This is a genomic window from Caproiciproducens sp. CPB-2, assembly GCF_036287215.1.
Taxonomy (GTDB): Bacteria; Bacillota; Clostridia; order Oscillospirales; family Acutalibacteraceae; genus Caproiciproducens.
The window spans coordinates 3,047,033-3,100,615 of record NZ_CP142860.1 but is presented as its reverse complement, the minus strand read 5'-3'; the positions used below and the strand labels follow the sequence as shown (position 1 = coordinate 3,100,615).

General features: G+C 53.8%; 72 protein-coding genes (2 of these 72 only partly in view). 62 read left to right on the top strand and 10 right to left on the bottom strand.

Going from position 1 to position 53,583, the window contains the following annotated elements; translation table 11 throughout:
* The 41 genes from VXK30_RS15450 to nagA all read left to right on the top strand — a co-directional run.
* Positions 1-941 carry the 3' portion of a sodium ion-translocating decarboxylase subunit beta gene (locus VXK30_RS15450; protein WP_275713658.1) on the top strand. It extends 142 nt beyond the left edge of the window, so only the last 941 of its 1,083 coding nucleotides appear in the window; its start codon lies beyond the left edge, outside the window; it ends in the stop codon at positions 939-941.
* Position 942: 1 nt separating this feature from the next.
* Positions 943-1,131 carry an OadG-related small transporter subunit gene (locus VXK30_RS15445; protein WP_275713359.1) on the top strand — a complete coding sequence of 63 codons (189 nt, stop codon included), beginning with the start codon at positions 943-945 and terminating at the stop codon, positions 1,129-1,131.
* Between the two features lie 85 nt (positions 1,132-1,216).
* Complete coding sequence (gene proS, locus VXK30_RS15440) at positions 1,217-2,653, top strand: proline--tRNA ligase (protein WP_275713361.1); 1,437 nt, start codon at positions 1,217-1,219, stop codon at positions 2,651-2,653.
* Between the two features lie 152 nt (positions 2,654-2,805).
* A complete protein-coding gene (locus VXK30_RS15435) occupies positions 2,806-3,294 on the top strand; it encodes an RNA polymerase sigma factor (protein ID WP_275713362.1) in 489 nt (162 codons plus the stop codon).
* Complete coding sequence (locus VXK30_RS15430) at positions 3,291-4,355, top strand: LCP family protein (RefSeq protein ID WP_275713363.1); 1,065 nt, start codon at positions 3,291-3,293, stop codon at positions 4,353-4,355. The genes VXK30_RS15435 and VXK30_RS15430 overlap by 4 nt, the downstream gene beginning before the upstream one ends.
* Before the next feature lie 357 nt (positions 4,356-4,712).
* Positions 4,713-5,555, top strand: coding sequence for a hypothetical protein (locus VXK30_RS15425; protein ID WP_275713364.1), 843 nt, complete (start codon positions 4,713-4,715; stop codon positions 5,553-5,555).
* 130 nt (positions 5,556-5,685) lie between these two features.
* A complete protein-coding gene (locus VXK30_RS15420; protein WP_275713367.1) occupies positions 5,686-5,928 on the top strand; it encodes an LPXTG cell wall anchor domain-containing protein in 243 nt (80 codons plus the stop codon).
* 440 nt (positions 5,929-6,368) lie between these two features.
* Positions 6,369-6,680, top strand: a complete 312-nt coding sequence (gene rpsJ / locus VXK30_RS15415) for a 30S ribosomal protein S10 (protein WP_038325938.1) — start codon at positions 6,369-6,371, stop codon at positions 6,678-6,680.
* A gap of 69 nt (positions 6,681-6,749) precedes the next feature.
* Positions 6,750-7,382 (top strand): 50S ribosomal protein L3, encoded by a 633-nt coding sequence (gene rplC / locus VXK30_RS15410; protein ID WP_038325937.1) that lies wholly within the window; start codon positions 6,750-6,752, stop codon positions 7,380-7,382.
* A gap of 18 nt (positions 7,383-7,400) precedes the next feature.
* A complete protein-coding gene (rplD, locus tag VXK30_RS15405; RefSeq protein WP_275713369.1) occupies positions 7,401-8,024 on the top strand; it encodes a 50S ribosomal protein L4 in 624 nt (207 codons plus the stop codon).
* Positions 8,024-8,314, top strand: coding sequence for a 50S ribosomal protein L23 (rplW, locus tag VXK30_RS15400; protein WP_275713371.1), 291 nt, complete (start codon positions 8,024-8,026; stop codon positions 8,312-8,314). The genes rplD and rplW overlap by 1 nt, the downstream gene beginning before the upstream one ends.
* 78 nt (positions 8,315-8,392) lie before the next feature.
* Complete coding sequence (gene rplB, locus VXK30_RS15395) at positions 8,393-9,226, top strand: 50S ribosomal protein L2 (protein ID WP_275713372.1); 834 nt, start codon at positions 8,393-8,395, stop codon at positions 9,224-9,226.
* A 26-nt stretch (positions 9,227-9,252) separates the two neighbouring features.
* A complete protein-coding gene (gene rpsS / locus VXK30_RS15390) occupies positions 9,253-9,534 on the top strand; it encodes a 30S ribosomal protein S19 (RefSeq protein ID WP_275713373.1) in 282 nt (93 codons plus the stop codon).
* Between the two features lie 21 nt (positions 9,535-9,555).
* Positions 9,556-9,891 carry a 50S ribosomal protein L22 gene (gene rplV / locus VXK30_RS15385; RefSeq protein ID WP_275713375.1) on the top strand — a complete coding sequence of 112 codons (336 nt, stop codon included), beginning with the start codon at positions 9,556-9,558 and terminating at the stop codon, positions 9,889-9,891.
* A gap of 20 nt (positions 9,892-9,911) precedes the next feature.
* On the top strand, positions 9,912-10,577 hold the full coding sequence (rpsC, locus tag VXK30_RS15380; protein ID WP_275713377.1) for a 30S ribosomal protein S3: 666 nt from the start codon (positions 9,912-9,914) through the stop codon (positions 10,575-10,577).
* Positions 10,577-11,002 carry a 50S ribosomal protein L16 gene (rplP, locus tag VXK30_RS15375; protein ID WP_275713378.1) on the top strand — a complete coding sequence of 142 codons (426 nt, stop codon included), beginning with the start codon at positions 10,577-10,579 and terminating at the stop codon, positions 11,000-11,002. The genes rpsC and rplP overlap by 1 nt, the downstream gene beginning before the upstream one ends.
* A complete protein-coding gene (gene rpmC, locus VXK30_RS15370) occupies positions 11,002-11,208 on the top strand; it encodes a 50S ribosomal protein L29 (RefSeq protein WP_038325927.1) in 207 nt (68 codons plus the stop codon). Before rplP ends, rpmC begins: the two co-directional genes overlap by 1 nt.
* Before the next feature lie 19 nt (positions 11,209-11,227).
* Positions 11,228-11,485: a 30S ribosomal protein S17 gene (gene rpsQ / locus VXK30_RS15365; RefSeq protein ID WP_038325926.1), complete on the top strand. Its 258-nt coding sequence runs from the start codon at positions 11,228-11,230 to the stop codon at positions 11,483-11,485.
* Positions 11,486-11,513: 28 nt separating this feature from the next.
* Positions 11,514-11,882: a 50S ribosomal protein L14 gene (rplN, locus tag VXK30_RS15360; RefSeq protein ID WP_038325924.1), complete on the top strand. Its 369-nt coding sequence runs from the start codon at positions 11,514-11,516 to the stop codon at positions 11,880-11,882.
* Positions 11,883-11,898: 16 nt separating this feature from the next.
* Entirely contained in the window at positions 11,899-12,219 is a 321-nt protein-coding gene (gene rplX / locus VXK30_RS15355) for a 50S ribosomal protein L24 (protein WP_038325923.1), read from the top strand.
* Positions 12,220-12,235: 16 nt separating this feature from the next.
* Positions 12,236-12,775 carry a 50S ribosomal protein L5 gene (gene rplE / locus VXK30_RS15350; RefSeq protein WP_275713383.1) on the top strand — a complete coding sequence of 180 codons (540 nt, stop codon included), beginning with the start codon at positions 12,236-12,238 and terminating at the stop codon, positions 12,773-12,775.
* 12 nt (positions 12,776-12,787) lie between these two features.
* Complete coding sequence (locus tag VXK30_RS15345; protein ID WP_038325921.1) at positions 12,788-12,973, top strand: type Z 30S ribosomal protein S14; 186 nt, start codon at positions 12,788-12,790, stop codon at positions 12,971-12,973.
* Between the two features lie 23 nt (positions 12,974-12,996).
* On the top strand, positions 12,997-13,395 hold the full coding sequence (gene rpsH, locus VXK30_RS15340; RefSeq protein ID WP_275713384.1) for a 30S ribosomal protein S8: 399 nt from the start codon (positions 12,997-12,999) through the stop codon (positions 13,393-13,395).
* A gap of 15 nt (positions 13,396-13,410) precedes the next feature.
* Positions 13,411-13,959, top strand: coding sequence for a 50S ribosomal protein L6 (gene rplF, locus VXK30_RS15335; protein WP_275713385.1), 549 nt, complete (start codon positions 13,411-13,413; stop codon positions 13,957-13,959).
* Between the two features lie 18 nt (positions 13,960-13,977).
* Positions 13,978-14,337, top strand: a complete 360-nt coding sequence (gene rplR / locus VXK30_RS15330; RefSeq protein WP_275713386.1) for a 50S ribosomal protein L18 — start codon at positions 13,978-13,980, stop codon at positions 14,335-14,337.
* 15 nt (positions 14,338-14,352) lie between these two features.
* Positions 14,353-14,850, top strand: coding sequence for a 30S ribosomal protein S5 (gene rpsE / locus VXK30_RS15325; protein ID WP_038325917.1), 498 nt, complete (start codon positions 14,353-14,355; stop codon positions 14,848-14,850).
* 15 nt (positions 14,851-14,865) lie between these two features.
* A complete protein-coding gene (rpmD, locus tag VXK30_RS15320; RefSeq protein WP_275713388.1) occupies positions 14,866-15,045 on the top strand; it encodes a 50S ribosomal protein L30 in 180 nt (59 codons plus the stop codon).
* Between the two features lie 18 nt (positions 15,046-15,063).
* Positions 15,064-15,504: a 50S ribosomal protein L15 gene (rplO, locus tag VXK30_RS15315; RefSeq protein ID WP_038325915.1), complete on the top strand. Its 441-nt coding sequence runs from the start codon at positions 15,064-15,066 to the stop codon at positions 15,502-15,504.
* A gap of 1 nt (position 15,505) precedes the next feature.
* The gene (secY, locus tag VXK30_RS15310; RefSeq protein WP_275713389.1) at positions 15,506-16,840 is read left to right on the top strand and encodes a preprotein translocase subunit SecY; all 1,335 of its coding nucleotides are present in this window, start codon (positions 15,506-15,508) and stop codon (positions 16,838-16,840) included.
* 16 nt (positions 16,841-16,856) lie between these two features.
* A complete protein-coding gene (locus VXK30_RS15305; RefSeq protein ID WP_275713391.1) occupies positions 16,857-17,489 on the top strand; it encodes an adenylate kinase in 633 nt (210 codons plus the stop codon).
* Between the two features lie 2 nt (positions 17,490-17,491).
* Complete coding sequence (map, locus tag VXK30_RS15300) at positions 17,492-18,244, top strand: type I methionyl aminopeptidase (RefSeq protein WP_275713393.1); 753 nt, start codon at positions 17,492-17,494, stop codon at positions 18,242-18,244.
* An 11-nt stretch (positions 18,245-18,255) separates the two neighbouring features.
* Positions 18,256-18,525 (top strand): KOW domain-containing RNA-binding protein, encoded by a 270-nt coding sequence (locus tag VXK30_RS15295; RefSeq protein ID WP_275713395.1) that lies wholly within the window; start codon positions 18,256-18,258, stop codon positions 18,523-18,525.
* Entirely contained in the window at positions 18,525-18,743 is a 219-nt protein-coding gene (gene infA, locus VXK30_RS15290; RefSeq protein WP_038325909.1) for a translation initiation factor IF-1, read from the top strand. The genes VXK30_RS15295 and infA overlap by 1 nt, the downstream gene beginning before the upstream one ends.
* A gap of 30 nt (positions 18,744-18,773) precedes the next feature.
* The gene (gene rpmJ / locus VXK30_RS15285; protein WP_022174947.1) at positions 18,774-18,887 is read left to right on the top strand and encodes a 50S ribosomal protein L36; all 114 of its coding nucleotides are present in this window, start codon (positions 18,774-18,776) and stop codon (positions 18,885-18,887) included.
* A gap of 38 nt (positions 18,888-18,925) precedes the next feature.
* Positions 18,926-19,294: a 30S ribosomal protein S13 gene (gene rpsM, locus VXK30_RS15280; protein ID WP_038325907.1), complete on the top strand. Its 369-nt coding sequence runs from the start codon at positions 18,926-18,928 to the stop codon at positions 19,292-19,294.
* A gap of 18 nt (positions 19,295-19,312) precedes the next feature.
* Positions 19,313-19,723, top strand: a complete 411-nt coding sequence (gene rpsK / locus VXK30_RS15275; RefSeq protein WP_275713401.1) for a 30S ribosomal protein S11 — start codon at positions 19,313-19,315, stop codon at positions 19,721-19,723.
* 33 nt (positions 19,724-19,756) lie between these two features.
* Entirely contained in the window at positions 19,757-20,383 is a 627-nt protein-coding gene (gene rpsD, locus VXK30_RS15270; RefSeq protein ID WP_275713402.1) for a 30S ribosomal protein S4, read from the top strand.
* A 72-nt stretch (positions 20,384-20,455) separates the two neighbouring features.
* Positions 20,456-21,409 carry a DNA-directed RNA polymerase subunit alpha gene (locus tag VXK30_RS15265; RefSeq protein ID WP_038325904.1) on the top strand — a complete coding sequence of 318 codons (954 nt, stop codon included), beginning with the start codon at positions 20,456-20,458 and terminating at the stop codon, positions 21,407-21,409.
* A 37-nt stretch (positions 21,410-21,446) separates the two neighbouring features.
* Entirely contained in the window at positions 21,447-21,788 is a 342-nt protein-coding gene (rplQ, locus tag VXK30_RS15260; protein WP_219964951.1) for a 50S ribosomal protein L17, read from the top strand.
* Positions 21,789-22,359: 571 nt separating this feature from the next.
* Positions 22,360-24,603 carry a hypothetical protein gene (locus tag VXK30_RS15255; RefSeq protein WP_275713404.1) on the top strand — a complete coding sequence of 748 codons (2,244 nt, stop codon included), beginning with the start codon at positions 22,360-22,362 and terminating at the stop codon, positions 24,601-24,603.
* A 347-nt stretch (positions 24,604-24,950) separates the two neighbouring features.
* Positions 24,951-26,087: an N-acetylglucosamine-6-phosphate deacetylase gene (gene nagA, locus VXK30_RS15250; RefSeq protein WP_275713405.1), complete on the top strand. Its 1,137-nt coding sequence runs from the start codon at positions 24,951-24,953 to the stop codon at positions 26,085-26,087.
* A gap of 162 nt (positions 26,088-26,249) precedes the next feature.
* Here nagA and VXK30_RS15245 read toward each other — a convergent pair whose 3' ends face one another.
* Together VXK30_RS15245 and serC are read right to left on the bottom strand one after the other, a co-directional pair.
* Entirely contained in the window at positions 26,250-27,428 is a 1,179-nt protein-coding gene (locus tag VXK30_RS15245) for a phosphoglycerate dehydrogenase (protein ID WP_275713406.1), read from the bottom strand.
* A 42-nt stretch (positions 27,429-27,470) separates the two neighbouring features.
* Entirely contained in the window at positions 27,471-28,556 is a 1,086-nt protein-coding gene (gene serC, locus VXK30_RS15240) for a 3-phosphoserine/phosphohydroxythreonine transaminase (protein WP_275713408.1), read from the bottom strand.
* Positions 28,557-28,804: 248 nt separating this feature from the next.
* Between serC and VXK30_RS15235 the strand changes: the two genes are divergently transcribed.
* The 17 genes from VXK30_RS15235 to ruvX all read left to right on the top strand — a co-directional run bounded on the left by VXK30_RS15235 (position 28,805) and on the right by ruvX (position 43,765).
* On the top strand, positions 28,805-29,152 hold the full coding sequence (locus VXK30_RS15235) for a DRTGG domain-containing protein (protein WP_275713409.1): 348 nt from the start codon (positions 28,805-28,807) through the stop codon (positions 29,150-29,152).
* The gene (locus tag VXK30_RS15230; RefSeq protein WP_275713411.1) at positions 29,149-29,583 is read left to right on the top strand and encodes an ATP-binding protein; all 435 of its coding nucleotides are present in this window, start codon (positions 29,149-29,151) and stop codon (positions 29,581-29,583) included. Before VXK30_RS15235 ends, VXK30_RS15230 begins: the two co-directional genes overlap by 4 nt.
* A gap of 10 nt (positions 29,584-29,593) precedes the next feature.
* Positions 29,594-30,904: a [Fe-Fe] hydrogenase large subunit C-terminal domain-containing protein gene (locus VXK30_RS15225; RefSeq protein ID WP_275713412.1), complete on the top strand. Its 1,311-nt coding sequence runs from the start codon at positions 29,594-29,596 to the stop codon at positions 30,902-30,904.
* Entirely contained in the window at positions 30,901-31,233 is a 333-nt protein-coding gene (locus VXK30_RS15220; RefSeq protein ID WP_275713413.1) for a DRTGG domain-containing protein, read from the top strand. The genes VXK30_RS15225 and VXK30_RS15220 overlap by 4 nt, the downstream gene beginning before the upstream one ends.
* Positions 31,230-31,970, top strand: coding sequence for a PHP domain-containing protein (locus tag VXK30_RS15215; protein WP_275713414.1), 741 nt, complete (start codon positions 31,230-31,232; stop codon positions 31,968-31,970). The genes VXK30_RS15220 and VXK30_RS15215 overlap by 4 nt, the downstream gene beginning before the upstream one ends.
* Before the next feature lie 211 nt (positions 31,971-32,181).
* Positions 32,182-32,676 carry an NADH-quinone oxidoreductase subunit NuoE family protein gene (locus tag VXK30_RS15210; protein WP_275713416.1) on the top strand — a complete coding sequence of 165 codons (495 nt, stop codon included), beginning with the start codon at positions 32,182-32,184 and terminating at the stop codon, positions 32,674-32,676.
* Between the two features lie 2 nt (positions 32,677-32,678).
* The gene (locus VXK30_RS15205) at positions 32,679-33,269 is read left to right on the top strand and encodes an ATP-binding protein (protein ID WP_275713418.1); all 591 of its coding nucleotides are present in this window, start codon (positions 32,679-32,681) and stop codon (positions 33,267-33,269) included.
* Positions 33,232-33,600: a (2Fe-2S) ferredoxin domain-containing protein gene (locus VXK30_RS15200; RefSeq protein ID WP_275713419.1), complete on the top strand. Its 369-nt coding sequence runs from the start codon at positions 33,232-33,234 to the stop codon at positions 33,598-33,600. The genes VXK30_RS15205 and VXK30_RS15200 overlap by 38 nt, the downstream gene beginning before the upstream one ends.
* Positions 33,601-33,616: 16 nt before the next feature.
* A complete protein-coding gene (gene nuoF / locus VXK30_RS15195; RefSeq protein WP_275713421.1) occupies positions 33,617-35,407 on the top strand; it encodes an NADH-quinone oxidoreductase subunit NuoF in 1,791 nt (596 codons plus the stop codon).
* Between the two features lie 14 nt (positions 35,408-35,421).
* A complete protein-coding gene (locus tag VXK30_RS15190; RefSeq protein ID WP_275713422.1) occupies positions 35,422-37,170 on the top strand; it encodes an NADH-dependent [FeFe] hydrogenase, group A6 in 1,749 nt (582 codons plus the stop codon).
* 260 nt (positions 37,171-37,430) lie between these two features.
* Positions 37,431-38,201: a YdcF family protein gene (locus tag VXK30_RS15185; RefSeq protein ID WP_329493689.1), complete on the top strand. Its 771-nt coding sequence runs from the start codon at positions 37,431-37,433 to the stop codon at positions 38,199-38,201.
* Between the two features lie 422 nt (positions 38,202-38,623).
* The gene (locus VXK30_RS15180; RefSeq protein WP_275713424.1) at positions 38,624-39,907 is read left to right on the top strand and encodes a dihydroorotase; all 1,284 of its coding nucleotides are present in this window, start codon (positions 38,624-38,626) and stop codon (positions 39,905-39,907) included.
* 71 nt (positions 39,908-39,978) lie between these two features.
* Entirely contained in the window at positions 39,979-40,935 is a 957-nt protein-coding gene (gene pyrF / locus VXK30_RS15175; RefSeq protein ID WP_275713425.1) for an orotidine-5'-phosphate decarboxylase, read from the top strand.
* Positions 40,932-41,696: a dihydroorotate dehydrogenase electron transfer subunit gene (locus VXK30_RS15170; protein WP_275713426.1), complete on the top strand. Its 765-nt coding sequence runs from the start codon at positions 40,932-40,934 to the stop codon at positions 41,694-41,696. The genes pyrF and VXK30_RS15170 overlap by 4 nt, the downstream gene beginning before the upstream one ends.
* Positions 41,697-41,698: 2 nt before the next feature.
* Positions 41,699-42,616 (top strand): dihydroorotate dehydrogenase, encoded by a 918-nt coding sequence (locus VXK30_RS15165; RefSeq protein WP_275713428.1) that lies wholly within the window; start codon positions 41,699-41,701, stop codon positions 42,614-42,616.
* Positions 42,617-42,635: 19 nt separating this feature from the next.
* Complete coding sequence (locus tag VXK30_RS15160; protein WP_275713429.1) at positions 42,636-43,325, top strand: histidine phosphatase family protein; 690 nt, start codon at positions 42,636-42,638, stop codon at positions 43,323-43,325.
* Positions 43,322-43,765 (top strand): Holliday junction resolvase RuvX, encoded by a 444-nt coding sequence (gene ruvX, locus VXK30_RS15155; RefSeq protein WP_275713431.1) that lies wholly within the window; start codon positions 43,322-43,324, stop codon positions 43,763-43,765. Before VXK30_RS15160 ends, ruvX begins: the two co-directional genes overlap by 4 nt.
* A gap of 37 nt (positions 43,766-43,802) precedes the next feature.
* Here the strand turns inward: ruvX and VXK30_RS15150 are convergent, their stop codons facing one another.
* From VXK30_RS15150 to VXK30_RS15125, 6 genes are all read right to left on the bottom strand, one after another.
* The gene (locus VXK30_RS15150) at positions 43,803-44,678 is read right to left on the bottom strand and encodes a DegV family protein (RefSeq protein ID WP_275713432.1); all 876 of its coding nucleotides are present in this window, start codon (positions 44,676-44,678) and stop codon (positions 43,803-43,805) included.
* 352 nt (positions 44,679-45,030) lie between these two features.
* Complete coding sequence (locus VXK30_RS15145; protein ID WP_243122518.1) at positions 45,031-45,351, bottom strand: DUF1292 domain-containing protein; 321 nt, start codon at positions 45,349-45,351, stop codon at positions 45,031-45,033.
* A 911-nt stretch (positions 45,352-46,262) separates the two neighbouring features.
* A complete protein-coding gene (locus VXK30_RS15140) occupies positions 46,263-46,523 on the bottom strand; it encodes a hypothetical protein (RefSeq protein ID WP_329493683.1) in 261 nt (86 codons plus the stop codon).
* 64 nt (positions 46,524-46,587) lie between these two features.
* The gene (locus VXK30_RS15135; protein ID WP_275713436.1) at positions 46,588-46,794 is read right to left on the bottom strand and encodes a hypothetical protein; all 207 of its coding nucleotides are present in this window, start codon (positions 46,792-46,794) and stop codon (positions 46,588-46,590) included.
* A gap of 147 nt (positions 46,795-46,941) precedes the next feature.
* Positions 46,942-47,901, bottom strand: a complete 960-nt coding sequence (locus VXK30_RS15130; RefSeq protein WP_329493681.1) for a spore coat protein CotJB — start codon at positions 47,899-47,901, stop codon at positions 46,942-46,944.
* Complete coding sequence (locus VXK30_RS15125; RefSeq protein WP_038325869.1) at positions 47,898-48,098, bottom strand: spore coat associated protein CotJA; 201 nt, start codon at positions 48,096-48,098, stop codon at positions 47,898-47,900. The genes VXK30_RS15130 and VXK30_RS15125 overlap by 4 nt, the downstream gene beginning before the upstream one ends.
* A 233-nt stretch (positions 48,099-48,331) precedes the next feature.
* Between VXK30_RS15125 and VXK30_RS15120 the strand changes: the two genes are divergently transcribed.
* The gene (locus VXK30_RS15120) at positions 48,332-49,387 is read left to right on the top strand and encodes a lysylphosphatidylglycerol synthase transmembrane domain-containing protein (RefSeq protein WP_275713440.1); all 1,056 of its coding nucleotides are present in this window, start codon (positions 48,332-48,334) and stop codon (positions 49,385-49,387) included.
* A 128-nt stretch (positions 49,388-49,515) separates the two neighbouring features.
* Here the strand turns inward: VXK30_RS15120 and VXK30_RS15115 are convergent, their stop codons facing one another.
* Together VXK30_RS15115 and murQ are read right to left on the bottom strand one after the other, a co-directional pair.
* Positions 49,516-50,352 (bottom strand): MurR/RpiR family transcriptional regulator, encoded by an 837-nt coding sequence (locus VXK30_RS15115; RefSeq protein WP_275713442.1) that lies wholly within the window; start codon positions 50,350-50,352, stop codon positions 49,516-49,518.
* Positions 50,353-50,376: 24 nt separating this feature from the next.
* A complete protein-coding gene (murQ, locus tag VXK30_RS15110; protein ID WP_275713659.1) occupies positions 50,377-51,306 on the bottom strand; it encodes an N-acetylmuramic acid 6-phosphate etherase in 930 nt (309 codons plus the stop codon).
* A gap of 396 nt (positions 51,307-51,702) precedes the next feature.
* Here murQ and VXK30_RS15105 point away from each other — a divergent pair, with 396 nt between their 5' ends.
* From VXK30_RS15105 to VXK30_RS15095, 3 genes are all read left to right on the top strand, one after another.
* A complete protein-coding gene (locus VXK30_RS15105; RefSeq protein WP_275713444.1) occupies positions 51,703-52,119 on the top strand; it encodes a PTS sugar transporter subunit IIA in 417 nt (138 codons plus the stop codon).
* Between the two features lie 99 nt (positions 52,120-52,218).
* Positions 52,219-52,692: a PTS system mannose/fructose/N-acetylgalactosamine-transporter subunit IIB gene (locus VXK30_RS15100; protein ID WP_275713445.1), complete on the top strand. Its 474-nt coding sequence runs from the start codon at positions 52,219-52,221 to the stop codon at positions 52,690-52,692.
* Between the two features lie 35 nt (positions 52,693-52,727).
* Positions 52,728-53,583, top strand: partial view of a PTS system mannose/fructose/sorbose family transporter subunit IID gene (locus VXK30_RS15095; protein ID WP_275713447.1) — the 5' portion only. 722 nt of this gene lie beyond the right edge of the window; 856 of the gene's 1,578 nt are visible here — the first part of the coding sequence; it begins with the start codon at positions 52,728-52,730; its stop codon lies beyond the right edge, outside the window.

Genomic DNA, 53,583 nt, shown 5'->3' with positions numbered 1-53,583 from the left:
TTGTGAAGTGGCTGTTTGAAAAGGGAATCGTCGCTTCCGAAGCATTTCCTCTTTTATTGTTCGTGGGGATCGGCGCGATGATTGATTTCGGCCCGCTGCTTTCCAACCCGCGCATGCTGCTGTTCGGCGGCGCGGCCCAGTTCGGCATCTTCCTTACCGTCGTGCTGGCGGTTCTGCTCGGGTTCCCGCTGAAGGACGCGATGGCCGCCGGAGTGATCGGCGCGGCGGACGGCCCAACCTCCATTCTGGTTTCACAGGTACTCCACAGCAATTACATCGGCGCGATTGCGGTGGCGGCTTACTCCTATATGGCGCTGGTGCCGATTATCCAGCCCGCGGCGATCCGCCTTGTGACAACGAAGCATGAGCGGATGATCCATATGCCCTATAATCCGAAGGCGGTTTCCAAAACCACGAAAATCCTGTTCCCGATCATCGTTACGCTGATTGCGGGACTGGTCGCGCCGGATTCCGTTGCGCTGGTCGGCTTTTTGATGTTCGGCAACCTCATCCGGGAATGCGGCAAGCTGGAAGCGCTTTCCCAGACCGCTCAGGGACCGCTTGCAAACCTGATTACCATCTTTTTGGGAATCACCATCGCCTATCAGATGCGGGCGGAGCAGTTCCTTACCCTCGGCACTCTGATCATTATGGCGCTGGGCCTTTTCGCCTTTGTGTTCGACACCATCGGCGGTGTGGTCTTTGCGAAAATCCTGAACCTGTTCCTGCCGAAGGATAAAAAGATCAACCCGATGGTCGGCGGCGCGGGAATTTCCGCGTTCCCGATGTCCGCGAGGGTCATCCAGAAAATGGCTCTGAAAGAGGACAACCAGAACCACATCCTGATGCACGCGGTCGGCGCGAATGTGGCCGGCCAGATCGGATCGGTTGTTGCGGGAGGCATTATCCTGAATCTTGCAAGAATTTGGGGGATGATATAACATGATGCAGTTAAACGCAATGGCGATTTTATTTAAGAGTCTTATGGGCGACGTAAGCGGCGCCGACATCGGAAAATCGTTTGAACTGATGGGGAAGGGCATGCTCGGCATTTTCATCGTAATGATTTTGATTTATGCCGTGATTGTCATCCTCAGTAAAACCAGCGGTACGAATAAAGATTCAAAGTAAGACGATCGATGAACCCCTTGGCGCCGCAAAGAGCCGGGGGGTTTGCTTTATCCCGTATAATCTAAACAGAATTGAGGAGATTTCAATGGCGGAACAGAAGAAGATGGTAGACGCGATCACTCCCATGGAGGAGGATTTCGCCAGATGGTATACCGATATCGTCAAAAAAGCGGAGCTGATGGACTACACCAGCGTGCGCGGATGCATGGTCATTCAGCCGTACGGCTGGGCCATCTGGGAAAATATTCAGCATATTCTCGACACAAGGTTCAAGGAGCTCGGCCATGAGAATGTTTCCATGCCGATGTTTATTCCGGAGAGCCTGCTGAATAAGGAAAAGGAGCATGTGGAGGGCTTTGCCCCCGAGGTCGCCTGGGTCACGATGGGCGGCAGCGAAAAGCTGCAGGAGAGAATGTGCGTGCGCCCGACTTCCGAAACCCTGTTCTGCGACCATTACGCCAAGGTGATCCATTCCTGGCGCGACCTGCCGAAGCTCTACAATCAGTGGTGCTCCGTTGTGCGCTGGGAAAAAACCACGCGCCCGTTCCTGCGTTCCGTGGAATTCCACTGGCAGGAGGGCCACACCATGCACGAAACCGCGCAGGAGGCCGAGGCGGAAACGGAGCGGATGCTCCGGGTTTACGCCGACTTCTGTGAAAACGATCTTGCCATTCCGGTGATCAAGGGCCGCAAGACCGACAAGGAGAAATTCGCCGGCGCCGTGGCCACCTATACCATAGAGGCGATGATGCACGACGGAAAGGCGCTTCAGTCCGGCACCAGCCACTATTTCGGGGACGGCTTTGCAAAAGCGTTCAACATTACCTTCCAGGGCAGGGACAATTCCATCTGCCATCCGTTCCAGACCTCCTGGGGGATGAGCACCCGCATCATCGGCGGCATCATCATGACGCACGGCGACAACAACGGCCTTGTGCTCCCGCCCGCCGTCGCTCCCATCCAGGTGATTATCCTGCCCGTCGCGCAGCATAAGCCCGGCGTGCTGGAAAAGGCGCACGAGCTGCGTGAGCGGCTCAAGAAGAGCTTCCGCGTGCGCGTGGACGATTCGGACAATACCCCCGGCTGGAAGTTCGCGCAGTATGAAATGAAGGGCGTTCCGCTCCGTCTGGAGATCGGGCCCAAAGATATTGAAAAGAATCAGTGCGTGCTGGTCCGCCGCAGCGACCGCGAGAAGATTTTTGTGCCGCTGGACAATCTGGAGGCCGCGATTGCGGAACAGCTGGAGGAAGTGCGCAAAGGAATTTACGAAAACGCGCTTGCCCGCCGCGAGAGCATGACGTATACCGCCCGGAATCTAAAGGAGCTCAGAGACATTGCCGACAATCAGCCGGGCTTTATCAAAGCCATGTGGTGCGGCGACCCGGCCTGCGAGGAAAAGCTCAAGGAGGCCGCGGGCGTTTCCTCCCGCTGCATGCCGTTCGAGCAGGAGCATCTGTCCGACGCCTGCGTCTGCTGCGGCAAGCCCGCGAAATCGATGGTCTACTGGGGCAAGGCATACTGATAACGGAATAACAGCCTGACAGGTTTTCGACACTCTCACAGCCGCGGAACGATTCCGCGGCTGTTTTTGATAGGTTCCGTGATGATGATTATTTTTTATGCTGTAACCTTTTGGGCCTTATAAACGTGTTGTTCGTGAAAGGAGATGAATCCATGGGGAAACAGGCAACGCGCCCGGACGATCTGTCTGAGAAATATGATTTATACGGGAATATGCTGTTCAAGCTCTGCATGGTCATTCTCTGCAACCGGGAAGACGCGGAGGACGTCGTACAGGACACCTTTGCGAAGTACTTGCAGAAGCGCCCCGAATTTCACAGCGGGGAGCATGAAAAAGCGTGGCTGATCCGGGTGGCCACAAACGGCAGCCGGGACAAAAGAAGGCGTTTCTTTTTCAGGAAGACCGTATCGCTGGAGGAAATCGGCGAGTACGCCGAAACCACGGAACAGACCGAGGTGCTGGAACAGCTGATGGAGCTGCCGCCGAACTACAAAACGGTTTTGTATCTTCATTATATTGAGGGCTATAAGATCAGGGAAATGTCCGACATTCTGGGGATGAAGGAAAATGCCGTCAAGGTGGCGCTTTACCGGGGCCGGGAGAAACTGAAGCTGCAGATGAGAGAGGAGCTGATATCATGAAAACAGAGGATTTTATCGATGCGGTCAACCGGATTCATGCAAGGGAAGAGTTAAAGAATAAAGTGATGGGCGGAAAGCCGTCGCAGAACAGACGCCGGTCGGGATTTCCGGCGCTTGCCGCCTGCGCAGCCTGTCTGGCCGTTTTGATACTGGGGATCGCGTTTGTGCCGAAGCTGTTAAAACCCGTCGGCACCGTCCGGAACGGGGAGTCCGCGCCGAATGCATCCCTTTCCTCCTCCCACGCGCAGCCGGTTTTGGTGAACGGCCTTTATCATCAGGACGAGGTGCGCAACCTTTTGGTGCTGGGCGTGGATGACGCGGGCGGCACCGGCGCCGGGCGCAGCGACTGCATCATGCTTCTCTCCATCGACCGCCGGAAAGGCAGCGAGCGGTGGATTCTGACGCCTTTCCCGCGCGACCTGTACGTGGAAATCCCGGGGAACGGGAAAAACAAACTGAATGCCGCTTATCAGCTTGGCGGCGCCGAACTGAGCGTAAAGACGGTCGAGCAGAATTTCAAGATCGATGTGGATGATTACGCGGTGATCGACTACAACGGCTTTGTCAAGGCCGTCGATTCTCTGGGCGGGATTCCCGTGAACGTGACCGCACAGGAGGCCGACCTTGTCAACCGGTATTCCGGCGAGCCCGCCGCACGGGATATCAGCGCGGGGGACCGGACCCTTTCCGGCAAGCAGGCGCTGTACTATTCCCGTATCCGCCAGATCGGCGGAGAGGAGTCGAGGCTGCAGCGGATGCAGGCGGCGGCGGCGGGGATCATTAGCAGGCTGGAATCAATGGATGCGCACTCTCTGGCCTCGCTTACGGAAAAACTGCTGCCCTTTGTCAAGACCAGCCTGAATACGGAAACCGCGCTGAAGCTGGGGACGGACGCTTACGCATGCCGGAGCTTTCCGGTCGGCTGTTTCCGGCCTTCGGAGGATCTGTATACAGCGCAGCAGGTTACCATACAGCAATCGAATACGGCGGTGCTGGTTCCGGATCTCGAAAAATATCAGAACAGCCTCATCCGGTATATTTACTGGAACGAGGGATCCTGAAACCCGCCAAACCCGCCGTATTCCTGCATATCCACTGCGAAGCGGAAGACATTTGCCTTCCGCTTCCTTATTTTCATATATTTATTTCATTTCACTGAATGAATTTGTTTCAAGTGGAAAATACTGTATAATATATTCTCCAAAAGGTAACAAACAAGCGGATTATTGTCATTTTCATAACGGGTTTGTCATTTGATTTTTTCGGCCGGATATGGTAGCATTAGGAAACGTTGGCAGATGTTTTAGAAAATTTCGTATGTATCCGGGCTTTGCCGGATACGTTGCGGCATACGGAGACACGCATCGGTTTGCCGATATTAAGAAGAAACAGAAATACTTAAAAGGAGTGAATCATCCATGAAAAAATTATGGGCGCTGATCTGCGCACTTGCCATGGTACTTTCCATGTCAGCCTGTAAAGGGCAGGCTGCTCCAACCCAGAACGATGTGTCCGGCGCTTCCAGCCAGACCGCTTCAGATGCGGGACAAAGCGGCGTGACTTCCGCGGGTTCGGCCTCTTCGGCAGCTTCCAGCAAGCCGACCGTACCGAGTCAGGCTCCGAGGGTAGAAAATAACAAGGCGGTTTCCGGATTGAACAACGGGACCTATACGGTGAAGGATGAAAAATACAGCTACAAGAACGGCAACATGTCCTATTCCGCAACCTACCCGGTGCTTTCCGGAAAAATCAGCAACGCGGATAAGGTGAATACGGCAATCAAAACCTCCGCGCTGAAGACGATCAATTCTTTGGGGACGGGCGCGAAAAAAGACAAAACCACGGTCAAGGTAAACAGCGACGTCACCTATGAGGGGACCAATTTCCTCAGCCTTGGCTTCAACGAATACGTCAAGCTTTCCTCCAAAGGAGAGAACGTCCATACGCTCCGGGCAATGAACATTAACCTGAAAACCGGCGCCGCGCTGGAAATGAAAGACCTGATCACGAAAAACGACGCGTTTTACAAGCTGCTGGAAACCGCAGCGAAGCAGCAGCTGAGCTCCGATATCGCCCCGTCCGTGACGGCAGGCGTAATCAAGTCCGCCCTGGATTCCGGCGCGATTTATTTCACGAAATACGACGTCGGCTTCGCTTTCCAGATTACAAAACCGGAAAAGCGCCTGGTCAAGCTCAGCCTGACCTATGCGCAGGTGAAGCCCTACGCTACCGGCAACGAGATCTGGAAGAACTTTATCTAAGCCTCGTTTGAAAAGGAAGGACCTTGTCCGTTTCGCCTAAAATTGAATCTTGGCCCCTCTGTTTGCTTTTTTCGGAAAATGCATCTATAATGGTTGGCATGAACGAAAATGGAAACGGAGGGGCGTTTTGATGAAACGGGTTCTTGCGGCGCTGTTCGGCATCTGTGTGGGGGCATTGCTTTACACCGGAATCAATTTGCTAAAAGGCGGAGAGGACGGCGTGTCGGCCGGCGTCATCGGCGGCGCGGACGGTCCGACTTCCATTTGGGTTTTCCACTCCTTTAACGCCGGGCTTTGGATTTTACTGGTTGCGGGTGTAATCCTTGCGGCCGCTGCTTTTTATCTGCTCCGCAGGCGCAGAAAGCAGAAATAGGGAGCGCTTTTGATGGAAAATTCCTCTTCTGCTGATTGCTGAAAATTTTTTTGGCAACATCACCAAATATCGTGTATAAATTTCTTGCAATAAAGAGAAAATAAGTATTGCATAACAGGCTCTTTTATGGTATTATAATCAAGCACGACTGCGACAGATATGCGATGAAGCGGGAGGTTGCGGCTGAAACAGGCCGGTTTTTCCGTGGAGTATGTCCGATTTTAAACCGGGCGACAGATACTTTGAGCGTGCGATAAGAGGATCGGTATGCGGATTTCCGCGTCTATGCTCTTATTATGCTCAGACGTTTTTTATGCCTATACCCGGATTTAACTTGTAAAAGTGAATCCGGTTTTTCAATGTGTTAAGAGGGAACACCCGGCACAGTGTTAGGATTTAAAAAACGCCGCCCGCCAACTACAATAAGGAGGCGATTCACAGTGGCAGTCAAGGAGAAAATCAGGATAAGAATTAAGGGTTACGATCATCAGTTGGTTGATCAGTCGGCTGAAAAGATTGTACAGACAGCGAAGCGCACGGGCGCAAGGGTTTCCGGACCCGTCCCGCTCCCGACGGAAAAGCAGATCATCACGATCCTGCGCGCTGTTCACAAGTACAAGGACAGCCGCGAGCAATTCGAGATGAGAACGCACAAGAGACTTATCGACATTCTCAGACCATCCAACAAAACCGTAGAGGCTTTGATGGGTCTAGAGCTCCCCGCCGGTGTTGAAATAGAGATCAAACTCTGATTTTAACCGACCCGCGGCCGAGGTCAAGTTGGCAAACGCCAACCAATAACCTGCATAGGAGGTAAAATAATGCAAAAAGGTATCATCGGCAAGAAAATCGGCATGACGCAGATTTTCGACGAAAAGGGAAATGTCATCCCCGTAACGGTTGTTCAGGCCGGCCCCTGTGTGATCTCACAGAAAAAGACGGTTGAAAACGACGGTTACGCGGCGGTCCAGATGGGCTACGGCGATTTGAAGCCGAACAAGGTCACGAAGCCCCTGAAGGGCCACTTTGCAAAGGCGGACGTCGCTCCCAAGAAAACCCTCAGGGAGTTCCGCGTGGAAAACACGGAAGCTTACAACGTGGGTGATCTTGTCAAGGCGGACACGTTCGCGGCGGGCGACAAGATAGACGTCACCGGCACGAGCAAAGGTAAAGGGTACGCCGGCGTTATCAAGCGCTGGAATTTCCAGAGGCTCAAGGAAACCCATGGTTCCGGCCCTGTTGCCCGCCATGGCGGTTCCAACGGTTCCTGCTCGGACCCGTCGAGAGTGTACCCCGGCCTTAAAATGGCCGGCCACCTGGGCGCCGAGAAGGTAACGGTTCAGAATCTGACCGTTGCCAAAGTGGATGCGGAAAACAATCTGATTGCTATCAAGGGCGCAGTTCCCGGACCGAACGGCGGAATCGTAGTAATCCATGACAGCGTTAAGGCGTAAGGGAAGGAGGAATTTGGAATGCCTACAGTAGCAGTACTTGATATGGCCGGTAAAGAAGTAGAGAAGATCGACCTTTCCGAAGCCATATTCGGAATTGAACCCAACGCGAAGGTTCTGCACGACATGGTGGTCAACTACCTTGCGAACCAGCGCCAGGGCACACAGTCGGCACTGACCCGCGCCGAAGTTTCGGGCGGCGGCAGAAAGCCGTGGAGACAGAAGGGCACCGGTCACGCAAGACAGGGCTCCACACGTTCACCGCAGTGGACTCACGGCGGTATCGTATTTGCTCCGAAGCCGCGCGACTACAGCTATTCCTTAAACAAAAAGGTAAGACGTCTTGCCATGAAGTCAGCTCTTTCAAGCAAGGTGATCGACAACGAGCTGGTCGTGCTTGACGGGATTTCACTTGACGAGTATAAGACCAAGACCATCGCGGCAATGCTCAAGGCGATCGGCTCCGGGAAAAAGGCGCTCATCGTTCTTCCGGAAGTGAACGAAAAGGTGATCGCTTCGGCTAAGAATATCCCGGGCGTGAAAACGGCAATGGCCAACACCCTGAATGTCTATGACATCCTGAACGCCGACAAGTTTATCGTGCTGAAGGATGCCGTAGCCCAGATCGAGGAGGTGTACGCATAATGGCAGCACAGGACATTATTATCCGCCCCATTATCACCGAAAAAAGCATGGCCGGCATCGGCATGAAAAAATATGCCTTTGAAGTTGCCAAGGATGCCACAAAAATCGATATTGCAAGAGCGGTTGAGACCCTCTTCGGAGTAAAGGTCGGCAAGGTAAACACCCTGCACGTAAGGGGCCAGCTCCGCCGTCAGGGCAAAAACGAGGGCTATACTCCTTCCTGGAAGAAAGCCTACGTCACCCTTACCGCCGACAGTAAGACCATCGAGTTTTTTGAAGGCATGATGTAAACTCTGCCCGAAAAACGCAGAGGCAAGGATGGGGAAAGGGCATTCCCCGCAAAGCCATCATGAGGAGTGTGAAACCTAATGCCTATTATTAACTTTAAACCTACCACGGCTTCCAGACGCAATATGTCCGTTACGGACTATTCCGGTCTGAGCAAGGTTGCACCGGAAAAGAGCCTGCTGACTTCCATCAGCAACAAATCCGGCCGCAACAGTTACGGTAGAATTACAGTCCGCCACCGCGGTGGCGGAAACCGTAAAAAGTATCGTATCATCGACTTTAAGCGTCAGAAGTTCGACGCGCCGGGCAGCGTTCTCACCATTGAGTACGACCCGAACCGTTCGGCCTTTATTGCCCTCGTGCAGTATGAGGACGGCGAAAAAAGATACATCATCGCTCCGAACGGCTTGAAGGTCGGCGACGTTGTTGTATCCGGCGCCGCGGCGGATATCAAGCCCGGCAACGCGCTTCCGCTTGAAAATATCCCGGTCGGTACCTTTATCCACAACGTTGAGCTTTATCCGGGCAAGGGCGCCCAGCTGGCGCGCGCCGCCGGCAACATGGCTCAGCTGATGGCGAAGGAAAACGGAATGGCTCTTCTGAGGCTGCCTTCCGGCGAACTTCGCAACGTGCCGGTCACCTGCATGGCCACCATCGGCCAGGTCAGCAATATCGACCATGAGAACGTGAAGCTCGGCAAGGCCGGACGCAAACGCCACATGGGATGGAGACCGACAGTCCGCGGTTCCGTTATGAACCCGAACGACCACCCGCACGGCGGCGGCGAAGGCAAATCCCCCGTGGGCCGTCCGGGACCTGTTACCCCGTGGGGTAAACCGGCTCTCGGCTACAAGACCCGCGCTCACCACCACCGCTCCGATAAATTTATCGTCAAGCGCAGAAACGGCAAATAAGGCGTACAGAAAGGAGCTTATCATCTATGGGCAGAAGCATAAAAAAGGGTCCTTATGTTCAGCCTGTGCTGCTTAAAAGGATTCAAGAAATGAACGCGGCCGGCGAAAAGAAAATCATCAAAACATGGAGCAGGGCTTCCATTATTTTCCCTGATTTCGTTGGCCATACAATCGCGGTCCACGACGGCCGCAAGCATGTTCCGGTCTATGTAACGGAAGATATGGTCGGTCACAAGCTCGGCGAGTTTGCCCCAACCAGAACCTTCAAGGGACATTCCGGTTCCAAAACATCATCGCCGACAAAATAACGGCCGAAAGGAGTGTATAGCATGGAAGCAAGGGCTTATTTAAAGTACGCCCGTATTTCGCCCCGCAAGGTCCAGATCGTGCTTGATCTCATTCGCAACAAGCCGGCTGACGTTGCAATGGCTATCCTCAAGAATACACCAAAGGCCGCTACGGAATATCTTCAGAAATTATTGAAGTCGGCCATGGCTAACGCTGAGAATAACCACAATATGGATGTTTCCAGACTTTACGTTGCGGAATGCTTCGTATGTCCGGGCCCGATCCTCAAGCGCATTCGTCCCAGAGCGCAGGGTCGCGCGTTCAGAATTGAAAAAAGATCTTCGCACGTTACCCTCGTGCTCAAGGAAAAAGAATAAGGCGGAAGAGGAGGTAAACTATGGGCCAGAAAATCAATCCCCACGGGTTTCGCGTGGGCATCATTAAAGACTGGGATTCCCGCTGGTTCGCGAAGGACAGCGTTTTCGGCGATACCCTCGTTGAAGACCACAATCTGCGCAAGGTGCTGAAAAAGCAGCTTTATCCGGCCGGGATTCCGAAAATCGAAATTGAGCGTGACGCCTCCAAGGTTCGCGTTCACATTCACTGCGCCAAGCCGGGCATGGTAATCGGCAGGGGCGGCGCGGAAATTGAGAAGCTCCGTCTTCAGTGCGAGAGCATCCTCAAGAAGCCTGTTACAATCAACATTGTAGAGGTAAAGTCCCCCGACCTGAACGCGCAGCTCGTCGCAGAGAACATTGCGCAGCAGCTCGAAAAGAGAATTTCTTTCCGCCGTGCGATGAAGCAGTGCATCGGCCGCGCGATGAAGCTCGGCGCCAAGGGTATCAAAACCCAGGTGTCCGGCCGTTTGGGCGGTGCTGAAATCGCAAGACGCGAACAGTATCACGACGGTACCATTCCCCTTCAGACCATCCGTGCCGACATCGACTACGGTTTTGCCGAAGCCGCCACAACCTACGGCCGCATTGGCGTAAAGGTCTGGATTTACAGAGGCGAAGTCCTTGTGGACAACCGCAAGCCTCGTAAGGAAGGAGGCAGTAAATAATGCTGTTGCCTAAGCGTGTAAAATACCGCAAAGTACATCGCGGCCGTATGACCGGAAAGTGCTACCGCGGGAATAAGGTAACTTACGGCGATTACGGCCTTCAGGCCTTAGAGCCGGCGTGGATCACCTCCAACCAGATCGAAGCGGCCCGTGTCGCCATGACGCGTTACTGCAAAAGATTTGGCCAGGTGTGGATCAAGATTTTCCCAGACAAGCCGATCACTCAGAAGCCGGCTGAAACCCGAATGGGTTCCGGTAAAGGTTCCCCTGAGTACTGGGTCGCAGTTGTAAAACCGGGCAGAGTCATGTTTGAAATCGGCGGAGTTTCGGAAGAAACTGCAAAAGAAGCTTTACGTCTGGCGTCCAACAAACTGCCGATTAAGTGCAAGTTTGTTAAGAAGGAAGAAACGGGTGGTGAGCAGTAATGAAGGCCTCAGAAGTCAGAGAATTAACGACAGCAGAACTGGAAAGTAAGCTTAAGGACCTCAAGGCCGAGCTTTTCAACCTGCGTTTCCAACTTGCCATTAATCAGCTCGATAACCCGATGCGTATCTCCGCTGTCAAAAAGGATATCGCCCGTGTCAAAACAATTTTGCGCGAGATCGAAATCAAGGACAGCGCCAATGCGTAACGGAAGGGAGGATTAATCTGTGAGCGATCGGAATATTAGAAAAGCAGAGATTGGCAAGGTCGTCAGCAACAAGATGGATAAGACCATCGTGGTTGCAATAGAAAACAGGGTAAAGCATCCGCTTTACAACAAAATTATCAAGCGTACCGTGAAGCTGAAAGCACATGATGAAAACAATGAATGCACAATCGGTGACCGCGTGCGTGTGATGGAGACCCGTCCCCTCAGCAAAGAGAAAAGATGGCGTCTCGTCGAGATTATAGAGAAAGCCAAGTAATTGGCTTTAAGCAAAGGAGGAACGCACTGTGATTCAACAGCAGACTTACCTCAACGTTGCCGACAACACCGGCGCGAAGCAGCTTATGTGCATCCGCGTTCTCGGCGGTACCGGCAGAAGGTATGCCAATATAGGTGACGTGGTGGTCGCTTCCGTTAAAAAAGCGGCTCCGGGCGGCACCGTTAAAAAAGGCGAAGTCGTTAAGGCAGTCATTGTTCGCACTGCTTTCGGCGTCCGCCGTGATGATGGAACATACATCCGCTTTGACGAAAATGCGGCTGTCCTCATCAAAGACGATAAAAATCCGAGGGGAACGCGTATTTTCGGGCCCGTAGCCAGAGAACTGCGCGACAAAGACTATCTGAAAATTTTAAGTCTTGCCCCTGAAGTGCTGTGATGGGAGGTGCTCACTGATGAATAATAAGGTTCATGTTAAAACGGGTGACACCGTCGTCATTTTAAATGGCAAAGAACGCGGCAAGAAAGGCAAAGTTCTGGCCGTAAGCCCCGAAGAGGGGAAGGTCATCGTTGAGGGCCGCAACATGGTTTCCAAGCATGTTAAAGCCCGCAAAATGGGCGAACAGAGCGGTATTGTGAAAGCCGAAGGCGCACTGTACGCCTGCAAGGTCCAGGTCGTTTGCCCCCGCTGCGGCAAACCCACACGTGTCTCGCATAAGCTTTATGAGGACGGCACTAAGGAACGCGTTTGCAAAAAATGCGGCGAAGCGCTGTAAGGGAGGATAAAACGACATGGCAAGACTGAAGGAATTTTACCAAAAAGATGTCGCACCCGCACTGATGAAAAAGTTTTCTTACAAGAGCGTCATGCAGATTCCGAAGCTTGAGAAGATCGTCATCAATGTAGGCGCCGGCGAAGCAAAGGAAAACGCAAAGGTAATCGACGCCATTACAGCCGATCTCGCAGCGATTACCGGCCAGAGGCCGGTGATCTGCAAAGCGAAAAAATCGGTTGCAAACTTCAAGCTCCGCGAGGGCATGAACATCGGCGTAAAGGTAACGCTCAGAGGCGACAGAATGTATGAGTTCTTAGACAGGCTCTTCAATGTTGCTCTCCCGCGCGTAAGAGACTTCAGAGGAATCAGCGCAAACTCGTTCGACGGCCGCGGCAACTACAATATGGGCGTCAAAGAGCAGCTGATCTTCCCTGAAATTGATTACGACAAAATCGATAAGGTCCGCGGAATGGATATTTGTTTCGTAACGACCGCAAACACCGACGAGGAATCCAGAGAGCTCTTAACACTCATGGGCGCCCCGTTTGCGAAATAAGGAGGGAATATTGTGGCCAAGACTTCTATGAAAATCAAGCAGCAGAGAGTTGCGAAATTCTCGTCTCGCGAATACAACAGATGCAAAATCTGTGGCAGGCCGCATGCCTACCTTCGCAAGTTCGGAATTTGCCGTATATGCTTTCGGGAACTTGCTCACAAGGGTGAGATCCCGGGCGTGAAAAAGGCCAGCTGGTAAAGCTTAGCAAAGGAGGTAACGGTATGCAAATTACAGATACAATTGCTGATTTGCTCACCCGTATTCGCAATGCAGTTTCTGCAAAGCACGATTCGGTTGACATTCCCGCTTCCAACATGAAAAAGGCCATTGTGCAAATTCTTGTTGACGAGGGCTATGTAAAGAATTATACGGTAACAGAGGACGGCAAACAGGGCATTATCAAGGTAAATCTCAAATACGGCGAGAACAAGGCTCCCGCCATCAACGGTCTGCGCAGAGTCAGTAAGCCAGGCCTTCGTATCTATTCCAACGCAGAGGATCTGCCGAAGGTCATGAAGGGCCTGGGCATCGCTGTCATTTCTACTTCGAAGGGCGTCATGACCGACCGTCAGGCCCGCAAAGAGAATGTAGGCGGAGAGGTTCTCGCATTTATCTGGTAACAAGGGGGTGCAGTAATGTCGCGAATTGGAAGAAAACCCATAAATATTCCCGCTGGCGTCACCGTAAAGGCTGACGGCAACGTTGTCACCGTCAAGGGACCGAAGGGTACGCTGACCCAGAAAATTCATCACAACATGAGCGTTTCTGTGGAGGGCAGCGAGGTGCTCGTCACCCGTCCCAACGACGAAAAAGAAAACAGGTCACTGCACGGTCTGACCCGCACGCTGATCCACAACATGGTCGTCGGCGTAACGGACGGATTCAAAAAGGAGCTTGACGTTTTGGGCGTCGGCTACCGTGTGCAGAAGCAGGGCAAGAACCTTGTGATGAATCTCGGTTATTCTCATCAGGTGATCGTCCCTGAGATCGATGGCATTTCCATCGAGTGCCCGGCCGCAAACAAAATCGTGATCTCGGGCCCGGATAAGCAGCAGGTTGGTCAGTTTGCCGCGGAAGTGCGCGAGAAACGTCCGCCTGAGCCGTACAAGGGCAAGGGTATCCGTTATACCGGTGAATTTGTCCGCCATAAGGAAGGCAAGGCCGGTAAGGGCGCTAAGAAGTAAGTAAGGAGTGAATAACAAATGGTGAATAAGACTGACACAAACAGAGCCAGGCTTAACCGTCACCGCAGGGTGCGCGGTAAAATTTCCGGCACAGCAGAGTGCCCACGCCTGAATGTATTTCGCTCTACCACCAATATCTACGCCCAGATTATCGACGATGTAGAGGGAGTTACTCTTGCAGCAGCTTCCACGCTGGACAAGGATTTCAATGGTAATGGCGGAAACAAGGACGCCGCACGCAAAGTTGGCGAGCTTATTGCCAAACGTGCCGCCGAAAAAGGCATCACCGAGGTCGTATTTGACCGCGGCGGCTATATTTTCCACGGCCGCGTCAAAGAGCTGGCCGAAGGCGCCCGTGAGGGCGGCCTCAAGTTCTAAGAAGGAGGAATACTTTTGGCTAGAATTGACGCAACGTCTATGGAACTCAAAGAACATGTAGTTGCTATTAATCGTGTATCCAAGACCGTAAAAGGCGGCCGTATCTTCAAGTTCGCAGCTCTTGTGGTAGTTGGCGACGGAAACGGCACAGTCGGTTTCGGCATCGGAAAGTCGGGCGAAGTTCCCGACGCGATCCGCAAGGGGATTGAAGACGCGAAAAAGAACCTGATCAAGGTTGCCATGCGCGGCTCCACCATCCCGCACGAAATCATCGGCGCGTACGGCGCCGGCAGAGTCCTGATGAAGCCTGCCGCCCCCGGTACCGGTGTCATTGCCGGCGGCCCGGTCCGTGCGGTCGTAGAAGCGATCGGAATCAGGGACATCAGAACAAAGGCCCTGCGTTCCAACAATCCGTGTAATGTAGTAAGAGCAACCTTGGACGGCATGTCCAAGCTGCGTACTGCCGGTGAAGTCGCTGCAACACGCGGCAAGTCGGTAAAAGATATTCTTTAATAAGGGGGTAGCAAGATGGCACAGCTGAAAGTAAAGCTGATAAAAAGTCTTATCGGCAGCAAAAAGGACCAGATTGCAACCGCCCGGGCTCTTGGTCTCTTTAAGATCGGCGACACTTCCGTTCAGCCTGAAAATGAACAGACCAAAGGCAAGGTGGCCAAGATAATCCACCTCATCGAGGTAAGTAAAGCGTAAGCAAGGAGGTGCGAGTAAATGAAGTTGCATGAACTAACTGCTGTACCCGGTTCCACCAAAGAGCCGAAGCGTATCGGCAGAGGACACGGTTCAGGTCAGGGAAAAACTGCCGGCAAGGGCCACAAGGGTCAAAAGGCCAGAGCGGGCAGAGGCATGCGTCCCGGATTTGAAGGCGGTCAGATGCCTTTACAGAGACGTATTCCGAAAAGAGGTTTTAACAATGTTTTTGCTAAAACCATCGTTTCTGTCAACGTAGGCACACTCGACAAGTTCGAAGACGGCTCTGTGGTGGACACCCAGGCGCTGATCGACGCGGGCATTGTAAAGACCTGCTGTGACGGGGTGAAGATCCTTGCCAACGGCAATCTGACAAAAAAATTAACAGTAAAGGTTACTGCTTATTCCGAGGCTGCGAAGCAAAAGATAGAAACCGCGGGTGGGAAGGCAGAGGTGATCTAAGTTGTTTCAAACAATAAAGAATGCCTGGTCCATCCCGGATCTCCGCAAAAAGATCCTGTTTACACTGCTTATCATTATGGTTTTCCGCTTCGGTGCGGTCATTCCTGTCCCGTTCCTCAATGTCACCGCATTGAAGGGGCTGATGACCACGGTCGACAAGACCGGTTCGGCACTGAGCTACCTTGATATGCTCTCCGGCGGCGCTTTTGCAAACGGTACTCTGTTTGCAATGAGCGTTACGCCCTACATCAACAGCTCCATTATTATGCAGCTTCTGACAGTTGCTATTCCGGCGCTGGAAAGACTGGCAAAAGAAGGCGAAGAGGGCCGCAAGAAGATCGGCACCATGACCCGCTACGTCACCGTCGGTCTTGGCTTGATTCAGGGCACCGCTTATTTCTTCTATCTGCGCAACAGCTCCTATCAGGGTGTTCCGATCGCGAAATACACCAAGGGCTGGGAGCAGGTGTTCGCCGCTTTTGTCATCATCCTGGCGTTTACCGCAGGTACCGCGCTGATGATGTGGCTGGGCGAACAGATCAACCAGAAGGGCATTGGAAACGGTATTTCCATTTTGCTGTTTTCCGGTATTGTGGCGAGAATGCCGCACACAATCAGCTTGCTGGGACAGTATCTGCAGGCCGCCAATGAGGACGCGTCCACCTACGGCAAGTACTATTTCTTCGTTCCGCTGTTTGTGCTGATCTTCCTTGTGGTCATCTGGGTCATTGTGTTTATGAATGACTCGGAGCGCCGCATTCCCGTACAGTACGCCAAGCGTATGGTCGGAAGGAAGATGTACGGCGGCCAGAGCAGCCATATTCCGATTAAGGTTGCCATGTCCGGCGTTATGCCGATTATTTTCGCAAGTTCCATTCTCTCGATTCCAAGTACGATCCAGCTGTTCCTTGGCAACAAGGTGACAACCGGATTCTGGAAGGGCTTTTTCGAAGCTTTCTCCTCTACCGGATGGATCTATTCGCTGATGTATTTCCTGCTGATTATCATGTTTGCCTATTTCTACGTGACAATTCAGTATAATCCGATAGAGATGGCCAATAATCTTCGTCAGAACAATGGCACGATTCCCGGCATTCGTCCGGGCAAACCCACTTCTGACTTTATCGCGAAGATTCTTTCTAAGATCACTTTAATCGGGGCGCTGTTCCTTGCGGTTATCGCTCTGCTGCCCATCGGCTTCGGCGCCGCTACCGGCATGCACAACATGTCGATCGGCGGAACCTCCATCCTGATTTTGGTTGGTGTCGCGCTGGAAACCGTGAAGCAGATGGAGTCGCAGATGATGATGCGCCATTACAAAGGCTTCCTTGATTGATAAGGAGTGAGAGAATATGAATCTGATCCTTCTCGGCGCCCCCGGCGCCGGTAAAGGCACGCAGGCAGAAGTCATCTGCTCGCGTTATAACATTCCTGCAATATCCACGGGTAATATTATCCGTGAAGCGCTGAAGAGCGGCACTGAGATGGGAGTTCGCGCCAAGTCCTTTGTGGACGCGGGCAAGCTTGTTCCCGACGAGGTTGTCATCGGCATTATCAAAGAGCGTCTGGCCAATGACGACTGCAAAAACGGATTCGTTCTGGACGGGTTCCCGCGCACGATTCCCCAGGCCGAGGCTCTGGACAAAATGGGCGTTCGTATCGACAGGGTCCTCAATCTTGAGGTTTCCGACGAGACGATCGTGCAGCGTATGTCCGGACGCCGTGTCTGCGAAAACTGCGGGGCCAGCTACCACCTGCTTTACAAAAAGCCGGAGGTGGAGGGCGTCTGCAGCAAATGCGGCGGCACCCTAATTCAGCGCAAGGACGACCACCCGGATACGGTCAAAGAGCGCTTAAATGTATATCACGAGCAAACCGAGCCCCTTAAAGATTACTATCTGAAACAGGGCAAGCTTTGCACAGTAGAAGGGCAAGAGGATGTCGAGCACACCACAAAACTGATTCTTGCCGCATTAGAGGCGTAATCATGATAGTGCTTAAAACCAGCCGCGAACTCAGCTTTATGAGGAATGCGGGCAGGGTATCTTCAAGAGCATTAAAGCTGGCCGGCGAAATGGTCGAACCCGGTGTTTCCACCTGGGAAATCGACCGTGCCGTCCGCCGATACATTGAGGAACAGGGCGCAAAGCCCACGTTCCTCGGGTATGGCGGCTTCCCGGCAAGCGCATGTATTTCCGTAAATGACGTGGTTATCCATGGCATACCACATAAGGGCACGATTATCAGGCAGGGTGACATTGTCAGCATTGACATAGGCGCGACTTTCGAGGGCTTTGTCGGAGACAACGCGTGGACTTTCCCATGCGGCGACGTAAGCCATGAAGCGCAGGCCCTTATGGATGCAACACGCGAAAGCCTGTTTGAAGGCATTAAAGCCGCAACAGCCGGTCATCGGATCGGCGATGTCGGCAGCGCGGTCCAGCGGTATGCCGAAGCTCGCGGTTACTCGGTGGTACGGGATTTTGTCGGCCACGGAGTAGGTGCGAAGATGCACGAAGACCCAAGTGTTCCCAATTACGGCACACCCGGCAGGGGCGTGCGACTGTTGCCAGGCATGACCATTGCAATTGAACCGATGATTAACCAGGGTGTAAAGGAAGTCAAAACCCTTGCGGACGGTTGGACGACCGTAACCGCGGACGGCAAGCTTTCCGCGCATTTCGAACATTCCATTGCCATTACTCCGGACGGCCCGGTCATTTTAACACAGCCGGATTAAGGGGGTAACCAATGGACTTTGTCAGAGGACTGGTTGTCCGGTCGGCCGCGGGACGCGACAAGGACGGCTTTTTCACGGTGCTTGAGGCAGACGCCGGGTTCGCACTGATCTGCGACGGAAGGCGCCGCAGCCTTGACCACCCGAAAAGGAAAAAGCTGAAACACCTTTGTCCGACCAGAACCGTATTGGCCGAAGGTTCAATGCAGACCAACCGTGAAATACGAGGTGCCCTCAGGGAGTTCAACGCCGGGGGCCGTTTTCCACAAGAGGAGGGTAAGTAATGTCGAAACAGGACGTAATTGAAACTGAAGGAATCGTTACCGAAGCGCTGCCTAACGCAATGTTTATGGTAGAGCTTCCAAACCACCATACAATACTCGCGCACATTTCCGGCAAGCTCAGGATGAATTTCATCCGCATCCTGCCGGGGGATAAGGTCACAATCGAACTGTCGCCTTACGATCTGACGCGCGGACGTATTACGTGGCGTTCAAAGTAAAACAAACACTCGCTAAGGGAGGGCGCACAAATGAAAGTAAGACCTTCTGTCAAGAAAATTTGTGAAAAATGCAAAATTATTAAACGCAAGGGTAAAGTCATGGTAATCTGTGAAAACCCGAAGCATAAGCAGCGCCAGGGCTAATTTGGCGCAAACCTATTAACAGTGGAGGTGCAACCAGTATGGCGCGTATAGCAGGTATTGATCTGCCCAGAGATAAGCGCATCGAAATTGCTCTTACCTATATTTTCGGTATCGGCCGCAAGACTGCAACGGATATTTGTGCAGAAACAGGCGTCGACCCGGACATCCGTGTAAGGGATTTAACAGAAGATGATGCGGCAAAGCTCAGAGAGTATATCGACCATCACTGCCGCGTTGAAGGCGATCTTCGCCGCGACGTAGCATTTGACATTAAGAGACTGATTGAAATCGGCTGCTACCGTGGTGTCCGTCACCGCAAGGGCCTGCCGGTAAGAGGCCAGCGTTCCAAAACCAATGCGCGTACACGCAAAGGTCCCAGAAAGACCATGGCCAACAAGAAGAAGTAATAGGGAGGGATTCAAAAGATGGCAGCACAGAAAGGCGCAGCTAAAAAAGGCACCGCAGTCCGCAGACGCCGTGAGCGTAAAAATATAGATCGCGGAGCCGCTCATATCCAGTCCACCTTCAACAACACGATTGTTACCATTACGGATACGCAGGGCAACGCGGTTTCGTGGGCAAGTTCGGGTGAATTAGGGTTCAGAGGTTCCAGAAAGTCCACTCCTTTCGCCGCTCAGACCGCCGCCGAGACCGCCGCGAAAGCAGCGATGGAGCACGGTATGAAAACGGTTGAGGTTTTTGTAAAGGGACCGGGCGCGGGCCGCGAGGCGGCTATCCGCGCACTTCAGGGCGCGGGCCTTGAAGTCAGCATGATCAAAGACGTTACTCCGATTCCGCACAACGGATGCCGTCCTCCGAAGAGAAGACGCGTATAGTAACAAAACCGATATAGGAGGTGCAACCATAATATGGCAAGATATACAGACGCTGTGTGCAAGCTTTGCCGCCGGGAAGGCCAGAAGCTTTTCCTGAAAGGCGCAAGATGCTACACGGATAAATGCGGGGTAACCCGCCGGGCATATGCTCCGGGCCAGCACGGTCAGGGCCGCAAAAAGACTTCTGAGTATGGCCTTCAGCTGCGCGCAAAACAGATGACAAAACGTTACTATGGTGTACTGGAGTCCCAGTTCAGGGGCTACTACGACCTTGCGACCCGCAAAGAAGGAAAGACCGGCGACGAACTGCTCGCAATTTTGGAATCCCGTCTCGACAACGTGGTTTACCGTTTGGGCTGGGGCAACTCCAGGGCGGAAGCCCGTCAGCTGGTGGTCCACGGGCACTTTACTGTGGACGGCAAAAGAGTGGATATTCCTTCCTACCTGACAAAGCCGGGCGAAGTGGTCTCCATTAAAGACAAGAGCCGTCAGAGCGAAAAAATCAAGGCTGTCATTGAGGCTAACTCGGCACGTCCGGTTCCGAAGTGGCTTGACATCAATCGTGATACTCTGGAAGGCAAGATCATTGCATTGCCAACCCGTGAGGATATTGACCTTGCAGTCGATGAGACTCTCATCGTTGAGTTGTACTCCAAGTAATGCCGTTTTATGACAGCATAAAAAACATCATGGCTGATAAATTAATCCGCTATATGTCAAGGAGGGTCGCTAATGATCGAGATTGAGAAGCCAAAAATAGAGACAGAAGTTTTAAGTAATGACGGAACCTATGGCAAATTTGTTGTGGAACCGCTTGAGCGTGGCTTTGGCACAACCCTGGGCAACAGCCTGAGGCGTGTTCTTTTATCTTCGCTGCCGGGCGTTGCAGTCACGTCTATCAAAATAGACGGCGTTCTTCATGAGTTTTCAACCATACCCGGTGTGAAAGAGGACGTAACCGAGATCGTGCTTAACATCAAGGGATTGACCGCCAAGCTCCATTGCGATGGACCGAAGACAGTGGAAATCGCTGCGGAGGGTCCGTGCAATGTAACGGCCGACTCTATCAAGTGCGACAGCGAGGTTGAAATCCTGAACCCGGAGATGCACATCGCGACCTTGGGCGACGGAGCAAAGCTGTATATGGAATTGACCCTGGATAAGGGGCGCGGATATGTATCTGCCGAGCGCAACAAGCAAAACATGAACGCCAACGTGATCGGGGAGCTTCCGGTTGATTCCATCTATACTCCTGTTTATAAGGTGAATTATAATGTGGAGCCAACCCGTGTGGGGCAGAGCATCGACTTTGACAAGCTCACACTCGAAGTTTGGACGAACGGAACCATCGGCGCGCAGGAAGCGGTTTCTTTGGCCGCGAAAGTCCTCACCGAGCATCTGAATCTGTTTGTTGACCTGTCCGACAAGGGCAGCAGCACGGAGATCATGGTCGAAAAGGACGACAAGGGCAAGGAAAAAGTGCTGGAAATGACAATTGAGGAGCTCGACCTTTCGGTCCGTTCCTTCAACTGCCTGAAGCGTGCCGGTATCAATACGGTTGAAGACCTCATCAACAAATCCGAGGAGGATATGATGAAGGTGCGCAACCTCGGACGCAAATCCCTTGAGGAGGTTGTCTGGAAGATGGCCTCTCTCGGTTTTAATCTGCGCAAGGATGACGAATAATTGCGCAAACAACCTAAGGTAAAGGAGTGATATTTCGATGCCCGGAACCAGAAAGCTCGGAAGAGACACTGACCACAGAACCGCCATGCTAAGGGCGATGGTTACCTTTCTTTTAGAGAATGGCAAAATCGAAACCACAGTGACTCGCGCCAAGGAGGTCCGCTCCATGACCGAGAAAATGATAACGATTGCGAAGGAAAACAATCTGCACAACAAACGTCTCGTTCTGGCCTTTGTTACAAAGGAAGACGTTGCGAATAAACTGTTCAATGAGATTGCTCCGAAGTATGCCGACCGCAACGGCGGCTATACGCGCATCAGCAAGCTTGGCCCCCGCCGCGGCGACGCCGCCGAGATGGGAATTATCGAGCTGATTTAACTTCGTTGTTTATGGATCAAGGCTGCCGCTTTTGCGGCGGCCTTTTTTGGTTCGGTCTATAACTCCTTTCAGTCAAGCCAAACCTCAGCCTCCCTCTGAGAGGGAGGTGTTTCGGAGTGCTCTGAGACCAATTCAACATGGAACTGTCTGAGAGCGCCGCCGTAGGCGAGTGCCGACCGCATGGTCCGCGCTCGGCGCGTCGAAGGGAGTCCGCAAGCTACAGGGGGACTCCCCCAGTCAGGCTATGCCCGCCAGCCCCCTCAAGGAGGGCCAAATCCTCACCCTCCCAAAAAAGGGAGCTAAAAAGAAGGGGAGACGACAGCCACCGGCCCCCGCAGGGGGAGGGCAGACGGCGTCTTCTTAAATCTGGCAAGAAACTTAATAAATACTGGTGTTTTTTCAGGAAGCACATGGGGATTTTATCGGATAAAACCGGCATAAAAACTGGGAATAATTACAATATAGAATTATTCTTCTTTTCATTTTATTCTGTATCCGGACTCCTATACAATATGGAAGTCAGAAATACCAACATTGGGCAAAAAATTTACAGAATGAAAGGGAAAGAACCATGAAAAAAACCTTGCAGGTGTTCAGCATGATTCTGGCGCTTACGCTTGTGCTTTCGGTATTCGGAAATACGGCGGCTTTTGCGGCGGAAGAAGAGACACAAATTACCTTCTCAGACGATTTCAACGAATTGGAAACATTGGATCTCAATTCCATGTATTACGGGATGGAGGCGACCGTCAGCGATCCTGCGCTGACGCTTACCGGAGAATCCAGCGATCCGTCCGTAGTCGATGTCTTCCTGGAGGATGTGGAGAACGGAACCTATTATTTCGATGTCGGGGCCATGGGCAACGGCGAAGCGACGCTGACCTTTACGGCTTCCGACGGCACAACGGTCAGCAAAACGCTGAAGGTTGAAGGTACCGGAGAACTCCCCTACACGATTACCACGGATGTGGAAGGGGATTATTCCCTTGCAAAGGGAAGCAGCAACATTATTAAGCTGCATTACGAGGACAACGATACCTTTTCCTTTCCCTATCTGGCAAGTGACAACGAGGATGTCCTGCATCCGGAGCTGATGGATTACGATGAGGAGAACGGCGATTATTATTACCGTGTGGACGCCGTGGGCGACGCCGGGACAACCGCGAACCTCTACACGGGCGCGGTCGGATTTGTTCCCCAGAAGCTCTGCGCAGTGAGCGTGATTGAGAACGAGATCCTGCATATTGATACTTCCGGCCAATACATCTGCAATGTGAACGACGAATACACCTTTGTGGTTACCTGCAATCTGCCCGATATTGAGCACAGCATCACGACCAGCAGAGAAGGTGCGGTTGAGATCACTCCTCTGGGAAAGACCGGCAACCAGTACACCTACAAGGTAAAAGCGCTGGAGCCCGGGACCACCCTGATTACCGTCAGCTTCAGCGGAGAAACGGCGTCCTTCTACGTGACTGCCAATGAGGACGACGATTTCCCGGTTGTTTCCACGGAAGATGAAGAGAACGTCACGCTGGAGCAGGGACAGTCCCACACCTACGACCTCTCCGTCATGGGCGGCGGCGTGCCGGTAGTCGCCGCGGACACGGACGGAATCGTTAACGTACAGTTTGAGAAAAAGGACGGCATCCATTATTACTATAAGGTGACGGCCGTCAGCGCGACCGGCGGAGAGACCAAGCTGTCCGTTACATTCCCGGACAGCGAATACGCCAGCGATTATACATACCCCTTAGGCACCGTTACGGCCAAGCCGGGCGATAACGAGCCGAAATCGGATACTAATTCCGATTTTTCCGTGAAGGTGGGCCAGAGCTATACCTTCAGAATCAGCAACGCGGACAGCTTTTACCCGGGTTCCAACGGTGTCTTTAAGGTCGAAAAGGCAGGAAGCAAAGACAATTACACCGACTACAGGATCACCCCGATCGGCAAACCGGGCCAGTCCGCCGGTTTCTATATGGCCGCAAAAGGCCAGTCAAAGAAGGTCTGCGTCGTCACCATCGCGGCGGCCGTCGATCCGACGTCGGATACCAACTACGACTTCACCGTGAAGCAGGGCGCAAGCTACACCTTCAAGATCAGCAACGCGGTCAGCTTCTACCCGGGCTCCGACAGCGTCTTCAAGACCGAGAAAGTGAAAACCGAAGGCAGCAGCGTCTTCTATAAGATTACCCCAATCGGCAAGGCAGGCCAGTCCGCCGGCTTCTATATGGCGGGCGCGGGCCAGATGCCAAAAAAGGTTTGCGTCGTCACGGTCGGCGCGGCTCCCGAGCCGAAATCAGACACCAACAATGACTTCACCGTGAAGCAGGGTGCAAGCTATACCTTCAAAATCAGCGACGCGGTCAGCTTTAACCCGGGTTCCAACAACGTGTTCAAGACCGAGAAGGTGAAAACCGAAGGCAACAGCGTTCTCTATAAGATCACCGCGATCGGCCAGCCGGGCCAGTCCTCGGGCTTCTATATGACGGGAGCCGACGGGGCAGGGAGAAAAGTCTGTGTCGTTACGGTCGGCGCGGCGGCAACGGCTGCCCTGAAATCCGACACCAACTCCAATTTCAGCATTGCGAAGAACGCGTCCTATCAGTTCAGAATCACAGCCCCCGGCGCTTCTTCCATCAACTTCAACACGGGTACGAGCGGCGTGTTCCAGGTGACGCTTCTGCGCCACACGGGCGACGATTTCTTCTACAAGATTACCGCAATCGGCAAGTCCGGCCAGCAGTCGGGAATTTATGCTTCCCTTCTCGGCCAAACGGGCCAAAAGCTCTGTGTCGTCAGCATCTCGTAAAGCCCCGCGCAGCTTCTTTTCGGCCCTCTCCCCGAGGGGGCTGGCAGGCGAAGCCTGACTGGGGGAGTTGAACTCAAAACGGGCCGTTGCAAAACGAATTTGCGATAGCAAATGGCACAAATCAATAGCCTGAAACGTAAGAAAATACGTCTTGAAGCGGCTTTAAAAGCTCAATCAAGACGTGTTTTTTGTGCACTGTTTTTCGCTGAGGCCGTTTTGCGGCGGCTCTTTTGTTCTTATAAAACACCTTGAATAAAATATTTTTTCGGTTTATAATACAAATAAAGGATAGAATATTTTTTCTTGCCGACAGGTCCGGAAAATAAATACAGCAGAGGTGTAATACGATGATTCTGAAAAATGCGAAAATTGTGGACGACAGTTTTCATTTGTGCAATGCCGATCTTGCGTTGGAGGGGGATAAAATTTCCTCCATCGGGCCGGGCCTTTCCGGAAAAGAGGAGTATGATTTTTCCGGATGCGTGATTGTGCCGGGCTTTGTGGATATCCATATCCACGGGTGCGTGGGCGCGGACACCTGTGACGCGGACCCTGCGGGCCTTGCGAAAATGTGTAAGAAGCTGGTGCGGGAGGGCGTCACTTCCTTCTGCCCGACTACGATGACCGTTTCCCACGAGGGGATTGCCCGCGCGCTAAAAAGCGTCCGGGAATGCATGGTTCATCCGCCCGAGGGCGCGGCGATTGCCGGCGTCAATATGGAAGGGCCCTATATTTCCATCCACCGCAAGGGCGCGCAGGCGGGCGAGCATGTAAAGAATCCTGACTTTACAGAGTTCAAAAACCTTTACGATACATACGGCGGGATCATCAAGCTGGTGGATATTGCCCCCGAGTGTCCCGGCGCGGAGGAATTCATCCGCGGGGCTTCTAAGCTCTGCACCGTGTCCATCGCGCATACGACCGCGGACTACGCGGCCGCGAGGCGCGCGTTTGAGCTGGGCGTTTCGCACGTTACCCACCTTTACAACGCCATGCCGGGTCTGACCCACCGGGAGCCGGGCGTGGTCGGCGCCGTGTTCGACGACGGCCGCGTCACCGCGGAGATTATCTGCGACGGTCTGCATATTGACCCTGCGGTGCTTCGCATCACGTTCGGAATCCTCGGGAAAGACCGCGTTGTCGTCATCAGCGATTCCATGCGCGCGGCGGGACAGCCGGACGGGGTGTCCGACCTCGGCGGGCAGACGGTTTATGTGAAAGACGGCGCGGCCAGGCTGGAAGACGGTACGCTGGCGGGCTCCACCACAAACCTTCATCAGGAGCTCAAAAATCTGGTCGGTTTCGGCATCCCCTTCCTGCAGGCCGTTCAGGCGGCTACCCTGAACCCCGCGTGGGAAATCCATGAAGAAGATAAGATCGGAAGCATCAAAGCGGGCAAGTACGCCGACCTGGTTGTGCTGGACTCCGAGTTGAATATTAAAATGGTGGTCGCCCGCGGAAAAATCGCGGTGGATAACCGGTAAGAACAAAATAGACGAAGAAGGACCGCTGAGATTTCTCAGCGGTCCTTTCAGTCTGTTGATAAAGTCGCTTCTCCTTTTTTGGCTCCCTCTTCGAGGGAGCTGGCAGGCGCAGCCTGACTGAAGGAGTTTCATAAAAAATGCGTCGGAGGGAGTGGAATATCATCAGCCTTCCCGGAGAATCCTTACCCGGATGATCTCGGGGAAATTCTCGATATGCTCGGCGGTCGTCTCTTTCACGTCCCCGGTTACGTCGAGGATGGTATAAGCATAATCCTTCTTGGATTTGCTCTGCATATTTTCAATGTTGATGCCGCTTTCCGCCAGCGCGCCGGAGAGGCGGCTGATGGTGTTCGGAATGTTGCGGTGCAGGATGCAGATGCGGATGGAGCAGGAGGAACAGTCGCGCGGCATGGAGACCGCGGGCATATTTACGGAGTTTTTGATATTGCCGTTCTGCAGATATTCCATCAGCTCTCCGGCGGCCATGCGCGCGCAGTTGTCCTCCGATTCCGGAGTGGAAGCGCCCAGATGGGGGATGGCGATCACGCCGTCTGCGCCGAGCATGTCGTCGCTCGGGAAGTCGGTCGCGTAAGCCGAGACTTTGCCGGATTCCAGGGCGGAAAGGACGTCCGGAGACACCACAAGGTCCCCGCGCGCAAAGTTCAGAAGCCGTACGCCGTCCTTCATCTTCGCAATGGATTCCGCGTTGATCATGCCTTTTGTGTCCGGCGTCAGCGGGACGTGCACCGTGATATAGTCACAGGAGGTGTAAATTTCGTCAAGGGTGCGGGCGTGCCGGATGGAGCGGGAAAGGCCCCAGGCCGCGTCCACGGAAAGGTAGGGGTCGTAGCCGTAAACCTCCATGCCGAGGCCTTTGGCCGCGTTGGCAACCAGAATGCCGATTGCCCCGAGGCCGACGACGCCGAGTGTTTTTCCGCCGATTTCAGGGCCGACAAACGCGCCCTTTCCTTTTTCGACCAGCTTTCCCACTTCGTCGCCCTTGCCCTTCAGCGTTTTGGCCCACTCGATGGCGGGGAAGATCCTGCGGGAGGAGAGAAGCAGTCCGGCCAGCACAAGCTCTTTGACCGCGTTTGCGTTTGCGCCGGGCGTGTTGAACACAACAATGCCCCGCTCGCTGCACTTGTCCAGCGGGATATTGTTGACGCCCGCGCCCGCCCTCGCGATGGCGAGCAGGCTTTTCGGAAGCTCCATGTCGTGCATGGAAGCGGAGCGCACCAAAATGGCGTCCGGGTTTTCCACGGTTTCGCCGCAGCAGTAGTTTTCATCAAAGCGGCCGGTGCCGACCTCCGAAATCTTATTCAGGCATTTTATCTGATACATATCTGTTCACCTACATTTCGTATTTTGAAAGCTTGAAGCGCTTCACAGGTTGTTCTTTTCAAACTCGCCCATGAACCGGACCAGCTTTTCGACGCCCTCAACAGGCATTGCGTTGTAAATCGAGGCGCGCATTCCGCCGACGGAGCGGTGCCCCTTGATATTGACAAAGTCGTGTGCGGCGGCTTCCTTGACGAATTTTGCGTCCAGCTCGTCGCTGCCGGTGATAAACGGAATATTCATCAGGGAGCGGTCCTTCGCGACGACGGTTCCCCGAAACAGCTTTGAGCTGTCCAAAAAATCGTAAAGCATTCCCGCTTTTTTCTCATTGATCTTCTTCATTTCGTCCAGCCCGCCGACGGTGTTTTTGATCCAGTCGAGCACCAGCATGCACAGATAGATGCAGTAGCACGGCGGCGTGTTGAACATGGAGCCGTTGTCCGCGTGGGTTTTGTAGTTGAACATGGTCGGGGTAATGTCCATGGCGCGGCCGATCAGGTCCTCGCGGATGATCACCACGGTCAGGCCCGCCGGGGCCATGTTTTTCTGCGCGCCGGCGTAAAGCAGCGCGAATTTGCTCACGTCGATCGGCTCGCTCAGGATGCAGGAGGAAATGTCCGCGACCAGGGGAACGTTTCCGGTTTCCGGCAGCTGATGAAATTTTGTTCCGTAAATCGTGTTGTTCAGGCAGATATGAAAATAATCGGCGTCCTTTGTAAAGGTGTCCGGATTCAGTTCGGGGATGTAGCTGAAGGTTTTATCCTTGGAAGAAGCGACCACGTTGGCCGTACCGTAGCGGGCCGCCTCCTGATACGCTTTTGTCGCCCACTGTCCGGTCAGGACAAAGTCGGCCTTGTTGCTTTTGGTCATCAGGTTCATCGGGACCATTGCGAATTGGGAGGAAGCACCGCCCTGTAAAAAGAGAACTTTGTAATTGCCGGGAATGTTCATTACTTCACGAAGCAAACTTTCCGCGGAACAGATGATTCCCTCGTAGATTTTAGATCGATGGGACATTTCCATCACGGATTGCCCACTGCCCTCATAATCCAGCATTTCTGCAGCCGCACGGCGCAGTACAGGTTCGGGCAGCATTGAGGGACCTGCGGAAAAGTTGTAGACACGTTTCATTTTAAGCGCAACCTCCATCTAAAAATTTATGGCGTTCTGCCATATGGTAGATATAATTAATAATTATATCGCTTTAGTTAGTTGAAGTCAATGATGTGTAGAAATTAAATAAACCCGCGCTGCGCCTGGGTTTGCGGGCAGCGGATTCTTTTGTTGCCAAATGAATGATTTATGCTATAATATACCTATAAATCAGATGAAGAGACAGAAATTATTGTACATAAAATCAATTTTCGGGAGTGATTTGAATGACGGTAAACGATATGGTTTCCATTCTGGACGCGGAAATCATTACGGCGGGAGATCTGAATGCGGAAGTGAAAACAGCCTGCGGAAGCGATATGATGAGCGATGTGCTGGCGTTCGTCAAGGACCAGTCGGTGCTTTTGACCGGGCTGAACAATCCCCAAGCCATCCGCACCGCCGAGATGATGGATATGCGCTGTGTGGTTTTTGTCCGCGGAAAACAGCCGGCGCCGGACGTCGTCGAGCTTGCCCGGCAAAAGGAGATCACCCTGCTCAAAACACAGCACAGAATGTTTACTGCCTGCGGCCTGCTGTATACAAATGGTTTAAGTGGGGGCTGTAAAAGTTGAACAACACCCTTTCTTTCGATTACATTGTGCCGGGGGATGATTTCACCCGCGCGGGCGAAGCGTCGAGCGACGTGAAACATAAGCTGAAACAGATCGGGTACGACCCGGACGCCATCCGCCGCGTCGCCATCGCCATGTATGAAGGGGAAATCAACATGGTGATCCACGCGGGGGGCGGGAAGGCGCATGTGGAGATCAGCCCGGAAAAAATAGAGATGATCCTTGCCGATCACGGCCCCGGCATCAGGGACATTGACCTTGCCATGCGCGAGGGCTACTCCACCGCGCCCGACAATGTGCGCGCGCTGGGCTTCGGCGCCGGCATGGGCATGAGCAACATGAAAAAATGCAGCGATACCATGGAAATTGACACAAAGGTGGGCAAGGGGACCACCCTGCACATGACGGTGCTTGCGAAGAAGAAACAGTGAGGTGGGAATCATGAACCAGTTTTTCCATTCGGTTACGCTGGACAAGGATAAATGCATGGGATGTACCAACTGCATCAAACGCTGCCCGACGGAGGCTATCCGCGTGCGCGGCGGCAAGGCCAGGATTATTTCGGAACGCTGCATCGACTGCGGCGAGTGCATCCGGGTCTGCCCGCACCACGCGAAAAAAGCAAAATCGGACAGCCTCGACATGATTCAGAATTTCAAATATAAGATCGCCCTGCCCGCGCCGACCCTTTACGGCCAGTTCAACAATCTGGACGACATCGACATCGTTCTGACTGGGTTAAAGGACATCGGGTTCGACGAGGTGTTTGAGGTTTCGCGCAGCGCCGAGCTGGTTTCCGAGGTCACCAGAAAGCTGATGCAGGAGGGGAAGCTGGAAAAACCGGTGATCAGCTCCGCCTGCCCCGCCGTGGTCAGGCTCATCCGCGTGCGGTTTCCCGACCTCTGCTCCCACGTGCTCCAGCTCAACTCGCCCATGGAGACGGCCGCGCGCATCGCGAAACGCGAGGCGATGAAAAAGACCGGGCTGCCCCGCAGCCAGATCGGCGCTTTTTTCATCACGCCCTGTCCGGCCAAGGTCACGGCCATCCGGATGCCGATCAGCTGTAAAAAGTCCGAGGTGGACGGCGCGATCGCCATCAGCGAAATCTTCGCGAAGCTTGCCGCCGCGATGGAAAACCTGAAAACCGTGGAACCCCTCGCCCGCTCGGGGATCATCGGCGTCGGCTGGGCTTCCAGCGGGGGAGAGTCCTCCGCGCTGCTCAACGACAAATATCTGGCCGCGGACGGAATCGAAAACGTGATCCGCGTGCTGGAGGAGCTGGAGGACGAAAAGATCCGCGAGCTGAACTTTATCGAGCTGAACGCCTGCTCGGGCGGCTGCGTCGGCGGCGTGCTGTGCGTGGAAAACGCCTATGTGGCGAAGGCGAGGCTCCAGCGCCTGCGCCGGTATCTGCCCGTTTCGCAGAACCATATCGACGGGCGGATCCCGGGCGGCATGAAGTGGCAGAAAAACCTGCTGTTCACCCCCGTGCTGAAGCTTTCCGACGATATGAACGAGGCGCTCAGGATGATGGCGGAAATCGATGAAATCTGTGAGGAGCTGCCGGGCCTGGACTGCGGCTCCTGCGGCGCGCCGACCTGCCGTGCGCTGGCGGAGGACATTGTCCGCGGATTTGCGAAGAAGAACCAGTGCATTTTCATCATGAGGAAGGAAATCAAAAACGTCGCCGACGCCCTGTCGTCCATGGGAACATTCCCGCTGCTGAGCGACGAGGAGGAGAAAAAATCATGACGGTAAAAGAGCTTGCGGAAAAGCTTTCACTGAAGATTTTAGCGGGACGGGAAAGCCTTTTCCGGGAGGTAACGGGGGGGTATACCGGCGACCTGCTCAGCTGGGTCATGTCCCGGCTGCCCGAAAACGCCGCGTGGCTCACGGTCATGGGCAACATCAACGCGGTGGCGGTGGCCTCCCTGAAGGACGCCGCCTGCATCATCCTGACCGATTCCGCGCCGTTTGACGCGGAGGCGCTGGAAAAAGCGCGCCAGCTCGACCTCCCGGTGCTTTTGTCCGAACGGAACAGCTACGAGCTCGGCCTGAGAGTCGCGGAGCTTCTCGGATGATACGGGTATTTTATGATCTGCATCTCCATTCGTGCCTGTCGCCCTGCGGCAGCGAAGACATGACGCCGAACAACCTTGTCAACATGGCGCTGCTGCTCGGCTACGGTATCATCGCGCTGACGGACCACAATTCCTGCCGCAACGTGCCCGCGGCGGTCAGGGCCGGGGCGGCGCGCGGGCTGCCCGTCGTGCCGGGAATGGAGCTTTGCACACAGGAGGAGGCGCACGTGATCTGCCTGTTCCCGACGGTGGAGGCGGCGCTTGGGTTTGACCGGTATGTGGCGCAGAGGATCCCCAAAATCCGGAACAGGCCGGAAATTTTCGGCCGCCAGACCGTGATGGACGAACGGGATACGGTCGTCGGGGAGGAAGAGACCCTTCTGCTCAACGCGGTTTCCGTCAGCGTGAACCATGTGCACAGGCTGGCGCGCGGCTTCGGGGGGACGGCCTTTCCCGCCCATGTTGACAAAAGCGCGTACAGCGTCCTTTCCAGCCTCGGCTCCCTTCCGCCGGAAGCGGATTTTACCGCCGCGGAAATCAGCGCCAAAGGCGACGTGCAGGTCCTTCTTCAAAGGAACCCCGAGCTGAGAGATTTGATTCTTTTGAAAAATTCGGATGCCCATTATCTGGAAAATATGCCCGACCCGTCCGCGTCGGTGCTGCTCCCCGAAAAGTCGCCGGAATGTCTCATCGCGGCGCTGAACAAAGAAATACGAACGGAATGGAACAGAGGATAACAGCCGGAAGCACCGAAAAGTGCCCGGCTGTTTTCAATTTAATTTTGACTTAAAGTGATGATATCCGTTCATAAATTTTTGTGACTTATTTAACAAAAATCATAGATTTTATCATGGGCGTATGCTATACTAAAAAACAATGGATTGCAGGAAACTTTTGTTGCCGCCACGACATTTTTCCTGCGTTGATAAACCGCAAGGAGGAACAAGAATGCAAAAACGTATCAGCAGCTTGCCTTTCCAGGGAACCGCCGGGCAGCGGGAAAAGCTCGACGAGATCATCGAAAGGCACAAACAGCAAAGAGGCGCCATACTGCCTGTTTTGCAGGAAGCACAGGAGGTTTACGGCTACCTTCCGGCAGAGGTGCAGAGCATCGTTGCCGAGGGACTGGGCGTACCGCTGGAAGAAGTATATGGTGTTTCCACCTTTTATTCCCAGTTTTCGCTTACCCCTAAAGGAAAATACAACGTGTCAATCTGCCTGGGGACGGCCTGCTACGTCAAGGGGGCGGCGGCGGTGCTGGACAAATTGACTTCCGTTTTGGGTATCCAGCCGGAGGAGTGCACTCCGGACGGTAAATTTTCGCTGACTGCCTGCCGCTGCGTGGGTGCCTGCGGTCTGGCTCCGGTACTGACGGTGAACGGGGATGTTTACGGACGCATGACCCCGGAGGAAGTGGAACAGGTACTGGCAAAATACGAATAAAGATGCGCGAACTGTCTTTAAACGTGATGGATATTGCACAGAATTCAATTTCCGCAGGTGCGAAGCTGATTGAGATCGACGTGTGTGAAGAACCGAGGACCGACAGACTGACCATCCGGATTTCGGATGACGGTGCCGGTATGACCGCCGAACAGGCGGCTCGTGTGACGGACCCGTTTTTCACCACCCGCACTACCCGCAAAATCGGGATGGGAGTGCCGCTCTTTAAAATGGAAGCCGAAATGACGGGCGGAAGCCTCGGCGTCGCTTCCCAAAAGGGCGTGGGAACCACAATCACCGCAGTCTTTGTGCCGTCCCATGTGGATATGATTCCGCTCGGGGATATCAATTCCACGGTGCTGCTGCTGATCACCTGCAACGAAGACAGGGATTTTGTCTTTCATCACAAAATGGATTCCCGAGAATTTACCCTTGATACGCGCGAACTGCGCGCGGTGTTAGGAAATGAGGTCAGGCTGAATTCACCGGAAGTGATACAGTGGATCAAAAACTGCCTCAGTGAAGAAACCCAATTCATTAAGGAGGAATCAACAGATGAAGTCTTTAGCGGAACTTCAGGCGATCAGGGATAGAGCCCGCAGTCAGGTTATTCTCCGCGAAAACAACGACAACGCGATCCGCGTTCTGGTGGGAATGGCCACCTGCGGGATCGCCGCCGGGGCGCGCCCGGTTTTGAACGCTATGGTGGAAGAAGTTGCTAAGCGCGGTCTTGCCAACGTCACGGTCACCCAGACAGGCTGTATCGGAATCTGCCAGTTTGAGCCGGTAGTGGAAATCGTGACGCCCGGGCAGGAAAAAGTGACTTATGTAAAAATGACGCCTGAAAAGGCGGTACGCGTGGTGAACGACCACCTGGTAAACGGCAATGTGGTAACGGAGTATACCATAGGCGCCAATTCGTAAAAAGGAGGCAGCATTCATGTATCGTTCCAATGTACTGGTTTGCGGCGGTACCGGTTGTACCTCCTCAAACAGCGAGCTGATCATCTCAAAGCTCAAAGAAGAAATCGCGGTCCGGGGACTGGACAAAGAGGTCAATGTGATCCGCACCGGCTGTTTCGGCCTCTGCGCCCTCGGCCCGATTATGATTGTATATCCCGAAGGTTCTTTTTACAGCAGGGTGACTCCGGAGGATGTCCCCGAAATTGTGGAGGAACATCTTTTAAAGGGCAGAATTGTCAAACGTCTGCTTTATCAGGAGACCATCGTAGACGACAATACCATCAAGTCCCTGAACCATACGCCGTTCTATGAAAAACAGAACCGCGTCGCGCTCCGGAACTGCGGCGTCATCAATCCCGAGTGCATCGACGAGTACATAGCGGTGGACGGTTACACCGCACTGGGCAAGGTCCTTACGGAAATGACCCCGGAAGAGGTCGTCGACGTGGTGAAGGCTTCCGGCCTGCGCGGCCGCGGCGGCGCGGGCTTCCCGACCGGACTGAAATGGAGCTTTGCCGCGAAAAATCAGGCGGATCAGAAATATGTCTGCTGCAACGCCGACGAGGGTGACCCGGGCGCGTTTATGGACCGCTCCGTGCTGGAAGGCGACCCGCACAGCGTACTGGAAGCCATGGCGATCGCCGGTTACGCAATCGGCTCGTCCCAGGGCTATATTTATGTCCGCGCCGAGTACCCCATCGCGGTCAAGCGCCTGCAGATCGCCATCGATCAGGCGAGGGAATACGGCCTTTTGGGCAAGAACATTTTCAATACGGGATTCGACTTCGACATCGGGCTCCGCCTCGGCGCCGGCGCGTTTGTGTGCGGCGAGGAAACCGCTCTGATGACCTCCATCGAGGGCAAGCGCGGCGAGCCGCGCCCGCGTCCTCCGTTCCCGGCGGTCAAGGGCCTGTTCCAGAAGCCGACCATTCTCAATAACGTGGAGACTTACGCCAACATCACCCAGATCATCCTGAAGGGCGCGGACTGGTTTGCCTCCATGGGTACCGAAAAATCAAAGGGCACCAAGGTGTTCGCTCTGGGCGGAAAAATCAAGCACACCGGCCTTGTGGAAGTGCCGATGGGCACCACCCTGCGCGAGATCGTAGAGGAGATCGGCGGCGGTGTTCCGGACGGACATACCTTTAAGGCCGCTCAGACCGGCGGCCCCTCCGGCGGCTGTATCCCGGCCTCTTATCTGGACATCCCGATCGATTACGACAACCTGCTGTCCATCGGCGCCATGATGGGTTCCGGCGGACTGATCGTGATGGACGACACGACCTGCATGGTCGATATCGCGAAATTCTTTCTGGAATTCACCGTGGACGAATCCTGCGGAAAGTGCACGCCGTGCCGGATCGGCACCAGGCGCCTGCTGGAGGTGCTGGAGAAGATCACCAGCGGCAACGGTGCCATGGAGGACCTTGACCGGCTGGAAGAGCTGTGCTACTACCTGAAGGAAAACTCCCTGTGCGCGCTGGGCCAGACCGCGCCGAACCCGGTGCTTTCCACCCTGCGCTACTTCCGCGACGAGTACGTCGCCCATGTAACGGAGCACCGCTGCCCGGCCGGCGTCTGCAAGGCGCTGACCAACTATTTCATCCTTGAGGACAAATGCCGCGGCTGCACGCTGTGCGCGCGCAACTGCCCCGTCGGTGCGATCACCGGCAGCGTAAAGGTTCCTCATGTCATCGATACCAAGAAATGCATCAAGTGCGGCGCCTGCATGGAAAAATGCAAGTTCAGCGCCATCATCAAGAAATAAAGGAGTGTGCCATAATGGAAAACATGGTCAATATAAAAATAAACGGCATGCCCCTCTCAGTGCCGGCTGATTCCACGGTTTTGGAGGCGGCAAGGCTCGCCGGGATTGATATTCCGACCTTATGCTACCTGAAAGGGATCAATGAGATCGGTGCCTGCCGTATGTGCGTGGTAGAGGTAAAGGGCGCGCGCTCTTTGGTTGCTTCCTGCGTTTATCCGGTGAATGAGGGGATGGAGGTTCAGACCAATACGGCCAAGGTCCAGCGGTCCAGAAAAATGACGCTGGAAATGCTGCTTTCGGTCCACAACAGGGACTGCCTCGCCTGCAGGCGCAGCGGCACCTGCGAATTCCAGACCCTGTGCAATGAGCTGGGCGTGGAACAGACCGACCGTTTCGACGGGGCCAGACCCGACGCGACCAGGGACGAGTCGACCCTGCACCTGATCCGCGACAACTCGAAATGCATCCTCTGCCGCCGCTGCGTGGCGGCCTGCGCGGACCAGCACGTCGCCGTCATCGGCCCGAACTGCCGCGGCTTTGATACGCATATCGCCTGTTCTTTTGAAAAACCGCTCAGCGACGTTCCCTGCGTTTCCTGCGGCCAGTGCATCGTGAGCTGCCCGACCGGCGCTTTGACCGAGCGCGACCAGTGCGACGAGGTAATGGCCGCGCTGAACGATCCGGAAAAGTATGTGGTCGTACAGACCGCGCCCGCCATCCGCGCGACGCTCGGCGAGTGCTTCGGACTTCCGGTCGGCACCAACGTCAAGGGCAAAATGGTTGCCGCTCTGCGCCGCCTGGGCTTTGACAAGGTGTTTGATACGGATTTCGGCGCCGACCTCACCATCATGGAAGAGGCCAACGAGCTGCTTGAGCGCGTACAGAACGGCGGTCCGCTGCCGCTGATCACCTCCTGCTCGCCGGGCTGGATCAAATTCTGCGAATACTATTACCCGGAGCTGCTGCCCAACGTTTCTTCCTGCAAATCCCCGCAGCAGATGACCGGCGCGGTCATCAAGACGTATTACGCGCAGAAGAACAACATCGATCCGGAAAAGATCGTGGTCGTCAGCGTAATGCCCTGCGTCGCGAAGAAATTTGAAGTCCGGCGCGAAGATCAGGACGGAGCCGGCGAGGGCATCCCCGACACCGACATCGCGATTTCGACCCGCGAGCTTGCGCACCTGATCAATATGGCCCATATCAACTTCAACCGTCTGCCGGACGAGGATTTCGACCCTGCGCTGGGCGTTTCCACCGGCGCCGCGGCGATTTTCGGCGCGACCGGCGGCGTGATGGAAGCCGCCCTCAGAACGGCGGCCGACACGCTGGAGGGCAGAAGCCTGGATTCCGTGGACTATACCGAGGTGCGCGGAATGGATGGCATTAAAGAGGCTGTTTATCATGTCGGCGGCATGGACGTAAAGGTCGCCGCGGTCAGCGGACTGAACAATGCCAACAAAGTCCTGGAAAAGGTCAAAAACGGCGAAGGCGGCTATCACTTCATCGAGATCATGTGCTGCCCCGGCGGCTGCATCAACGGCGGCGGCCAGCCGATTCAGCCCGCGGCCGTCCGCAGCTTTACCGACCTGAAGGCGGAAAGGGCAAAGGCGCTTTACGAGGAAGACAGAAACCTGCCCCTGCGCAAAAGCCATGACAGCCCGCTCATCAAAATGGTCTATGAGGAATTCTTTGAGAAGCCGGGCAGCCATAAGGCCCATGAAATTCTGCACACAAGCTATGTTCCCCGTAAAAAGTACTAAATCACCAATGCCTCCGGACGAAAAGTTCGGAGGCATTTTTATGGGAATTATGGTATAATAGCCACAAAGTGGCTTAGACTGTCGATAAAATTGCGCAACTTATTTTTGGCTCCCTCCTTGAGGGAGCTGGCAGGCGAAGCCTGACTGAGGGAGTTCCCTGGAAATCTGACGGGGGGATACTCCATGGGGCGTGTCACCTTCCTGAGGAAGGTGCGAAATTCGTTTCTGCGATGGCATTAAACGGACGAAAGGAGGCGGAAATGATGAAAAAACGGATTATAAAAATCTTAACAATGGTGGTTTCTATCGCGGGACTTGTCTGGTTTCTGATTCCGATCCATTGGGGTGTGCTGAATATCGGCAATGCGTCTGGAATCGCCGTATGCGTCCTCCTCTTTCTGACCGCCGTGTTTTCCGGCGCGATCGGCCGGAAATGCAAAAGCTCCAAAGGGTTCCGCGCTTTTTGCCGTGCCGTGCTGGTCCTGTTCTGTGTCGGGGTGCTGTGGGCCGCGGTGCTGACCGGGCTGATGATTTACGGCGCGGGAGCGGGACAGGCATCTCCGCCCGCGGACGCGACGGTGGTCGTGCTTGGCAGCAAGGTAAGCGGCACCGCGCCAAGCGCGGATTTGCGGGTGAGGATCGAAACGGCGGCCGCGTATCTGAGGGACCACCCCAACGCGAAATGTATCGCCAGCGGCGGGCAGGGAAAAGGGGAACTGGTGACGGAAGCTTCCGTGATTCGGGAGCACCTTGTGAAAAACGGGATCGACGCCTCCCGGATTCTCGCGGAGGATACGTCGGTTTCCACACAGGAAAACCTGAGCAATTCGCAGGCGCTGATTGAGAAAAACGGGCTGAATCCCGTGATGGCGATCGTTACGGACGACTACCACCAGTACCGCGCCGGCAGAATCGCCGCCGGACTGAAAATCACGTCCTATCCGGTCAGCGCGCCGACGCCGTGGTATATTTTTTCTTCCTGTTACGCGCGGGAACTGCTGGCGCTGACAAAGTTCTTTGTTTTCCCCTGATTCATGACTGAAATACAGAAAAAATCTTTACTATTTGTATAAAATATGACAAAATAATTAATAAGTAATGATCTATATCTATATTAATCGGTTTTTTCGCATCCTCCGTCAATGAAGACCCCAATGGTATCGTGCCACAGAAAGACACTTTGGGGATACCCTGGGGGGGATTTTATGGGACCCTCCCGCCGTTGCTTAGAACGACGAGATTAGCTATTGGATGGCTTTTTGCTTGCAGTCGAGTCCGCCGTAGGCGCATCCCGACAGGTAGGTCCCCGCCCGGCCTGAGGGCAGACCATGCGGTCGGCAAGCGCCTACGGCGACGCTCTTAGACAGTTATCTCGGGGAACTCCCCCAGCAGGCTTCGCCTGCCAGCCCCCTCTGAGAAGGGGCCAATGATATTGAAAGAACGGAGGGAAGAAATGGACAGACTGCTCATTCGCGGCGCAAGGCTTCTTGACCCGAAAAGCGCGACGGACGAAACAGGGGATATCCTGATCACGGACGGCGTTTTTACCGCCGTCGGCGGGGAAATCCCCTGTACGGACGCCGAGGTAATTGACGCGCGGGGACTGGCCGCCGCGCCCGGTCTGGTGGACATGCACGTCCATCTGCGCGACCCGGGATTTACCGAAAAGGAAGATATTCTGACCGGCTGCCGCGCCGCCGCCGCGGGGGGCGTCACCAGCCTGTTGTGCATGCCCAACACCGAACCGGCGGTCGATACCCCCAAAACGGTGCGGTATATCCGGGATAAAGCACAAAGTGCAGACGCGAGGGTGTATGTCGCGGCGGCGATTACAAAGGGCCTGAAAAGCGAAGAGCTGAACGATCTGGCGGCGCTCAAAAGCGCCGGGGCCGTCGCGTTGAGCGACGACGGACGGCCCGTCGTCAACACCCTGCTGATGGCGCGGGCTCTGCGCCTTGCTGCCGAACTGGATATGAGGGTGGTGTCCCACTGCGAGGATCTGTTCCTGTCACAGGGAGGCAAGCTCAACGAGGGGGCCGTTTCCAAAAGGCTGGGGGTAAAAGGCGTTCCCGCCGCGGCGGAGGACTGCGGCACCGCGCGGGAAATCGCGCTTGCGGCGGCTTACGGCGTCCCGGTGCATATCTGCCACGTCAGCACGAAAACCTCCGTCGCGCTCATCCGCGACGCGAAGCGGCGCGGCGTCAGGGTGACGGCGGAGACCGCGCCCCACTATTTTGCCCTGACGGAAAACGAACTGCTGAGCCGCGACGCGGATTACCGCATGAGCCCTCCGCTCCGTACGGAAGAGGACCGGCTGGCGGTGATCGAGGGGCTGCGCGACGGCACGATCGACGCGATCGCGACCGACCACGCGCCGCATACCCCCGCGGAGAAATCCGATTTTCTATCCGCGCCGAACGGAAGCGTCGGGATGGAAACGAGCCTTGCCGCGGGCATCACCTGCCTTGTGGACCAAGGGTTTCTCACGCTGACGGAGCTTCTCCGCCTGATGGGCGCCGCGCCCGCGGACCTGCTGGGGATTCCGGCGGGCGCGCTCATGGCGGGAGCGCCCGCGGACCTTGTGCTGTTCGACCCCGGCGAACGCTGGACGGTCGATCCCGACCGGCTGCACGGCAAAAGCAGGAACGCCGTCTTTAAGGGCAGGGAGCTGACCGGAAAAGTGAAAAAAACGGTTTGCCGGGGGAAAGTCGTCTTTGAGGATACAGGTTTGCGATAAGGGCTTTTATGACGGCCTGCCCAACCGAGGACAAACCGCCATTCAATAAAAAAATAAACGGAGGAACCGCCATGGCACTGGACAGATTGATAGAAGGTATTGTAAAGCTGCAAAACCCCACGGTCGCGGGATTGGATCCCCTGCTTGACTATGTTCCGAACTTTATAAAGGAGGAAGCCTTTACCCGGTACGGCGAAACGCTGGAAGGAGCGGCCAACGCGATTCTGGAGTTCAACAAAGGGCTGATTGACGCTTTGCGCGGCATCGTGCCCGCCGTAAAGCCCCAATGCGCCTATTATGAAATGTACGGATGGCACGGTGTAAAGGCCCTGTACGATACAATCGCCTACGCGAAGGACAGGGGGCTGTTTGTCATTACCGACGGCAAGCGCAACGACATCGGTTCCACTATGCAGGCGTACGCTGCGGCGCACCTCGGCACGGTCGCGGTCGGGGAGCGGACCCACGTCCCGTTCGGCGGCGACGCGCTGACCGTCAACCCTTATCTCGGCTCCGACGGTGTTACCCCTCTGATCGATATTTGCGGGGCGCAGGACAAGGGGATTTTCGTGCTGGTAAAGACCTCCAATCCCTCCTCCGGCGAGCTGCAGAACCAAATTTTTGAAGGCGGGGAAACGCTTTACGGCACCGTCGGGCATCTTTGCGAGCAGTGGGGCGAAGGCCTGCCTGGCAAGTACGGATATTCCGGCGTCGGCGCGGTGGTGGGCGCGACCTATCCCGAACAGTTGGCGGAGCTGCGCCGCGATTTGACCCACACCTTTTTCCTGGTGCCGGGCTACGGCGCGCAGGGCGGCGGCGCAAAGGACGTTGCCCCGGCGTTTGACGAAAACGGCCTCGGCGCGGTGGTCAACGCTTCCCGCTCCATTATGACCGCATGGAAAAAGAGCGGCGCGCAGGAAACGGACTACGCCCGGGCGGCCGCGCAGGAAGCGAAGCGGATGCGCGACGAAATCGCAAAGGAAATCGGCGCGGTTTCCTTCCCGCAGAAGGGGAGCCGTCAAGGATGAAATACGATGTAATGCTCTGCAAAATTGCAGAAAAAAAGCAGCTGACCGCCGATGTTTTCGACCTGACCGTGGAGGCTGGCGAGCTGGCCGAAGCCGCGTCGGCAGGGCAGTTCGCCCAACTTTATGTGCCGGGAAAAACCCTGCGCCGTCCCATTTCCATCTGTGAAATCGACCGCGCGGCGGGAACCCTGCGCTTTGTTTTCCAGATTCGCGGGGAAGGCACCGCCTGGCTTGCGGACGCATGCCCCGGCGGTACGCTGGACATCCTTGCGCCGCTGGGAAACGGATATTCCCTCGGAAATACCCGACAAAAGGCAGTATTTGTCGGAGGGGGCATCGGCGTGCCGCCGCTTCTGGAGGCGGCGAAGGCCTTCGGGGAAAATGCGGCGGTTCTCACGGGCTTCCGCAATGAGGAAAGCATCATCCTGAAAGAGGATTTTGAGAAGAATGGAAACCGGGTGCTGATCGCGACCGACGACGGCTCCTTCGGCTACTACGGGCTTGTGACCGACCTGCTTAAAGGATTGGATTTTACCGTCATTTTTGCCTGCGGCCCCGTTCCCATGCTGAAAGCGGTGTGCAGGACCGCCGCCGCGCGCGGGGTGCCGTGCCAGATTTCCCTGGAGGAGCGCATGGCCTGCGGAATCGGCGCGTGCCTTGGCTGCGCGTGCAGGCTGAAAAAAGACGGGACGGAATTTTACGGCCATGTCTGCAAGGACGGCCCGGTCTTTGATTCTGAAACGGTCGTGTGGGAGGGATGAGCATGGCGGATTTACGGGTAAGCATTGCGGGTGTTGCGTTTCAAAACCCGATTGTCGCGGCGTCCGGAACCTTCGGCTTCGGCCGTGAATACAGCGAGCTTTATCCGCTCAGCACTCTGGGGGGGATTTCCTGCAAGGGGATCACGCTTACCGCGCGCCCCGGCAACCCGCCGCCCCGCATCGCGGAAACGCCGGGCGGGATGCTGAACGCCGTCGGGCTGCAGAATCCGGGGGTGGACCGTTTTATCGAATATGATCTGCCGTGGCTGAAACAGCAGGGAACGGTGATCATCGCGAACATCGCGGGCAATACGCCGGAGGATTACTGCCGGATGGCGGAAAAGCTTTCCGGAACCGATGTGGATATGATCGAGCTGAATATTTCCTGCCCCAACGTCAAACAGGGCGGCGTACAGTTCGGCACCAGCTGCGCGGGGGCGGAGGGCGTCACGGCGGCGGTGCGGAAGTACTGTAAAAAACCGCTGATGGTCAAGCTGTCCCCGAACGTCGGCGATATCGGCGAAATTGCCGCGGCGGCGGAAAGCGCGGGCGCCGACGCGATTTCCATGATCAACACCCTGACCGGCATGCGCATCGACATCCATACCCGCAGGCCGGTGATCCGCAACAATACGGGCGGGCTTTCCGGCCCGGCGCTGCTCCCGGTGGCCGTCCGGATGGTCAGTCAGGTATATAAAAGGGTGAAAATCCCCATCATCGGAATGGGCGGTATTTCCAAATGGCAGGACGCTGTAGAGATGCTTCTGGCCGGCGCTTCCGCGCTGCAGATCGGGACCGTGCTTTTTACCGATCCGTACGCGCCGGTGAAAATACTGGACGGGCTCAGCGAATATCTGGACAGGAACCATATTGCCAAAGCAGCCGAACTGACGGGAAAGATGATCCCATGGGAATCATAAGAAACAGGAGAATGACACAATGACACGAATCATACTTGTGCGCCACTGCGAAGCGCTGGGAAACACGAGAGGCGTTTTTCAGGGGAGCACCGACTGCGATATTTCCGGAAACGCCGAAGCGCAGCTTGACCTTTTGAGCATCCGGTGCCGCAACATGCCGATCGGCGCGATTTATTCCAGCCCGTTGCAGCGGGCGTATAAAACGGCGCAGGCGATCAACCGCTTTCACGATCTGCCCATTCAGGTGGAACCGGGCCTGCGTGAAATCAACGGCGGGATTCTGGAAGGCCGGCTCTGGAAGGAGATGCCCGAACGCTTTCCGAACGAATGGGATACCTGGCTGAACCGCCCCTGGGATTTTGCCCCGCCGGAGGGGGAGCCCATGCGGCAGGTCTATCAAAGGGTATGGGAGGGCATTACCGGTATTGTCCGGAAAAACCGGGGGAAAACCGTCTGTGCCGTTTCGCACGGCTGCGCCATCCGCAATATCCTCTGCAGCGCGCTGCATAAGCCGCTTGAGCAGATCAATCAGGTGGCGGGTTCCGCCAATACCGCGATCAGCGTGATTGATTTCGACGATAACCTGTACAGCACGGTGGTTTCTATGAACGACGCTTCCCACCTGACGCCGGAGGTCTCCTCCACCGCGAAATTCGTGTGGTGGAAGCAGAACAACCGGGAAGCGTCCGGGAAAAGAGGATCGTTATGAAAATACTGGCTGTCGATTTGGGCAGGGCGCGCACAGGACTCGCTGTGTGCGATGAAAGCGAGCTTTTGGCCTCTCCCGCGGGCGTAATCAGCGAACATAATATGGAACGGCTTGCCAAAACAATCGCCGCACAGGCCGCGGAAAGGGCCGTGGGGACGATTGTGGTCGGGCTGCCCCGCAACATGGACGGCAGCGAGGGGGAAAGCGCGCAAAACGCCCGCGCCTTTGCCGAAGCGCTGCGGGCGCTGGTAAACGTTCCGGTGGAAATGCGCGACGAGCGGGGGACCACCATTACGGCCCACGGGTATCTGAACGATACCGACACGCGCGGAAAAAAGCGCAAGGCGGTGGTGGACGCGGTTGCCGCAACCATCATCCTGCAGAATTATCTGGATTACCGGAGAAATCAAAAGGAACATCAAAAAGAGGGGGACGGATGAAATCCGTCCCCCTCTTTTTGATGCTGGCAAGCTTTATTCAGTTTCTGTCTTTACCGAGGTAGAACAGGGCTACGGTTCCCGGCCCGGAGTGAGTCCCGATCACCGGGCCGATGGGGTTGATTTCCGTCGCTTTGACATGGAACTTTTTCCGTACCTGGTCCGCTATGTATTTGGCGTCCTCCGGGGCGTCCCCGTGGCTGACGAAAATCATCTGCCCTTCCGGGTCCTCCACCGCGTTCTGCATATGATGAAGAAGGGCGTCCAGGGACTGGCGGCGCCCGCGTACCTTTTCGACCGGAATCAGGCGCCCTTCGCTGTCGACATGAAGGACGGGCTTGATCCCCAGCATCGTACCGACCAGCGCCGCCGCGCCGGATACGCGTCCCCCGCGCTTCAGGTGGTTCAGGTCGTCGACGGTGAACCAGTGCGCGAGACGAGCCCGGTTCGAAAGCAGCCATTTGTGCGCCTCGTTCACGGAGCTGCCGTTCTGGCGCATCTGCGCCGCGTAGTAAACGAGAAGGCCCTCTCCCATGGAAGCGGCAAGCGAGTCCACGGCGTAAACCTTTCTTTGGGGATATTTCAGCGCAAGCTCCTCGGCAACCAGGCGCGCATTGTTGTAGGTACCGCTCAGGGCGGAGGAAAATCCGATATATAAAACATCCTGCCCCGCCTTTAAAGCCGGTTCAAAAGCTTCCGCAAAGGTGACGGGGCCGATCTGGTTGGTGGTGGCCATTTCCCCGGCGCGAAGACGGTCGTAAAAATTGTGGGAGGAAATATCGCGCTCGTCCGGATAATTGGTATAGGAATCTTCTCCGACCGTAAAAGTCATCGGAATCACTTCGATATCCATCGCTTTGATCAGCTTTACGGGAAGGTCAGAAGTGGAATCCGTTATGATTTTGTAATCGTACATCTAACCCTTCACTCCTTTCATAACTGGGTCCGGCTGCTTCTGAAATGCATTATATAATATTACCCGGAAACTGTACACCGACAAAATGGGCAAACTGTCATATGACATCAAAAAGGGCTCCCGATTTTCATCAGGGGCCCTGAACTAATTTATTGATCCCGCCTGGCCGTAATGTGCTGAAATAACCTGCTACTAAAAAGCAGGTGGGTGCCAGCCCAATGGTTTCGTACTCCCTTCGTCCGGCAAAAGCCGGGAGGTCTGAGGTCCGCCACCGGAGCGTGTGCTCCCGATTTAAATTTGTAGGGTTATTTTTGCAACGGTCCGCGCACCAGGCAGGGTGCAAACGAAATGTTTATTCGTCGTTTTCCGTATCTTCCTCGGAATCGTACAGCTCTTCAAAGCGGCTTTCAAAAAGCTCGGCAAGCTTGTCGAGCAGCTCTTCGTCCTCTACTTCGGCCAGCTGCTGCTCGCCGTTTTCTTCGATCGCTTCAAAGATATAATAAGTGCCCTCCGCGTCAACTTTATCCTGTGGATCCTCAAAAGTCGGCAGCAGCGCGTAGAAGCAGCCGTCGTCGTTATCGATAACATCCAGAACCTCAAATTCGTGTTCTTCGCCGTCGTCGTCAATCAGGGTAATTAAATCCGCACCGTATTCGTCGTTCACAGGGGTCATCTCCTCACCGTTTATTTGTCTATGTATTATTCTACATTTCCTGTTTCATGAAGTCAACAGGAAAATAAAGTTACACAATCATATATGAAATTTTTACGGACAAGCCGAAAAATATATTGACTTTTATAAATTATCGCTTATAATATAGATGGAAACAGAAATAGGAATGATTTTTAAACGGTGATGGGCGGGTGCCGAAAACAGGCGCCGCAGAAACGGCACCGGCAAGGGTATCGCCGGAAGAAGCACCGGGAAAATCAATCATGCAGAAAGAGGTGAGTCCAATGGGCATTGAACCGTTTTGTAAAGCACACAGCTGCAAGTTCGTTGGGCGCAGCTGCCGAATCCCTTGTTCAGCGTGAAAATAAATGATCCGGAAAATCCTGATGATTCATGCAGCAAGATTGTAGGCGGAATATCGACAACGATGTCCGAACCAACGAAACGACGATTCTTTATACTTTGCAACCCGTTTTTTGCTTTTCTGAAAAAGCAGTTCGATTGAACAGGGAAAAGGGGTGAGTCCAAAATATAGTTTGAAACGCGTTTTCGGGTTTTCGTTTGATTAAAAAAGAAATTGGTGGTCCCAATGTACAGTTGAGAAACAATTTTAACCGAATAAATTTGAGGCTCCGGCAATGAACTTGCCGGAGCTTTTGCTTTCTATCGTAAATCGGCATACAAGTATGAGGTGATTACATGATTCGGACATGATGACGGCTGCCGCGTGTCACAAAGAGTAACCGCCTTGTTTCAATATAAAATATGCCGCAAAGTTTTTTTTCGTGCATCCGTTAAGCGCATTTTAAGCAGCTTTTTTCTTTGAGCATGCATTCATTCCCGAGACGCCGCACGGGACGGAAAACAGCGGAAGAAAATTTCCTTCCGCTGTTTTCTTATTTCCATCGTGATCAGCAGGTTCCGGTGATTCCTTTGATGCAGCGGAGAAGATCTTCCAGTGTGCAGATCTCTTCGCCGCAGCCGGATACCGCATTCTGTACATTTGCAGGCAGTGATGAAAAATATTGATTTACTTCAGCATTGGAAGCTAAAAGATCATTTAAATTGTTTGCCATTTCTGTCACCTCGCAAATAGTTTGCGAGGATAGCGTGAAATTATGAAAGTAAATTGTTGTTAAAAATATTGCCTTGACCGCCCGCTGTTTTTGCATAGCGGGCGGTTTTCAACGATTTTTTGCAAAGAAAAACCATCCGGGACGTACGGAAAGTGTAAAACTATGACCTCTTACGGCTGCAGACGAGCCGCTCAATGACATCATCCAGTATACGCAGATCGCTGTTATTTAAATCGTCCAGCAGGGAAAGAATCCGTTTCAATGCCCTTGCGCTTTCGCTGTCACAGCTGTTGCTGCAGTCATTGGAACCGAAATCATTCGCGTCTGACACGGCCTCGACATTATTGGTATAGCGGTTTAGACTCATTGTCCTACTCCTTTCAATCGAGAATACTCCATAGTATGCATTGCCTGAACGGCCTGTCAATATGGGTACGGGGAATTCCACGGGCATATAAAAAAATCCGCCGGTCGGGAACCGGCGGATTGCGGAACGGTCTGCGTGGTTCCGTTTTTATTTTCCTAATATATTTACCCATGAAAGCACGTTTGACTGCGGCATCGTTTTGTTCTGTGCAGTCCCCTGTACCGCCGTGTTTCCGGCGGCGTTCTGCGTGTTGGTCTGCGGCATCACGGCGTTCTGCTGCATGGCGGCGCCCTGCGTCGCCGTGTTTCCGGCGGCGTTCTGCGTGTTCGTCTGCGGCATCGCGCTGTTCTGCCGCATGGCGGCGCCCTGCGTCGCCGTATTTCCGGCGGCACTCTGCGTGTTGGTCTGTGGCATCACGGCGTTCTGCTGCATGGCGGCGCCCTGCGTCGCCGTGTTTCCGGCGGCGTTCTGCGTGTTCGTCTGCGGCATCACGGCGTTCTGCTGCATGGCGGCGCCCTGCGTCGCCGTATTTCCGGCGGCACTCTGCATTGTTGGCAGATTCATGCGAGGAATCTCACTGCCCTGCTGCATGGAGGAGCTTTGCACCGCCGGCATGTTCATCCATGGCATGGGGCTGTTTTGCTGCATGGCGGCACCCTGTACCGCTGTATTTGCGGTTGGAGCGTTTTGCGTCATCGGCAGATTCATCCGCGGCATGGCGATGTTCTGCTGCGCAGAGGTTCCCTGTACCGCCGCGTTTCCGGCGGAATTCATGCTTTGCCACGGCATTGCGTTATTGGCCCACGGCATCGTGTTTTCCTTCGGCCTTGACATTCCCTGTACATTCGTGTTGTTTCCGGCTGCTGTGCCGTCCCACGGCCAGGGGTCGGCGATCCACGCCCAGCGGCTGGTGTTCTGGGCGTTCACATTGACCGGCCCGTAGGCCGCTTCATACCTCGCGGTCATTTCATTTGTCGCTTTTCTGTATTCTTCCAGCTTCTGCGCCGCTTTGCAGTCGCCGGGATGGGTATCTAAAAAAATATGAAGCTCCCACATTGCAAACTGGTAGGAGCGGATTCTCGTCATTAAAGCTTCCTGTTCGGTCATTTCATTACACCTCGTTTACCTAAAAAAGGTTTGTCAAGATCTGGGAATATGGTGCCGCTGCGCAGACCCATTTCCGGCTCGTATACCGCGCCGAACTGCTGGAAAGGAACGTATGCCATTGCCACGACGGTCGTTGCGGGCAACGGCGGGGGACTCAGCAGGCACGATTCCCCTTCCACGATTTTCATGTCGTTCATTGTATATCTCCTTTCTGATACGTCTCGACACATCGGGCTTATCCGATAATATAGTATGCAGAATTCCCCAAGCGCGTGCAATCCGCTGAAAGCGCCTGTAAACGCCGGGCCCCGTGGAATTTCCTCTTGGGGAATCCCTTAGTTCGGGAAACGGTCTTGTATAATTTTGCTGTTTGAGATAAAATATAAAAATGTCCCAGGCGTAAGGCCAATTTATAACAATGGAGAAAAAAATGGCAGGTAGTCTAAAAAAAGGAATCCGCAAAAATCTTTTTGTCATTCTTACACTGCTTCTTTCCGCCGGAATTCTGCTTTACTTTCTGTTTACCACGGATGGGATTGTCGCACTGGGGGAAATTATCCTGAAGCTGAGGCCCGAGTGGCTGTTTTTATCCGTTGCGGGCGCGGTGCTCTGCTGGATTTCGGAGGGTTTCGTCCTGAACCTGCTCTGTGTCCATTTGTATCCCGAATGGAGCTTCGGGCGTTCTTTTTGCGTAGGCATGATCGGCTTTTTGTACAGCGCGGTTACGCCGTTTTCAACCGGCGGCCAGCCGATGCAGATTTACTCCATGAGAAAATTGGGTATGGACACGGGGAAGGCCGGCTCCATCATTGCAGTCAAGACCCTGACTTATCAGGTGGTCATGGTGCTGTATTCCCTCGTACTGGTTGCCATGAAGCTGCATTTTTTCCAGACGAGCGTCAGCAATTTTTCCTTTGTAACGATTATCGGGCTGATCAGCAACAGCACTTTTATCACCCTGGTCGCCCTGTTCATGATCAGCGAGACCGCCACGGATAAAATTGTGACGGGCGTGATCCGCTTTCTTCATAAAGTGAAGCTTTGCAGACATCCCCAAGAGCGTTATGAGAAAATCCACAGCCAGCTCGAAATTTTCCACGGCGCTTCCAAGCTGATGGGAAGATCGGTCAGGCTGTATGCCGTCGTGATGGCGTTCACCGTTGTTCAGATCACGCTGAACAGCCTGATTCCCTATTTCATTTACCGCAGCTTCAACATAGGCTCCGCGTCGGTCACAACCATGGTGGCGGCCCAGGTGTTCGTAGCCATGGTCAGCGCGTTTGTGCCGCTGCCGGGAGCCTCCGGCGGCGCGGAAGGCAGCTTCTACCTGTTTTTCGGCATGTTCTTTAAGACCGCGATCATCCCCGCGATCCTTCTGTGGAGAATCATTACCTATTATTTCAATATCCTGTTCGGCGGCGTTTTCGCCTATGTCGCGCAAAAACGCTACCATGTGCAGGCGCCGGACGAATTGGAAAAACAATGATCGTAATAAGATTTCTATAACAAAAAAGCCCAACGACCGTTGGGCTTTTACGGAGGAAGCAATGCTTCCTCCGTTATTTTATAATGGTGGATAACCTTTATATCCGACTGCATGACGAATCTTAACGGCTATTTTAAACGCTTGATCGCTTCCTTGGTCCTGACCAGATATTCCTTTATCATCCCTATGTCGTTTTTTGCAAGACCCAAATACAGCAGGTCCGTGACGATGAGAGAGGCGTTGCGCGAAGCAATTGCGCCCAGCCTCAACTCTCTCTCCGAGGAGGGAATATAGAGCAGGATGTCTGAAAGCTTTACCAAAGGACTTTTTTTGAACTGAGTAATGCTGATAACGGGCGTCCCCAGCTCTTTCGCAAGCTGTACGGCAGTGTTGACCTCGCGTGTTGTCCCGCTGTAGCTAACGGCGATCGCCGCATCCCGGTCCGTCATGTGAGCGGCGGCGGGCAGCTGATAATGAAAATCGCTTTGAAACACGACCCTGCGATTTATCCGCGTCAGCTTCTGCATAAAGTCCATACACACGATCCCCGACCCGCCGACCCCGAAAAGATAGACCGTGTCACAGTGAAGCAGCAGGTCGACCGCTTTTTCAAGGCTTGCGGTGTTGATAAGCCGGTATGCCTGATTCTGCAGCATGGTATTCAGGTTTTCCGCCTTTTTCAGGACGGTATCCATCGAATCCTGTTCCTGAATCATGTCGTCGTAATTTGTGATTTCAGCAGCTCTGTCCTTGGCCAGATCGACTTTCAGAGCGGTAAAGCCGTTGTAACCCAGTTTTTTAGAAAAGCGTATCACTGCGGCGGCAGAAACACCGACGCGTTCCCCTAAAGTCTGTGATGAGTTTAAGGGGACTTCGTCAATATGGTTAAGGATGTAATCCGCCAGCTTCTTTTCCGTATCCGTGTAGCTGGAGGCTCCTTCCCGTATTTTATAAATGCAGCTCATGTGTAAACGCTTCCTTTTCTGAATTCAGTTTTTGGGGAGTACGGCGTCTTTGCTTTTAAGCGAGCGGATTGCCGTCGATATATTGCCCAGGCTATCGTTCAGCATGGTTTCACAATTGCTTCTGGAAAGACCGGTCAGCGCCATGCAGATCGCCACCTTTACGTCGGAGCCGCTGGATTTCAGATATTTTTCGGCTTCTTCGTAGCTGCACCCGGTGCTTGACAGGATAATCCGTTTTGCCCTCTCGATCAGCTTTTCGTTTGTCGGCTGTACGTCTACCATCAGATTTTTGTACACCTTTCCATATTGTACCATAAGTGCGGTGGAAATCATATTCAAAATCATTTTTTGTGCGGTCCCGGATTTCATGCGTGTGGAGCCGGTAATGACTTCCGGTCCGACAAGCACTTCGATTTTGGTTTGAGCATGCATTGAGATTTCAGCGTTGCTCACGCAGCTGATTGCCCCGGTGTAAGCGCCGATCTCTTTTGCGTAATCCAGCCCGCCGATCACGTACGGTGTTCTCCCGCTTGCCGCCAGACCGATAACGGTATCGCTGCTGTTCAGAGAAATGCGCGTTAAATCCTGCTTTGCGAGGGAGAAATCATCCTCTGCCCCTTCCTTCGCCCTGATCAGCGCCTCAAATCCGCCGGCGATGACGCCCTGGATCAGCGTGGGCTCCACACCGAAGGTCGGAGGACATTCGCTGGCGTCCAAGACACCCAGCCTGCCCGAAGTGCCCGCGCCGATGTAGACGACTCTGCCGCCGCGCATCATGCGCTTGTGCGCTTCATCTATCAGCTCCTGAATAGCGGGCAGCACTTTTTCTACGGCAAAAGCAACCTTTTTATCTTCGGAATTGATTACTTCAAGCATTTCGATTGTGCTCATTACATCGATCTCACGGCTTTCTTCGTTCTTTTGCTCTGTTTCAAGTATATCAAGATTTGTGATCATTTTGCATATCTCCCTTAAAATGTTGTAGTGTGTGGGAAATTTGGTTTCCGTGCGTTGTTCAATGCTTTTTTCAATGAATAACCGGCAAGCGAAGGTTCGTTTGGGACTGTTGCTGCCTTCCAAGGTTATTCTTAGTAATTTAATTATAAACATTTAAAATAAAAATTCAATACATATTCTTAAATAATAAAATTAAATTTTATAAATTCTATTTAAAATACAAGAAAAATGCGGGATAATATTTTAAAACTGTTTTTTCAATATTCTTAATTTAAAAGCTGTTTTGTAAATGTTTTGAAATAAAATTTTAAAATTTATCCAATAATTCTTAAAATTTTATTGACTTTTTAATTGGAGTATTATATACTTTTGTCAATTCTAAGGGGGGGTTCTATGGGTGATAAGAAAAAGAAGCGAAGAATTTTAATTGTAAGCCATGGAAAAATCGCGGAGGCGATGGTACACGTTGCTACACTGATCATGGGTGAGATGGATGCAGTCGACTATCTGTGCCTGCAGGAAGATGAATCTTTGGAAAGCTTTACCGCAAGAATCGGGGAAAAGACAAAAGAGGAGTGCGAATATATCATTCTTGCCGACCTGATGAGCGGGACGCCCTTTAATGCCGCGTTTGCGGTAAAGCAGGGAAAGCCGCGCCTTGAGATCATCGCGGGCTTCAATTTGCCGCTGCTGCTTTCATTGGTGAACGATCAGGATGCTCCTTTGGATCAGGCGATAAAAAACGCGGTGGAGACGGGAAAAACGACGCTTTTCCATTTAGCGCCCGAAAATCTGAGTCACCGGGACTGAGCTCACAGGAAAATACTTCCTGTATGGCGATTTAAAAGAAAAGAATCGAAGGGCTATGTGTACAAAGGTGGAATGAGTAAAGAATGAGGAGGGAGAAAAATGGCAATTGCAGTGGCAAGAATAGACGAAAGGCTGGTTCACGGTCAAATAGCCTATAGCTGGAGCGTAGCATATCAGGTGGACACCATTATTGTTGTGGACGATATCTGCGCAAAGGACCAAATGCAGAAAATGCTGATCGGGATGGCGGTGCCGAAAGGAAAGACCGGTTATGTCTTTTCAGTGGACGAAACGATACAGTACTTTAAAAGTGAAAAGGATCTCCATCAAAAAATCTTTTTAGTGGCAAAAGGACCGGAGGCATATTTAAAGCTGGTAGAAGGAGGCGTGGCGGTAAAAAGCATAAATGTCGGCGGAATGTATTTTAAGGAGGGGAAGAAGCAGCTGTCCAAAACGGTTTACGTGGATGACGAAGACATCCGGACCTTCAGAAAGCTTCAGGAACAAGGAGTGGAGTGTGAAATCAGGACTGCTCCAAGTGATAAATCTCTTGATCTGTACCATTTATGCTGACAGAGAAATAAAAAATATAGAAGGGGATTGATACCATGTCTACTCTTAGCGCCTTGGGATTAAGCGCTTTTATCGCGCTGCTTATTTTGGAAAATTACGGATATGGTTATTGGATGATTAGCCGCCCGGTGGTAGGCGGGGCAATTTTGGGCCTTCTGATGGGGGACTTGAACACAGGCCTGCTTGTCGGCGGCAGTGTTGAATTGATGTTTATGGGTGTTCTGCCGATCGGAGGCTCCGTGCCGCCGAACGCACAGATCGCCGGTCTGATCGGCACGGCCTTTGCTATTTTATCGGGGGGAAAACCGGAAATCGGCATTGTTCTTGCGATGCCGGTAGGAATTCTGGCGCAATTCCTGATTATGCTCGCTTGGAATGTCAATATCTATCTTGTACATCGGGCGGATAAATACATATCGGAAGGCAATACAAAAAAAGTGGAGAGAACCCATTTGACCGGGCTGATCGTGTTCTTCGTCATTTTCTTTATCGCTACATTTTTTGCATTGCGGTTCGGAAGCGAATGGGTATCAAACTTGGTCGCGTCTCTGCCGGCATGGCTGAATACGGGGCTGAAAGCGACTTCCACCATCCTTCCTGCGGTAGGTATGGCAATGCTGATCAAGATGATGGACGCAAAAAAATATTGGGCATTTCTGCTTTTGGGCTTCGTGTTAGCGGAGTATCTGAAGCTTGACGTACTTGCGATCTCGCTGATGGGTTTGGCGATTGCCGCCGGAGTCTTTTCTCTGAGCAAGCGGGAGGACGGAGAAAACATCTTTGCGGATAATGATAACGGTGAAAACCGGGAAACCCTGTTGGACAGGAAAGACCTGAAAAAAGTATTCTTCCGATCTTTCTTCTCCATGACATCGATCAACTATGAACGGT

Excerpts from the sequence above, each read along its gene's own strand:
- VXK30_RS15445 (WP_275713359.1), top strand. The coding sequence starts at position 943 with ATGATGCAGTTAAACGCAATGGCGATTTTATTTAAGAGTCTTATGGGC.
- proS (WP_275713361.1), top strand. The coding sequence starts at position 1,217 with ATGGCGGAACAGAAGAAGATGGTAGACGCGATCACTCCCATGGAGGAG.
- VXK30_RS15435 (WP_275713362.1), top strand. The coding sequence starts at position 2,806 with ATGGGGAAACAGGCAACGCGCCCGGACGATCTGTCTGAGAAATATGAT.
- VXK30_RS15430 (WP_275713363.1), top strand. The coding sequence starts at position 3,291 with ATGAAAACAGAGGATTTTATCGATGCGGTCAACCGGATTCATGCAAGG.
- VXK30_RS15425 (WP_275713364.1), top strand. The coding sequence starts at position 4,713 with ATGAAAAAATTATGGGCGCTGATCTGCGCACTTGCCATGGTACTTTCC.
- VXK30_RS15420 (WP_275713367.1), top strand. The coding sequence starts at position 5,686 with ATGAAACGGGTTCTTGCGGCGCTGTTCGGCATCTGTGTGGGGGCATTG.
- rplC (WP_038325937.1), top strand. The coding sequence starts at position 6,750 with ATGCAAAAAGGTATCATCGGCAAGAAAATCGGCATGACGCAGATTTTC.
- rplD (WP_275713369.1), top strand. The coding sequence starts at position 7,401 with ATGCCTACAGTAGCAGTACTTGATATGGCCGGTAAAGAAGTAGAGAAG.
- rplW (WP_275713371.1), top strand. The coding sequence starts at position 8,024 with ATGGCAGCACAGGACATTATTATCCGCCCCATTATCACCGAAAAAAGC.
- rplB (WP_275713372.1), top strand. The coding sequence starts at position 8,393 with ATGCCTATTATTAACTTTAAACCTACCACGGCTTCCAGACGCAATATG.
- rpsS (WP_275713373.1), top strand. The coding sequence starts at position 9,253 with ATGGGCAGAAGCATAAAAAAGGGTCCTTATGTTCAGCCTGTGCTGCTT.
- rplV (WP_275713375.1), top strand. The coding sequence starts at position 9,556 with ATGGAAGCAAGGGCTTATTTAAAGTACGCCCGTATTTCGCCCCGCAAG.
- rpsC (WP_275713377.1), top strand. The coding sequence starts at position 9,912 with ATGGGCCAGAAAATCAATCCCCACGGGTTTCGCGTGGGCATCATTAAA.
- rplP (WP_275713378.1), top strand. The coding sequence starts at position 10,577 with ATGCTGTTGCCTAAGCGTGTAAAATACCGCAAAGTACATCGCGGCCGT.
- rpmC (WP_038325927.1), top strand. The coding sequence starts at position 11,002 with ATGAAGGCCTCAGAAGTCAGAGAATTAACGACAGCAGAACTGGAAAGT.
- rplX (WP_038325923.1), top strand. The coding sequence starts at position 11,899 with ATGAATAATAAGGTTCATGTTAAAACGGGTGACACCGTCGTCATTTTA.
- rplE (WP_275713383.1), top strand. The coding sequence starts at position 12,236 with ATGGCAAGACTGAAGGAATTTTACCAAAAAGATGTCGCACCCGCACTG.
- rpsH (WP_275713384.1), top strand. The coding sequence starts at position 12,997 with ATGCAAATTACAGATACAATTGCTGATTTGCTCACCCGTATTCGCAAT.
- rplF (WP_275713385.1), top strand. The coding sequence starts at position 13,411 with ATGTCGCGAATTGGAAGAAAACCCATAAATATTCCCGCTGGCGTCACC.
- rplR (WP_275713386.1), top strand. The coding sequence starts at position 13,978 with ATGGTGAATAAGACTGACACAAACAGAGCCAGGCTTAACCGTCACCGC.
- rpmD (WP_275713388.1), top strand. The coding sequence starts at position 14,866 with ATGGCACAGCTGAAAGTAAAGCTGATAAAAAGTCTTATCGGCAGCAAA.
- rplO (WP_038325915.1), top strand. The coding sequence starts at position 15,064 with ATGAAGTTGCATGAACTAACTGCTGTACCCGGTTCCACCAAAGAGCCG.
- VXK30_RS15305 (WP_275713391.1), top strand. The coding sequence starts at position 16,857 with ATGAATCTGATCCTTCTCGGCGCCCCCGGCGCCGGTAAAGGCACGCAG.
- map (WP_275713393.1), top strand. The coding sequence starts at position 17,492 with ATGATAGTGCTTAAAACCAGCCGCGAACTCAGCTTTATGAGGAATGCG.
- VXK30_RS15295 (WP_275713395.1), top strand. The coding sequence starts at position 18,256 with ATGGACTTTGTCAGAGGACTGGTTGTCCGGTCGGCCGCGGGACGCGAC.
- infA (WP_038325909.1), top strand. The coding sequence starts at position 18,525 with ATGTCGAAACAGGACGTAATTGAAACTGAAGGAATCGTTACCGAAGCG.
- rpmJ (WP_022174947.1), top strand. The coding sequence starts at position 18,774 with ATGAAAGTAAGACCTTCTGTCAAGAAAATTTGTGAAAAATGCAAAATT.
- rpsM (WP_038325907.1), top strand. The coding sequence starts at position 18,926 with ATGGCGCGTATAGCAGGTATTGATCTGCCCAGAGATAAGCGCATCGAA.
- rpsK (WP_275713401.1), top strand. The coding sequence starts at position 19,313 with ATGGCAGCACAGAAAGGCGCAGCTAAAAAAGGCACCGCAGTCCGCAGA.
- rpsD (WP_275713402.1), top strand. The coding sequence starts at position 19,757 with ATGGCAAGATATACAGACGCTGTGTGCAAGCTTTGCCGCCGGGAAGGC.
- VXK30_RS15265 (WP_038325904.1), top strand. The coding sequence starts at position 20,456 with ATGATCGAGATTGAGAAGCCAAAAATAGAGACAGAAGTTTTAAGTAAT.
- rplQ (WP_219964951.1), top strand. The coding sequence starts at position 21,447 with ATGCCCGGAACCAGAAAGCTCGGAAGAGACACTGACCACAGAACCGCC.
- VXK30_RS15255 (WP_275713404.1), top strand. The coding sequence starts at position 22,360 with ATGAAAAAAACCTTGCAGGTGTTCAGCATGATTCTGGCGCTTACGCTT.
- nagA (WP_275713405.1), top strand. The coding sequence starts at position 24,951 with ATGATTCTGAAAAATGCGAAAATTGTGGACGACAGTTTTCATTTGTGC.
- VXK30_RS15245 (WP_275713406.1), bottom strand. The coding sequence starts at position 27,428 with ATGTATCAGATAAAATGCCTGAATAAGATTTCGGAGGTCGGCACCGGC.
- serC (WP_275713408.1), bottom strand. The coding sequence starts at position 28,556 with ATGAAACGTGTCTACAACTTTTCCGCAGGTCCCTCAATGCTGCCCGAA.
- VXK30_RS15235 (WP_275713409.1), top strand. The coding sequence starts at position 28,805 with ATGACGGTAAACGATATGGTTTCCATTCTGGACGCGGAAATCATTACG.
- VXK30_RS15225 (WP_275713412.1), top strand. The coding sequence starts at position 29,594 with ATGAACCAGTTTTTCCATTCGGTTACGCTGGACAAGGATAAATGCATG.
- VXK30_RS15220 (WP_275713413.1), top strand. The coding sequence starts at position 30,901 with ATGACGGTAAAAGAGCTTGCGGAAAAGCTTTCACTGAAGATTTTAGCG.
- VXK30_RS15215 (WP_275713414.1), top strand. The coding sequence starts at position 31,230 with ATGATACGGGTATTTTATGATCTGCATCTCCATTCGTGCCTGTCGCCC.
- VXK30_RS15210 (WP_275713416.1), top strand. The coding sequence starts at position 32,182 with ATGCAAAAACGTATCAGCAGCTTGCCTTTCCAGGGAACCGCCGGGCAG.
- VXK30_RS15205 (WP_275713418.1), top strand. The coding sequence starts at position 32,679 with ATGCGCGAACTGTCTTTAAACGTGATGGATATTGCACAGAATTCAATT.
- VXK30_RS15200 (WP_275713419.1), top strand. The coding sequence starts at position 33,232 with ATGAAGTCTTTAGCGGAACTTCAGGCGATCAGGGATAGAGCCCGCAGT.
- nuoF (WP_275713421.1), top strand. The coding sequence starts at position 33,617 with ATGTATCGTTCCAATGTACTGGTTTGCGGCGGTACCGGTTGTACCTCC.
- VXK30_RS15190 (WP_275713422.1), top strand. The coding sequence starts at position 35,422 with ATGGAAAACATGGTCAATATAAAAATAAACGGCATGCCCCTCTCAGTG.
- VXK30_RS15185 (WP_329493689.1), top strand. The coding sequence starts at position 37,431 with ATGATGAAAAAACGGATTATAAAAATCTTAACAATGGTGGTTTCTATC.
- VXK30_RS15180 (WP_275713424.1), top strand. The coding sequence starts at position 38,624 with ATGGACAGACTGCTCATTCGCGGCGCAAGGCTTCTTGACCCGAAAAGC.
- pyrF (WP_275713425.1), top strand. The coding sequence starts at position 39,979 with ATGGCACTGGACAGATTGATAGAAGGTATTGTAAAGCTGCAAAACCCC.
- VXK30_RS15170 (WP_275713426.1), top strand. The coding sequence starts at position 40,932 with ATGAAATACGATGTAATGCTCTGCAAAATTGCAGAAAAAAAGCAGCTG.
- VXK30_RS15165 (WP_275713428.1), top strand. The coding sequence starts at position 41,699 with ATGGCGGATTTACGGGTAAGCATTGCGGGTGTTGCGTTTCAAAACCCG.
- VXK30_RS15160 (WP_275713429.1), top strand. The coding sequence starts at position 42,636 with ATGACACGAATCATACTTGTGCGCCACTGCGAAGCGCTGGGAAACACG.
- ruvX (WP_275713431.1), top strand. The coding sequence starts at position 43,322 with ATGAAAATACTGGCTGTCGATTTGGGCAGGGCGCGCACAGGACTCGCT.
- VXK30_RS15150 (WP_275713432.1), bottom strand. The coding sequence starts at position 44,678 with ATGTACGATTACAAAATCATAACGGATTCCACTTCTGACCTTCCCGTA.
- VXK30_RS15145 (WP_243122518.1), bottom strand. The coding sequence starts at position 45,351 with ATGACCCCTGTGAACGACGAATACGGTGCGGATTTAATTACCCTGATT.
- VXK30_RS15140 (WP_329493683.1), bottom strand. The coding sequence starts at position 46,523 with ATGCAAAAACAGCGGGCGGTCAAGGCAATATTTTTAACAACAATTTAC.
- VXK30_RS15135 (WP_275713436.1), bottom strand. The coding sequence starts at position 46,794 with ATGAGTCTAAACCGCTATACCAATAATGTCGAGGCCGTGTCAGACGCG.
- VXK30_RS15130 (WP_329493681.1), bottom strand. The coding sequence starts at position 47,901 with ATGACCGAACAGGAAGCTTTAATGACGAGAATCCGCTCCTACCAGTTT.
- VXK30_RS15125 (WP_038325869.1), bottom strand. The coding sequence starts at position 48,098 with ATGAACGACATGAAAATCGTGGAAGGGGAATCGTGCCTGCTGAGTCCC.
- VXK30_RS15120 (WP_275713440.1), top strand. The coding sequence starts at position 48,332 with ATGGCAGGTAGTCTAAAAAAAGGAATCCGCAAAAATCTTTTTGTCATT.
- VXK30_RS15115 (WP_275713442.1), bottom strand. The coding sequence starts at position 50,352 with ATGAGCTGCATTTATAAAATACGGGAAGGAGCCTCCAGCTACACGGAT.
- VXK30_RS15105 (WP_275713444.1), top strand. The coding sequence starts at position 51,703 with ATGGGTGATAAGAAAAAGAAGCGAAGAATTTTAATTGTAAGCCATGGA.
- VXK30_RS15100 (WP_275713445.1), top strand. The coding sequence starts at position 52,219 with ATGGCAATTGCAGTGGCAAGAATAGACGAAAGGCTGGTTCACGGTCAA.